The organism is Candidatus Chlorohelix allophototropha, from assembly GCF_030389965.1.
Taxonomy (GTDB): Bacteria; Chloroflexota; Chloroflexia; order Chloroheliales; family Chloroheliaceae; genus Chlorohelix; species Chlorohelix allophototropha.
On the sequence record NZ_CP128399.1, the window covers coordinates 1 to 57,671 of the forward strand.

At 46.9% G+C, this 57,671-nt stretch carries 52 protein-coding genes (1 of these 52 running past the window's edge); 27 read left to right on the forward strand and 25 right to left on the reverse strand.

Translation table 11 applies throughout. From position 1 onward, the window contains the following. The 3 genes from dnaA (at position 1) to OZ401_RS00015 (ending at position 3,688) form a co-directional block, all read left to right on the forward strand. Positions 1-1,695: a chromosomal replication initiator protein DnaA gene (gene dnaA / locus OZ401_RS00005; protein ID WP_341468649.1), complete on the forward strand. Its 1,695-nt coding sequence runs from the start codon at positions 1-3 to the stop codon at positions 1,693-1,695. A 644-nt stretch (positions 1,696-2,339) separates the two neighbouring features. Further along, complete coding sequence (locus OZ401_RS00010) at positions 2,340-2,939, forward strand: hypothetical protein (RefSeq protein WP_425607617.1); 600 nt, start codon at positions 2,340-2,342, stop codon at positions 2,937-2,939. Then, positions 2,939-3,688: a metallophosphoesterase family protein gene (locus OZ401_RS00015; RefSeq protein WP_341468652.1), complete on the forward strand. Its 750-nt coding sequence runs from the start codon at positions 2,939-2,941 to the stop codon at positions 3,686-3,688. The genes OZ401_RS00010 and OZ401_RS00015 overlap by 1 nt, the downstream gene beginning before the upstream one ends. Here OZ401_RS00015 and OZ401_RS00020 read toward each other — a convergent pair. The 7 genes from OZ401_RS00020 to OZ401_RS00050 all read right to left on the reverse strand — a co-directional run bounded on the left by OZ401_RS00020 (position 3,685) and on the right by OZ401_RS00050 (position 12,677). Further along, positions 3,685-4,734 carry a prephenate dehydrogenase gene (locus OZ401_RS00020; protein WP_341468653.1) on the reverse strand — a complete coding sequence of 350 codons (1,050 nt, stop codon included), beginning with the start codon at positions 4,732-4,734 and terminating at the stop codon, positions 3,685-3,687. The genes OZ401_RS00015 and OZ401_RS00020 overlap by 4 nt on opposite strands. A 14-nt stretch (positions 4,735-4,748) precedes the next feature. Further along, positions 4,749-5,333 carry a hypothetical protein gene (locus OZ401_RS00025; RefSeq protein ID WP_341468654.1) on the reverse strand — a complete coding sequence of 195 codons (585 nt, stop codon included), beginning with the start codon at positions 5,331-5,333 and terminating at the stop codon, positions 4,749-4,751. Between the two features lie 20 nt (positions 5,334-5,353). Beyond that, complete coding sequence (locus OZ401_RS00030; RefSeq protein WP_341468655.1) at positions 5,354-7,900, reverse strand: AAA family ATPase; 2,547 nt, start codon at positions 7,898-7,900, stop codon at positions 5,354-5,356. Positions 7,901-8,062: 162 nt separating this feature from the next. Beyond that, complete coding sequence (locus OZ401_RS00035) at positions 8,063-9,769, reverse strand: AMP-binding protein (RefSeq protein WP_341468656.1); 1,707 nt, start codon at positions 9,767-9,769, stop codon at positions 8,063-8,065. Between the two features lie 200 nt (positions 9,770-9,969). After that, entirely contained in the window at positions 9,970-10,851 is an 882-nt protein-coding gene (locus OZ401_RS00040) for a lysophospholipid acyltransferase family protein (protein ID WP_341468657.1), read from the reverse strand. A gap of 1 nt (position 10,852) precedes the next feature. After that, a complete protein-coding gene (locus tag OZ401_RS00045; RefSeq protein WP_341468658.1) occupies positions 10,853-11,851 on the reverse strand; it encodes a lysophospholipid acyltransferase family protein in 999 nt (332 codons plus the stop codon). Beyond that, complete coding sequence (locus tag OZ401_RS00050; protein WP_341468659.1) at positions 11,832-12,677, reverse strand: DNA-3-methyladenine glycosylase family protein; 846 nt, start codon at positions 12,675-12,677, stop codon at positions 11,832-11,834. The genes OZ401_RS00045 and OZ401_RS00050 overlap by 20 nt, the downstream gene beginning before the upstream one ends. 179 nt (positions 12,678-12,856) lie before the next feature. Here OZ401_RS00050 and OZ401_RS00055 point away from each other — a divergent pair, with 179 nt between their 5' ends. From OZ401_RS00055 to OZ401_RS00075, 5 genes are all read left to right on the forward strand, one after another. Next, positions 12,857-14,017, forward strand: coding sequence for a DUF5666 domain-containing protein (locus tag OZ401_RS00055; RefSeq protein ID WP_341468660.1), 1,161 nt, complete (start codon positions 12,857-12,859; stop codon positions 14,015-14,017). An 85-nt stretch (positions 14,018-14,102) separates the two neighbouring features. Next, the gene (locus tag OZ401_RS00060; protein ID WP_341468661.1) at positions 14,103-14,693 is read left to right on the forward strand and encodes an RNA polymerase sigma factor; all 591 of its coding nucleotides are present in this window, start codon (positions 14,103-14,105) and stop codon (positions 14,691-14,693) included. Next, a complete protein-coding gene (locus OZ401_RS00065; RefSeq protein WP_341468662.1) occupies positions 14,686-15,672 on the forward strand; it encodes a hypothetical protein in 987 nt (328 codons plus the stop codon). Before OZ401_RS00060 ends, OZ401_RS00065 begins: the two co-directional genes overlap by 8 nt. A 12-nt stretch (positions 15,673-15,684) precedes the next feature. Next, on the forward strand, positions 15,685-16,491 hold the full coding sequence (gene trmD, locus OZ401_RS00070) for a tRNA (guanosine(37)-N1)-methyltransferase TrmD (RefSeq protein WP_341468663.1): 807 nt from the start codon (positions 15,685-15,687) through the stop codon (positions 16,489-16,491). A gap of 336 nt (positions 16,492-16,827) precedes the next feature. Next, complete coding sequence (locus tag OZ401_RS00075; RefSeq protein WP_341468664.1) at positions 16,828-17,049, forward strand: hypothetical protein; 222 nt, start codon at positions 16,828-16,830, stop codon at positions 17,047-17,049. A gap of 57 nt (positions 17,050-17,106) precedes the next feature. Here the strand turns inward: OZ401_RS00075 and OZ401_RS00080 are convergent, their stop codons facing one another. After that, positions 17,107-17,787: a glycosyltransferase 87 family protein gene (locus OZ401_RS00080; protein WP_341468665.1), complete on the reverse strand. Its 681-nt coding sequence runs from the start codon at positions 17,785-17,787 to the stop codon at positions 17,107-17,109. Positions 17,788-17,833: 46 nt separating this feature from the next. Continuing rightward, positions 17,834-18,631 carry a thioesterase family protein gene (locus OZ401_RS00085; RefSeq protein WP_341468666.1) on the reverse strand — a complete coding sequence of 266 codons (798 nt, stop codon included), beginning with the start codon at positions 18,629-18,631 and terminating at the stop codon, positions 17,834-17,836. Between the two features lie 189 nt (positions 18,632-18,820). Between OZ401_RS00085 and OZ401_RS00090 the strand changes: the two genes are divergently transcribed. Continuing rightward, a complete protein-coding gene (locus OZ401_RS00090) occupies positions 18,821-19,429 on the forward strand; it encodes a TetR/AcrR family transcriptional regulator (protein WP_341468667.1) in 609 nt (202 codons plus the stop codon). 71 nt (positions 19,430-19,500) lie between these two features. After that, complete coding sequence (locus OZ401_RS00095) at positions 19,501-20,298, forward strand: alpha/beta fold hydrolase (protein WP_341468668.1); 798 nt, start codon at positions 19,501-19,503, stop codon at positions 20,296-20,298. Between the two features lie 57 nt (positions 20,299-20,355). On the opposite strand, the gene ispH is transcribed toward OZ401_RS00095, so the two are convergent. Further along, positions 20,356-21,243 carry a 4-hydroxy-3-methylbut-2-enyl diphosphate reductase gene (ispH, locus tag OZ401_RS00100; protein ID WP_341468669.1) on the reverse strand — a complete coding sequence of 296 codons (888 nt, stop codon included), beginning with the start codon at positions 21,241-21,243 and terminating at the stop codon, positions 20,356-20,358. 205 nt (positions 21,244-21,448) lie between these two features. Between ispH and selB the strand changes: the two genes are divergently transcribed. The 7 genes from selB to OZ401_RS00135 all read left to right on the forward strand — a co-directional run bounded on the left by selB (position 21,449) and on the right by OZ401_RS00135 (position 31,863). After that, the gene (gene selB / locus OZ401_RS00105; protein ID WP_341468670.1) at positions 21,449-23,335 is read left to right on the forward strand and encodes a selenocysteine-specific translation elongation factor; all 1,887 of its coding nucleotides are present in this window, start codon (positions 21,449-21,451) and stop codon (positions 23,333-23,335) included. Further along, positions 23,332-23,841, forward strand: coding sequence for an NYN domain-containing protein (locus OZ401_RS00110; RefSeq protein ID WP_341468671.1), 510 nt, complete (start codon positions 23,332-23,334; stop codon positions 23,839-23,841). Before selB ends, OZ401_RS00110 begins: the two co-directional genes overlap by 4 nt. Before the next feature lie 123 nt (positions 23,842-23,964). Next, positions 23,965-25,308, forward strand: a complete 1,344-nt coding sequence (locus tag OZ401_RS00115) for a WD40 repeat domain-containing protein (protein WP_341468672.1) — start codon at positions 23,965-23,967, stop codon at positions 25,306-25,308. A 224-nt stretch (positions 25,309-25,532) separates the two neighbouring features. Further along, positions 25,533-25,880 (forward strand): hypothetical protein, encoded by a 348-nt coding sequence (locus OZ401_RS00120; protein WP_341468673.1) that lies wholly within the window; start codon positions 25,533-25,535, stop codon positions 25,878-25,880. 304 nt (positions 25,881-26,184) lie between these two features. Continuing rightward, positions 26,185-27,624: a 30S ribosomal protein S1 gene (gene rpsA, locus OZ401_RS00125; protein WP_341468674.1), complete on the forward strand. Its 1,440-nt coding sequence runs from the start codon at positions 26,185-26,187 to the stop codon at positions 27,622-27,624. A gap of 455 nt (positions 27,625-28,079) precedes the next feature. Next, a complete protein-coding gene (locus tag OZ401_RS00130; RefSeq protein WP_341468675.1) occupies positions 28,080-28,994 on the forward strand; it encodes an AAA family ATPase in 915 nt (304 codons plus the stop codon). Positions 28,995-29,337: 343 nt separating this feature from the next. After that, positions 29,338-31,863 carry an ATP-dependent Clp protease ATP-binding subunit gene (locus OZ401_RS00135; RefSeq protein ID WP_341468676.1) on the forward strand — a complete coding sequence of 842 codons (2,526 nt, stop codon included), beginning with the start codon at positions 29,338-29,340 and terminating at the stop codon, positions 31,861-31,863. 58 nt (positions 31,864-31,921) lie between these two features. Here OZ401_RS00135 and OZ401_RS00140 read toward each other — a convergent pair whose 3' ends face one another. Beyond that, positions 31,922-32,731, reverse strand: a complete 810-nt coding sequence (locus OZ401_RS00140) for a hypothetical protein (protein ID WP_341468677.1) — start codon at positions 32,729-32,731, stop codon at positions 31,922-31,924. 136 nt (positions 32,732-32,867) lie between these two features. Next, complete coding sequence (locus OZ401_RS00145) at positions 32,868-33,839, reverse strand: serine/threonine protein kinase (protein WP_341468678.1); 972 nt, start codon at positions 33,837-33,839, stop codon at positions 32,868-32,870. Between the two features lie 137 nt (positions 33,840-33,976). Between OZ401_RS00145 and OZ401_RS00150 the strand changes: the two genes are divergently transcribed. After that, positions 33,977-35,449 (forward strand): hypothetical protein, encoded by a 1,473-nt coding sequence (locus tag OZ401_RS00150; RefSeq protein ID WP_341468679.1) that lies wholly within the window; start codon positions 33,977-33,979, stop codon positions 35,447-35,449. A gap of 57 nt (positions 35,450-35,506) precedes the next feature. Here the strand turns inward: OZ401_RS00150 and OZ401_RS00155 are convergent, their stop codons facing one another. The 8 genes from OZ401_RS00155 to OZ401_RS00190 form a co-directional block, all read right to left on the reverse strand. Further along, positions 35,507-36,184, reverse strand: a complete 678-nt coding sequence (locus tag OZ401_RS00155) for a PspA/IM30 family protein (RefSeq protein ID WP_341468680.1) — start codon at positions 36,182-36,184, stop codon at positions 35,507-35,509. A gap of 243 nt (positions 36,185-36,427) precedes the next feature. Further along, positions 36,428-36,880 (reverse strand): flavodoxin family protein, encoded by a 453-nt coding sequence (locus OZ401_RS00160; protein ID WP_341468681.1) that lies wholly within the window; start codon positions 36,878-36,880, stop codon positions 36,428-36,430. 64 nt (positions 36,881-36,944) lie between these two features. Further along, a complete protein-coding gene (locus OZ401_RS00165; protein WP_341468682.1) occupies positions 36,945-38,138 on the reverse strand; it encodes a glycosyltransferase family 9 protein in 1,194 nt (397 codons plus the stop codon). Between the two features lie 5 nt (positions 38,139-38,143). Beyond that, positions 38,144-39,109 (reverse strand): glycosyltransferase family 2 protein, encoded by a 966-nt coding sequence (locus tag OZ401_RS00170; protein ID WP_341468683.1) that lies wholly within the window; start codon positions 39,107-39,109, stop codon positions 38,144-38,146. Continuing rightward, positions 39,106-39,891, reverse strand: a complete 786-nt coding sequence (locus OZ401_RS00175; protein ID WP_341468684.1) for a GNAT family N-acetyltransferase — start codon at positions 39,889-39,891, stop codon at positions 39,106-39,108. The genes OZ401_RS00170 and OZ401_RS00175 overlap by 4 nt, the downstream gene beginning before the upstream one ends. A gap of 34 nt (positions 39,892-39,925) precedes the next feature. Continuing rightward, positions 39,926-40,825: a dTDP-4-dehydrorhamnose reductase gene (gene rfbD / locus OZ401_RS00180; protein ID WP_341468685.1), complete on the reverse strand. Its 900-nt coding sequence runs from the start codon at positions 40,823-40,825 to the stop codon at positions 39,926-39,928. Next, on the reverse strand, positions 40,780-41,484 hold the full coding sequence (locus OZ401_RS00185) for a 4Fe-4S dicluster domain-containing protein (RefSeq protein ID WP_341468686.1): 705 nt from the start codon (positions 41,482-41,484) through the stop codon (positions 40,780-40,782). The genes rfbD and OZ401_RS00185 overlap by 46 nt, the downstream gene beginning before the upstream one ends. Before the next feature lie 3 nt (positions 41,485-41,487). Continuing rightward, positions 41,488-42,555: an NADH-quinone oxidoreductase subunit H gene (locus tag OZ401_RS00190; protein WP_341468687.1), complete on the reverse strand. Its 1,068-nt coding sequence runs from the start codon at positions 42,553-42,555 to the stop codon at positions 41,488-41,490. 59 nt (positions 42,556-42,614) lie between these two features. Here OZ401_RS00190 and dcd point away from each other — a divergent pair, with 59 nt between their 5' ends. Together dcd and OZ401_RS00200 are read left to right on the forward strand one after the other, a co-directional pair. Beyond that, the gene (dcd, locus tag OZ401_RS00195; protein WP_341468688.1) at positions 42,615-43,187 is read left to right on the forward strand and encodes a dCTP deaminase; all 573 of its coding nucleotides are present in this window, start codon (positions 42,615-42,617) and stop codon (positions 43,185-43,187) included. A gap of 10 nt (positions 43,188-43,197) precedes the next feature. Then, on the forward strand, positions 43,198-43,764 hold the full coding sequence (locus OZ401_RS00200; RefSeq protein WP_341468689.1) for a deoxyuridine 5'-triphosphate nucleotidohydrolase: 567 nt from the start codon (positions 43,198-43,200) through the stop codon (positions 43,762-43,764). Here the strand turns inward: OZ401_RS00200 and xseB are convergent. The 3 genes from xseB to glnA all read right to left on the reverse strand — a co-directional run bounded on the left by xseB (position 43,757) and on the right by glnA (position 47,358). After that, on the reverse strand, positions 43,757-44,008 hold the full coding sequence (gene xseB / locus OZ401_RS00205; protein ID WP_341468690.1) for an exodeoxyribonuclease VII small subunit: 252 nt from the start codon (positions 44,006-44,008) through the stop codon (positions 43,757-43,759). The genes OZ401_RS00200 and xseB overlap by 8 nt on opposite strands. A gap of 84 nt (positions 44,009-44,092) precedes the next feature. Next, on the reverse strand, positions 44,093-45,853 hold the full coding sequence (locus tag OZ401_RS00210) for a helix-turn-helix domain-containing protein (protein WP_341468691.1): 1,761 nt from the start codon (positions 45,851-45,853) through the stop codon (positions 44,093-44,095). Next, entirely contained in the window at positions 45,850-47,358 is a 1,509-nt protein-coding gene (glnA, locus tag OZ401_RS00215) for a type I glutamate--ammonia ligase (protein WP_341468692.1), read from the reverse strand. Before glnA ends, OZ401_RS00210 begins: the two co-directional genes overlap by 4 nt. A 323-nt stretch (positions 47,359-47,681) precedes the next feature. Here glnA and OZ401_RS00220 point away from each other — a divergent pair, with 323 nt between their 5' ends. Then, on the forward strand, positions 47,682-48,263 hold the full coding sequence (locus tag OZ401_RS00220) for a peroxiredoxin-like family protein (protein WP_341468693.1): 582 nt from the start codon (positions 47,682-47,684) through the stop codon (positions 48,261-48,263). Positions 48,264-48,300: 37 nt separating this feature from the next. On the opposite strand, the gene OZ401_RS00225 is transcribed toward OZ401_RS00220, so the two are convergent. Beyond that, positions 48,301-50,451, reverse strand: coding sequence for a response regulator (locus OZ401_RS00225; protein ID WP_341468694.1), 2,151 nt, complete (start codon positions 50,449-50,451; stop codon positions 48,301-48,303). A 309-nt stretch (positions 50,452-50,760) separates the two neighbouring features. On the opposite strand from OZ401_RS00225, the gene OZ401_RS00230 reads away from it, so the two are divergent. Then, positions 50,761-51,852, forward strand: coding sequence for an IS4 family transposase (locus OZ401_RS00230; RefSeq protein ID WP_341467879.1), 1,092 nt, complete (start codon positions 50,761-50,763; stop codon positions 51,850-51,852). A 253-nt stretch (positions 51,853-52,105) separates the two neighbouring features. After that, the gene (locus OZ401_RS00235; RefSeq protein ID WP_341468695.1) at positions 52,106-52,849 is read left to right on the forward strand and encodes an LON peptidase substrate-binding domain-containing protein; all 744 of its coding nucleotides are present in this window, start codon (positions 52,106-52,108) and stop codon (positions 52,847-52,849) included. Here the strand turns inward: OZ401_RS00235 and OZ401_RS00240 are convergent. Continuing rightward, positions 52,846-53,406 carry a DUF192 domain-containing protein gene (locus OZ401_RS00240; protein ID WP_341468696.1) on the reverse strand — a complete coding sequence of 187 codons (561 nt, stop codon included), beginning with the start codon at positions 53,404-53,406 and terminating at the stop codon, positions 52,846-52,848. The genes OZ401_RS00235 and OZ401_RS00240 overlap by 4 nt on opposite strands. Positions 53,407-53,728: 322 nt before the next feature. On the opposite strand from OZ401_RS00240, the gene OZ401_RS00245 reads away from it, so the two are divergent. The 4 genes from OZ401_RS00245 to OZ401_RS00260 form a co-directional block, all read left to right on the forward strand. After that, positions 53,729-54,802 carry a PIN/TRAM domain-containing protein gene (locus OZ401_RS00245; protein WP_341468697.1) on the forward strand — a complete coding sequence of 358 codons (1,074 nt, stop codon included), beginning with the start codon at positions 53,729-53,731 and terminating at the stop codon, positions 54,800-54,802. After that, a complete protein-coding gene (ispD, locus tag OZ401_RS00250; protein WP_341468698.1) occupies positions 54,802-56,046 on the forward strand; it encodes a 2-C-methyl-D-erythritol 4-phosphate cytidylyltransferase in 1,245 nt (414 codons plus the stop codon). Before OZ401_RS00245 ends, ispD begins: the two co-directional genes overlap by 1 nt. Before the next feature lie 81 nt (positions 56,047-56,127). Beyond that, positions 56,128-56,592: a D-aminoacyl-tRNA deacylase gene (gene dtd / locus OZ401_RS00255; RefSeq protein WP_341468699.1), complete on the forward strand. Its 465-nt coding sequence runs from the start codon at positions 56,128-56,130 to the stop codon at positions 56,590-56,592. Between the two features lie 165 nt (positions 56,593-56,757). Next, positions 56,758-57,671, forward strand: partial view of an adaptor complexes medium subunit family protein gene (locus tag OZ401_RS00260; RefSeq protein WP_341468700.1) — the 5' portion only. The gene runs 544 nt beyond the window's last position; the window shows 914 of its 1,458 coding nt (coding positions 1-914); its start codon is at positions 56,758-56,760; its stop codon lies off the right edge, out of view.

Here is a 57,671-nt window from a genome sequence, read left to right on the forward strand (position 1 = left end):
ATGACGGAAAACGAACCTTCCCAAAATAAACAGACGCGGCAAAATCGTACGCTGGAGTTAAAGCAAGTTTGGCAAGCCGCATTACACGAATTGAGTCTTACCCTTCCCAGCAGAGCTTTTGACTCATGGGTTCGAATTATTAACCTAGTAGCAATTGACAGACTTAAAAGTGAAGCCGTTCTGGGTGTTCCTTCTTCTTTCGCTAAAACTATCCTTGAGCAAGATTACCGCCTTCCAATTCAAAGAGCATTATCAAGTGTAATTGGCGAAACCCTAGAAATTCAATTCATAGTAGAACAACCTGCCCAAACTAGATTTTTTGACCAAGACCAGCAGGAAGAGGCGATTGCTTCGGTTAATACTTCTTATAGCAACGGATATGCTATGCGCAACAGGTATAACTATAATAAACCTGCAAAAGATTATAGTAATCAAAGATTTGCGCAGGATGAGCATTATGGCGCAAATGGATTGAACGGTAACCAACCTCAAAACTACAACGCCACTGCACAAAACGGCTTTGACACAACTAGTTTACCTCAAAAACCTTCTTATGAGGAAGAGGTTGATTATATTGATGAAGTTACCGGCGAACCGCACTACAGTTTCCCTGACCGCTATACCTCTGATTCGCAACTGAGTGAAAAAGCCAAGATTGCTAACCTTAACCCGCGCTATATCTTTGGGGATTATGTTGAAGGCAATAACAATCGCATGGCAGTAGCCGCCGCTCGGCATGTTGCTGAAAATCCCGGACACAGCTATAACCCACTCTTCATATACGGAAATGTAGGTTTGGGTAAAACTCATATTTTGCATGCTATAGGGCATGAAGCCCTGCGTCTTCGCCCACATCTGAACGTACTGTATGTTTCCAGTGAGAAGTTTACTAACGAAATGGTTAACGCTATCCGCGAACGCAGTATGGAGGATTTCCGCAATCGCTACCGTAATATAGATATATTGATGATCGACGATATACAATTCATTGCGGGCAAAGATAGCACTCAGGAAGAATTCTTCCACACTTTTAACGCTTTACATGATGCCAATAAGCAAATTGTAATCAGTTCCGATCGACCACCTAAAGCGATGCTTATTCTGGAAGATCGTTTGCGCAGCCGTTTTGAGGGTGGGTTAATTTCGGATATCCAGCCACCTGATTACGAAACACGTCTTGCAATTCTGCGAAACAAGGCGCGCTTGAAGGCAATACCGATTCCAGAAGAAGTGCTGGAGCATATTGCCCGTCACATCCAGAGCAACATCCGTGAACTTGAAGGTGCGCTTACCCGTGTGGTAGCTTTTGCCTTGCATAATAGGACAAACCTAACGGTTGAACTGGCAGTACAAGCGCTACACGATGTAATGTACAACACCCGTAAGAAAGTTTTGACACCGGCGCGCGTAGTGGAAGTGGTAAGCCAGTTCTTTAATATGGACATTAAAGAATTGCGGGGTCGCAGCCGTAGTCAGGATATAGTTTTACCGCGCCAGATTTCGATGTATATCATTCGCGAGGAAACCGATACCAGTCTGGTTGAAATAGGTCAGGAATTGGGCGGACGCGATCACACCACCGTGATGCACGCAATTGAAAAAATCGAGCGCGAAATGGAAACCAACCAACAGCTTCGTCAGCAGGTTAATACCATAATTCAGTTGCTTTACTCTGAAGGCGGAGCAATGCGTTAATTTTCTCAGGGCTGGCGGTCAGCCCTAGTACAGAAACCCTTTGACAAACATGAGCAGGTAAAAACCTGCTCTTTTTGTTTCCCCAAATACCATAGAATAGGTTATACACAGCTTTACACAAAATGTGGATAAATTATAATGTTCATGTGGAGAATTTGTTCCTTTGGTGTGGAAAAAGCCTAGAAAAAGTTATAATTCTGTGGGAAAGCACCTCCTGAAAAGTGCAAAAGTATAAGGTTTAAAGTGCATAAATTGTGCAAACAAATTTTTGGTTTTGAGCTGGTTTTCACCATGTGTGTATAACCGCATGTGGATGAGCATCGACCATGGTGGAAAAATATTGCGTATAACCCCATTTATACACGCTAGTAAAAAAGCAATGTGAATAAATCGCCTTTTATCCACAAGGTTTGGCACCGCACATGGGTATAGATTCTGAGCGAATCTGAGGCTAAAATAGGGCTTTCCCACATTTCCACTCCCTCTATTACTGTATACTTCTATAAATATTAATACTATTAATAAGAATATAAATAGGAGAGTTATACACAAAGCACATTGGACGAGAGGACTGAAAATATGATATAAATTGGAGTGCCCGGATAGCGGCAGGTTTGTAACGGAAATTTGAGGTTTTGAAAACAATGACTCTGATGCGTTATACCATAATAGATTCGGAAACAACTGTAAGCTTTTTAGCGCCCGGAAATGTCTTAAAGGCATTAGCAGCCGCATGTAGTGCCAAGCCTGCCCCTACAAGCCTCCTAGCGCTTCTAGAGAACGCAAACAAATATGATTCCGGGTTACAACAATATGTACTGAGTAGCTTGGAGATTTTTGATCAACACTTAGTCCAACCTGAAATAAAAATGGATTCCCGACTTGAAGCTGATTTGCGTGATGTGCTGGATAACCTTAATTTCCCCGACCAACCTGTTAGTATTAGCGGTAGCGCCTTCGCTGGTTACGCTGACCTCTTGAACCTTCAACAGAATTCTAACCCGCAGCGCCTCACTGCTCACCCTGTTCTAAGGGTATTGGATGATGTTACCCGCAATGAAAGCTTGCAACCGATAAGCGCCGGGTTGGTTATTTTTAACTTGCGCGCTCGACGCATTATTCAGGTACAGAACAGCTTTGGCTTACTTCAACGCAGCGATAGAGGTCGTTATTTTGAAAACGGTATTCCTTCTGAGCGCCTTTTCTTTTACCGTTTACCCATAGATTGGAGTTTAGTTCCCTGATGTCGGAGTACCTAAAGATAGCAATTTTTTCGGATATACATGCCAATGCAGTGGCGTTGGAAGCAGTATTAGAAGATTTACAAAAACAAAGTGATATAGATTATCTGGTAGCGGCGGGCGATATTATTACCGATGGTACATTACCTCGCGAAACGTGGAAAATGTTACAAGAAATGAAATGTCGTTATGTGCGTGGCAATCATGAAGATTTTATGATAGGCAATTTTGGTGTATCACGCGCTCGACTATCCGATGAGGTTTACCAGAGCATTTGCCATGTGAATACATGGACTGCTGCACAACTAGATTTTGACATCAGAGCAATAATAAGTGAAATGCCTATGCACCTGCGCTTTTCTCCCGCGCCCGGTCACGATTTGGTGGTGGTACATTCTAACTTTGACGATTGCCATCGTTTTGTGCCACAACCTTATTTAAGTGATGAAGAATTACAGGATAAACGGGGAGAAGCGGGCGCTGAAGTGTTCGTTTTCGGACATTATCACGAAAACTTTAGATTTGAGCGTGCCGGAGTAACCTATGCTAATGTTGCCAGCGTTTCGGCTCCGGTAGATCGCAAACCACTGGCTGCCTATAGCTTATTTTCATGGCGCAGGAATCACTGGGAAATTGAACAGCACCGCGTCCCTTACGATGTGCAACGTTATATACAAATGACCCTTGCTTCGGATATGCCTGAGAAGGGCTGGCAATTATACTCAGTGGGGCATCATCAAATGCTGAGTTAGCTTTTGCTATCCTCATCTTTCTTGGGCTTTTTTAACATCCCACCCACAAACATCCTGCCTATATTGGCTTTCATCTCTTTTGAGTCCGGCATACTGGAATCTACAAAATTGGACTCAAGCTGGAATTTCCGCTTGTTCTGAAATAACTGAGTACGCCCCTCACGGGCGTTTTCAAGAAAAGCGCGCAGCGGTTCAGGTTCGGTTTCTTCGGCGGGTCTTGACCTGCCTCGCTCATCCTGTAATCCGGCTAACTCTAGCATATGGCGCACTCGCGAGAGCATTTGCTGGTAGCGATCAATCCAGCTAATTAGTGCGTCGTTATTGGTGCGGCAAATATCCAGCCACATTTGAACGCTGCCATCGGCAAGACGGGTAGTATCTTGAAAGCCAGTACCGGCTACACGAGAGATTTCTTTCCAGCCGTCGCTTTCAAAAGAGAGGTTCACCAACGAGGTAGCAGTCAGATAGGGTAAGTGGCTTATAGCTGCCACATAGGAATCGTGTTCATCGGCATCTATGAAATGAGCTTTTGCGCCGGCAATTTCTACCAACCGCACCACGCTTTCGATTGCTTCCTGCCGGGCATTTGGCGCAGGTATCAGGCAGTAGGTACAATCTTGAAAGAGTTTAGCTTCGGCTTCTTCCAGTCCGGCGGTTTTTCCCGCCATAGGATGCCCCCCTACGAAGCTGACGTTATCGGGTAGTAATTCTTTAGCCCATCGCATTACCTGACGCTTAGTGCTACACACATCGGTAACTATCGCGCCCTTCTCAAGATGAGCAGCAATGTCTTCAAAGGTTTCGCGCACTGCCATCACCGGGGTAGCTACAATTACCACTTGCGCCCCTTTTACTGCTTCCATGGGGGTAGCATAGATATGGTCAACTATTTTGCGTTTGTTGGCTTCTGCTCTTTGCGTGCCTTTGGCATCAAAGCCAACCACTTCTATTCCCGATGGTCGCCTTTCTTCTGATTTAGCCCATTCTTTTAGAGCTAACGCCCATGAGCCGCCGATTAACCCCAGCCCTATTATTGCTATTCTCATCTACCAGACCTCTATTATGAATTTTGTTTGCCCCTACTTAGTATCAGTAGTTCTATCGCCAAAAATATTAGGAACAAAGCAAAAATGAAGGTGCTATTCAGAAGGCGTAAAGCACCCATTGTAAAAATGCTGATTACATAAATCGAAAGGAAAGCCGCCTCGCGATGAGGGCGCAGCATATTATAACGCGCCACACGGGTTTTATATATCCTAAAACCCAGCAGATAAAAAGCGGGCCAGCTAACGCTATATATTACCAATAACAAACCCAGCAGAAATATTAGCATGCTTGGTAGGTTTTCTTGCCAGTTTTGGGTAGAGTTGGGCGCAGCAAAGAGCAGCATGAAGCCGAATATAAACCAGCCGGTGACTGCTAACCAACCATACCAACTAGCATTTAGCATGCGCCCTATTGGCATAAAGGTCAGTGCGGGTGCCGCCAGTAGCAAGACATAGACCAACAATCGCCCCGGAAACCAGAACCCGTAAACCCCTACGTTATAGATGACCCCAAACCCGATGACCCCTGCCCATGCCAGCCCTGCAAATGCAGAGAGCAGCGCCATTGCCCCCTTGTTTTTAATTGCTCTGGTTGCCATTGCCAGCTACACCTTTCTACTTACACCAAAGTGATTTGCGAACCACCGGGCGTTTTTACCACATCAATGCGCGTGGGGAACACGTCCTTTAGTTCTTGGATATGGGTGATTACTATAATCCGGTCAAAATCCTTTTCAATGCCCCTGATTGCATCCACAATTCGTTCGCGTCCTTGTCCGTCTTGACTACCGAAACCCTCGTCAATGAAGAGGGAGCGAAGTTGTGCGCCGCTTCGCCTTGCCAGCATTTTGCTCAGCGCAATTCTAACCGCAAAATTAACCCTGAATGCTTCGCCCCCACTGAAAAGCTCGTAAGGGCGTGCGCCGTATTCGTCCGAGATATACAGTTCGAGGGTTTCTATAGCCTCGCCTCTGCGCCCTTCGCGCTGAGTATCGAAGCGTACACTCATCCGCCCATCGGTCATTTCCGCCAGCAAGCGATTGGATTCTTCCTCAATTTCAGGCAAAGCGGCATCTATTATCATTGCTTGAATGCCCTTCTTGCCGAAAGCTTCCGCCAGTTCGGTATATATTTTACGTTCTTCGGCGGCGCGCTGGAAAGCTTTTTCGATTTCAATTTCCTTTTTAGCTTTTGCGTCGCATTCCGACAGTTTCGCTTCCGCTTGCAATTTTTGCTTTTCCAACAAGCTTTGGCGATCACGACTTTCTTTTATTTCTTTTTCCAGCGCGGTTAGTTTTTGGATAAGCTCCGGTAAATCCTGAATCTCCGCTTCTAGCCGCTTCTTCTCGTTCTCTTTGCGGGCTATCTCATTTCGGTAATTTTCTTCTTCTGTGGTGTAACGTTCTTGGTTTCTGTTTTCACGTGCAATGGTGGTTACTGCCATTTCTAGCCGTTGGTATTCACCCTCGTAACGGGCGTACTGATTGCGCTGTTCGCTGGCTTGGCGATGGGCTTCTCGGTCGTAGTCCAGCGTGGCGATCACTTGCTTCAATTCCTGCAAGCTCTGTTGCTCCTGTAAGGCAAAATCTTGCGCTTTTAGTTTGCGGGTATTTTCCTCTTTTTCTAGCTCTAGTCGCGAAACTTGCCGTTCTGATTCTTGCGCCGTTTCTATTTCCTTATCCAACCTTGCCTTCTTGACGTTTAGCTCGTCATAGGGCTTTGCTTGGCTTTCTAACAATTTTACCTGTTCGTTAAGCTCTTTCAGTCGTTCTTTCAGTTTGTTGTGCTTGGCTTCTTCCGCCTGTTTTAGGTCTTGAACTTCTTTATATTGCTTGCGATATTCTTGGATGGTGTGTTCGCGTGCGTCTTTTTCCAGCTTCGTGCCACACTGATCGCAGCGATCCCCCTCTTGTGGAACATTATTGGCTTTCGCATGGATTTTAGGCAATTCCCCGCTCAAGCGCTTTACTTCCAACTCAGCCTGTTTTGCTTCGCCTTGTACTCCGGCACTTTCGCTTCTGAGCTTTTCCACTTCTTTACGTGCGTTAGCCGCATTTTGTAGCTCAGAAAGAGTTTGTTCTCGTTGCACTACTATTTCAGGCAAGGTGCTGGCGTTGCGCCGTACCGCTGCTAAATCCCGCTCGATACTCTCCAGTTTGTTTTGTAGACTCATCTTTTGCCGCTGGATTATATTTTCCAATGCGGTTTGTTTTGAGTTCAAGTCGTTTAAATGGTGCAGCTTTTCATTAAAAGAGTCCTCGATTTTGCGGGCTTCCTGCAATTTGCCATAGCTCTCTTCTATTTCCTCGCGCCGATTCTGCACTGCCAAAGCCACGTTCAGGCTGCGCCTTGCTTCTACCAAGGCTTCTTTTACCGCTTCGAGGTTTTTACGATTGGCGTTGATTTCTTTGCTAACCCGTTCCAGATCGGCGCGGCTGCTTTCAAGGCGATTTTTGCGTGTCTTAAATTCAACTTGCTGTTCTTCGCGCAAGCGCATGGGATTGCGCTCTAGCTCAAGCCGCGCTTCGGCATCCTGCTTTTGTTGCTCAAATTCAGGGCGCATGCGTAGAAAATCGGTTAATTCCTTTAGCTCGTTTTCGTAACGTAGCCTTTCCGCTTCCGCCTCTCGCGACCGCTCTTTTGTCTGCTTTTCGTATTCGTCGTAGCGGCTCAGTTCAAGGATTTCCGCCAACACCTTTTTGCGTTCGCCTGCTGTTTTTACCGTAAAGGAATCGGCGCGACCTTGTAGCAGGAAGGCGCTATTGATAAAGGTTTCATAACTCGTGCGAATGGTGGTAGCGATTTGCTTCTCTTTGGCGCGTACCGTTGGCTCACCGATATTAGACCAACTGCCATCCAGCTTGCGGACATAGAAATTTAACTCGGTATGCCCGGAACTTTTGCGAGTACGGCGGCGATTTACCCGGAAATAGTCCTCGCCTACTTTGAACTCGAAATCCACTTCGCTTTCAACTTCGCCCTGTGCGATAAGATCATCATCCCCGGCGCGTGCCTTGCCCCACAGCGCCCATGTCATAGCATCGAGAATGCTAGATTTGCCCGCGCCGTTGTCGCCGGAAAGAACTGCCAGATGCACCCCTTCGAGGTCGAGGGTGGCATCGCGATAGCACAGGAAATTTTTCAGGGTCAAGCGATTGGGAATCATAGTTGTGTTAGTTTCTTTGGAAAATTTTTTCTTATAATCACAGGGGTAATTTTATCACAGGCTGGAAATAAGGGGCAATTTTTTTGCCGCATAACCTAACGAAGACAATATAAAAATCCCCCTTTCCTTGATACAAGAAAGGGGGAAATAAGAGAAATGATTTTAAGCCATTTTGATGGTGGCGGCGGTTTCAAGACCCAATTCCTTAATGCTCTCTTGCCTCATCAGGTATTTCTGGATTTTGCCCGTGACCGTCATAGGGAAGGCTTCCACAAACTTGAAGTAGCGCGGCACTTTGTAGTGAGCGATTTTGTCCTTGCAATAGGCGCGCAACTCCTCGGAAGTGGCGGTTTCACCTTCGCGCAATTTCACCCATGCCATGATTTCTTCGCCGTATTTAGGGTCGGGCAAACCGATGACCTGCACATCCGATACTTTCGGGTGGGTGTAGAGGAATTCCTCGATTTCGCGTGGGTACACATTCTCACCGCCCCGAATAATCATATCCTTGATACGTCCTACAATATTGACGTAGCCCTCATCATCCATTACCGCAAGGTCACCGGTATGCATCCATCCAGCAGTATCAATCGAGTTTTTGGTGGCTTCCTCGTTGTTCCAGTAACCGAGCATTACGCTATAGCCACGGGTGCATAGCTCGCCCTTCTCGCCTACTGCTACAATCTTTCCATCGGTAGGGTCAACTATTTTCACTTCGAGATGCGGGTGAATCAGCCCAACGGTGCTTACACGCTTGTTCAGCGGGGCATCGGTGCGCGTCTGGAAGCTCACGGGACTGGTTTCGGTCATGCCATACGCTATTTCCGCTTCAGGCATGTGCATCAGAGTGTTAACCTTTTTCATCACTTCAATCGGGCAGGGCGAACCCGCCATGAGTCCGGTGCGTAGGGTGCTGAAATCATATTTGCTGAAATCGGGGTGATCGAGTTCGGCGATGAACATCGTAGGCACGCCATAGACGGCAGTAGCTTTCTCTGCTTGAATCGCCTCCAACACCATTTTGGGGTCGAAACCATCATTCGGATAAATGGCGGTTGCACCATGCGTCAGGCAACCTAGATTGCCCATCACCATTCCAAAACAATGATAGAGCGGAACCGGGATAACAAGACGGTCTTTATCGGTAAAATTCATCAATTCAGCCGTAAAATAGCCGTTGTTCAGAATATTGTGGTGGCTGAGGGTTGCGCCCTTTGGAAAGCCGGTAGTGCCGCTGGTGTATTGGATATTGATGGGGTCATCAAATTCCTGATCGCGCTGCCGGACGGCAAGTTCGGCTTCGCTGACATTTTCTGCCACAGACAACACATCGTTCCATGTGAACATGCCGGGCATGCGCTCTTCGCTCAAGCGAATCACAGTGCGTAGCGCTGGCAAAGCTGCCGACTTCAACTCACCCGGTTTGCTCTCTTTCAATTCAGGGCAAATATCATAAAGCATTTGGGTGTAGTTAGAGGATTTGAACTGCGGGGCAATAGCTATCGCCTTGCAACCAGATTGGCGTAAAGCATATTCGAGTTCATGCAAACGGTAACTGGGGTTAATATTAACCAAAATGACCCCAATTTTGCTGGTGGCATATTGTACTATCGCCCATTCCGCCACATTGGGTGCCCAGATGCCTAAACGCTCGCCTTTCTTGAAGCCCAAATGCATAAGGCTGCGTGCGCATTGGTTTACTACTTGCTGGAACTGGCGGTAAGTGTAACGAATATTCTGGTGACGCGAAACTAACGCTTCATTGTCGGGGTACTGCGAAACAATCTGATCGAACAAATCGCCGATTGTGATACCTAAAAGCGGCTTTTCGCTGGTGCCGCTCACATAGCTCCAGGCTCTGTCGCCCATTCTTTTCATTCCTCCTCGAATAAAACTGTTTTTTTTCTCAATGTCCGTGAGATTAGTTTGAAATATACAACCCTATGCCTATTTCGGCAATGTTACAAAGGAGTCGGATACTTTGTGAGGAATGAGTGAATAAGAGTAACGCTCCCCCCGGTATTATTTAAACGCAAAGCGGTTGTTGCTTTTTGCTCGATTCTGCGTGACTAGGTGCTGGCTTTTTCTTTTTTCCATAGCGGTTGTAGCACCATCCAATTGTCAGGAGTGAGTCGGATCATCTTCTCTACTTCGCGCAACATACGGGCGGTCAGTTCGCGAACCGCTTCCTGCTTGTTGGTGGCGGTAGTTTCAGGAGAGAAGCCGGGGAGTAAATCAATAACGTGTTTGCCTTTAGTGGTGCGGTAAGGGTGTGCGAAAATTATTTCAGCACCTGTGCGCAAGGCTACTTCAGCAACTCCGAGCGGTATAGAGGTATCCGCGCCGAAAAATTCCATCAGTTGACCTTCTCCGTTCACATCGCGGTCAATTGCCATGCAAACTACCGCATTGCGTTTGAGTACTCGGAAGATTTCACGCACTTCCATCCCACCCATCGGAATTAGTTTGACCCCATTATCGGTCTGGCGCTGTTCCTTAATAAAATCGTACATTTCAGGTGGCTCGATTGGTTCAACCACCAGATTAAAATCAACGTTATAACTGCTGGCGCGTTGCATCGAAAATGAAAAACTACCCAGATGCCCGGATACCATTATTACACCCTTGCCCCGTTCCTGCGCTTTATAAATATTTTCGATCCCGTTTACCATAACCTGCTGCTTGAACTGCTCAGTGGTCATTTTGCCTTGTCGCATAATATCAATGTAATTACACAGGTTATTCTTGATTATGCGGCGGGCAATTTTCGCGCGCTGTTGCGGGGTATAATCGGGCAAAACATGCGCTAGATTCCACAGTACATTTTCTCGGATACGCCCTATCAGAAAGTAAATCAGGAAAGCTACAAACCTGCACACCGCATAAACGAATCGGTAAGGGATATAGGGCAGTATTCGCGCACCAAAGCGGAATAAACGAACGGTATTCATATCACTCCTGTGCTATTCCGGCGTTTTTTCTGGCGCGTGCCGGTTTACGTAAGGGTGCCTCGCGTTTTTGCTGCTCGTATCGGGCAACTTCCTCATCGGTCAGCCACAATTTGCGGAACATATACCATTGATCAGGGTGACGTTTTACCAGTTTCTCAATTTCACCGGCAAAAAGTTGTGTGATTTCTAGAACATCCTTTTCCTTGTCACCGCTTAACTCATAGCTGAGTGGTGGCGACCATAAGCCATAGTAGTAATTGTTTCCGGGTTGGCGGGCGGCATACCCAAACATAATCGAAGCGCCAGTTTTTAGCACCAAGCGGGCAGGTCCAACCGGGAAGCGGGCGGGTTTGCCAAAGAAATTAATTATCACCGACTCGCTGTCCTCGCTTTGTAGTGGCGAGTCCAGAAGCAGCACTACTATCTCACCTCTCTTCAAGGCAGTATAAAGCCCGCGCAAGGCTTCTTTGGGCGAAAAGATTGTGAGTCCTTGTTTGCGGCGTGCACCCTGAATCAGTTCATTAAGTTCCGGTGGGTTAAAGTCGTTGGCTACTGAAGTGAGTTTGTAGCCGCGCTTTCCCACCAACATTGCCGCAACATCCCAGTTTCCAAAGTGGGGCGTAACCAGCATTACCCCTTTGCCCGGAGCCACCGCTTGTTCAATATATTCCCAACCACCGGTGCCGGTAACTTTGTAATAATCGTCTCCGGTAAGATGATTTACCCTGAAAAAATCGGTCATATATTTAACGTAGTTACGGAAACAACGCCGCGAAATCATCCTTACCCGCTTGTTTATTTTCGGCTCACCCAGCACAATTTGCATGCTGAGGTCGGAGTAATGGCTGTGACTCCGCGCTGCCCAGTAATAAATTTCCCCGGCAATAGCTGCAAACCCGTAGCGTAGCCAATCTGGGCTTAAATAACTTATCCAACTTACTAACTTGAACGCATAAACCGCTAACATATAATCGACTCTCTCATACTTTGTTTCTGGCATTCATATATATATACTCATTGGCATATCCGGCAAATTCGCCCCATTTCTGCGCCGCCAGAAGATAAATATCACGCGGTTGGGTTTTTTTGCCTTCAAAGTAAGCGGTTTCCATTGCTCGTTGCACCCACGAATCTAGCGGAAAGGCTTCATATTTGCCCAGCGAAAAGAGCATAACACAATCGGCGACGGTGCGCCCTACGCCGGGGAAAGTCATTAACTGACCCACTGCCCAATCGTAGGGCAACTCAGTTAATTTATCCAAATTACCACCTTGTTCTGCTACTTGCTTCGAAGTTTGCAGCACATATTTGGCACGATATTCGATACCCTCTTCTTGTTCTAGCTCGGCTAGTTTTGCTTCTGCCAGAATTTCGGCGGTTGGGAAAGAATAGCCCCGATATTTACCTAGCACAATCGCTTGTCCGTATTTTTTGCTGATTGCTTGTACTGCCCGCGCGACTTTTGGAATGTTGTTGTTTGCCGAAAGGATAAAAGAAATCAGAGTTTCAAAAGTAGGTTGGCGCAACAACCGCAATCCATAATATTTTTTTACTGCTCTTTCTATCAAAGGGTCAATGCTGATTCGTTTGGTAATTTCGCGATATTGTTCGTCCTGCTCCAAGCGAAAATAAGCGGCAAGCGTTTCAAAATCATCCTGCTGAGGCGCGGTTTCGTAATAAATACGCTTCCCGCTTTGTTGCAACCGCGCAAAAGTATTGCCCATTACGCCATAATAAAAACCATCAGCCATTTTCTTCCAGCGAAAAGTCTGCCCGCATTCTAAGGTATATTCTAGATTCAGATGTTCGGTTTCGAACCAGCCCAATGACCTGTGCTTCCTTTCTCGGATAAATATTATAGCAAAGATGCTACAAAGAATTTTAAAAATTGGTTGTTAGGTATTGCCCTCTAGTGGTGTATTAACATGTGACAGGATATCAGATTATTCGTGACCGAAATTTGCAATTATTTTCTCGGTTGGACGGATAAAGAAAGGAATAAAACATGTCACGGAAAGTTAAACTGATTGTAGCAGGCGGTCTGCTAACTTTTACAGCGATGGCGTTAGGTTTGATTTTGAGTGTGGTGTTCAGTGTCAGTACTGTTAATACTCGCACTACCTCACCTTCAAATTCAAATACCGCTCAACAATCAGCCCCATCTGATCAGGCATTGCAACAGACTGATGCTCAGTCCCTACAGCAGGCTAATGGAGAAGATTTCAATTATGCTGCTGGTTTGAGTGATGTGATGACACAGCTTGGAAAGGGCGGCGGCGCAGGGATAATTCGGCAATTTGCGAATGGACCTGAAGCGCAAGGCACTATTTCAGCTATAGAACCCGGCGGAACCAAGCTCACCCTTAATAAGAATAAGGTAGTGAACCTTGCTTCTGACGCTGTGTTGGCTGATGTTAACGGTACTATCACTAAAGATAGCCTGAAGGTAGGCGATCGGGTGGTCGCGGTGGGCAAGGTTGAGAGCGATAACTCTTTAACAGCCAAAGCCTTAATCCGCTTACCCGCTTTACCAAAGGTTTTGGTGGGTGATTTTGTATCGTCAGATGCTAGTACCTTGAAAATCAAGAATAACAATGTGGAATGGACTGCAACTCTTGGTACCAATGCCAAGATTACCAAAGACGGGAAAGATGCCAAGCTAACCGACCTCACAAATACCCAAAAGGTAACTGTGGTTGGTCTAGCGGATGAAACTGCCCATACTATAGTAGCAACCTCAATCACACAGGGTCGCCCGACTATAGCTGCTTTGGGAGATTTCACTAATGGCAAGATCAAGAGTATTGATACTGCCGGAAACAGCTTTGTAGTAACCCGTATTGATCCTGCCACTCGTAACAGCGCCGATGCAACGGTTAAGGTTGACTCAAATACCAAATATTTGGGTAACACTATCAAAGGTCTGAGCGATCTTAAGGTTGATGATACTGTAATGGTACGCGGTACCAAACAGACTGACGGCAGTTACTTAGCAACCGAAGTAGTTAGCGGCAATGGTTTTATGCGCGGCATTCAAGCGGGACCGGGTGGTAAAGGTCAGGGCGGTCAGATTGCTCCCGGTGGTCAAATGCGCCCCGGCGGTAGAGGTCAGATGGGTGGTTCCGGCGGTAATACTAATAGTACAGGACCAGTTAGCAACGGCTAATTCTTAACTCACGTTCCTGTGCTATTATTTAGAGGCGGTTAATAGCCGCCTCTATCGATATGGAGGCTTTGTCGGGTAGGTAAATTTGTTCGGACGCAAAGCAGTAGAAAACCCACAAGAATTTAGCGTGGATTCGAGCATTGAAGAGAGTTTTAACAAGGGAAAAACTCTCTCCCCCGATGAGTTTGCGCGTTTCTATGATAGCTATTATCCGCGCCTTTACCGCTATTTTTCCTACCGAACTGCAACCCGCGAAGAAGCTGAAGATTTAGTGGAAGCGGTTTTTGAGCGCATTATCAATAAATTCCATACCTTTGATTCCAAACGCGGTAGCCTAGATGCTTGGGTTTTCACTATTGCTCGGCATATTTTAGCAAATAGACATCGTTATCAAAGCCGCCACCCTGAGTTACCGTTGGAATATGGACTCGCCATTGAAATCGGGTCAGGTTTAAGCGAACTCGTGGTTGAACAAGAAGAAATACAACGCTTGCGCCGTTATTTGGGGCGGCTGAATGAGCGTGAAAAAGAATTGTTGGCGCTACGTTACGGAGCAGAGTTGCCACATCGCCGCATTGGCGAATTACTGGGCATGAGCGAAGGGAACGTGACGGTTAGCCTGGGACGCGCAGTAAGAAAATTGCGTGGGTTCTTTGAGGCAGAAGAGAATGAATAAGGGAGATTTGGACTACTCTGAATATAATAAAGACGAATCCGCCGAAGCTATGCGAGATGCCGCCTTTGCCCGCCACCTTGAAAGTGATTGGCGTTTCGAGCCGAATCCTGAAAATCAGGCGCGTTTACGCCGCAAATTAATGACAGGCTTGGCGCAAACCAGCGCTCGAATCGAAAGAAAAGGTTGGTTGCGCTTACCTGCTTTGCACGGTTGGCAACTGGCTACTGTGGCTCTGCTTTTTTGCACTATTGCTACTACATTAATTGTACTGGTAACTGTATCGGTTTCTTCGCCTACCGATAATCCTACCACGGTGGCGAATATCGCCAACCAAACTCTTAATTCTATTAATGACCCTGCGAACAACAAAGCCTTGAGCTTGCAGGAGGCTACTGCTCAACTTGGTTTCAAAGCTATCCAGCCGACATACTTGCCTGTTGGTTATAGTCCAGATAAAGCCAGTTTATATCAGCCTCAAGTGCGAAACACACCGCTGCGTACTCTTTCTCCGTCAATTGCGCCTGCCTTGCAAATCAAATACAAAACCAATTCAGCCAATTCTCCACGCTTGCTGGAAGCTTATCAATCTGAATTAATTCAAAACTTGCCGCTGCAAGCTCGTGAGCGGGTTACAAATATGATGTTTAACATGGCAGGGCGCACTAATAAGTTTAATGAACAGGTAGTGCAAGGGGAAGTGGGTTTTTTAATAGAAGATAATAACTGGAAAATCGGCTTTGGGGGACGTGCCAATACCGATAAGAGCGATGATGCTTCTCCATTGCCTTTGAACGGTTTCCCACTTAATTTCTACCGCAACCCGCAACCCGCCGGTGGGTTTCTTGAATATCATGCGCCTGATTCTGTAAAAGCTACCCGCGCACTTGTCTGGCACCGTGCAGGTGTGGTATTAGTATTGGTGAGCGACAATAATTTACCGGTGGAAGAACTCCAGAAAATTGCTGAGTCTTTCCAATAGTGCGGGCATTGCATGCGATTTGATATTCTGACTCTGTTTCCTGAAATGTTCGAGGCAACCCTTAGCGCGAGTATCCTAGGACGGGCGCAATCACAGGGCTTGTTCGAGGCAAGAGCACATAATATTCGCGATTGGGGTTTGGGTCGCCACAAGCAGGTGGATGATTACCCCTACGGTGGCGGTGCAGGCATGGTTTTTCGCCCTGAGCCGCTTTTTGCCTGTCTCGAAGCAGTATTAGAACTACCCGAAGCCATTTCCCTCGAAAACCCTCTGGCGGTGGATTTTCCGGTGATATTATTATCACCGCAAGGCGAAAGATTCACTCAGCAAATTGCGCAAGAACTGGCGAATCACCAACGTATCGTTCTGATCTGCGGTCATTACGAAGGCTTTGACGAGCGCATCGCCCGCTATGCCACTAATCGCGAGCTTAGTATTGGCGATTATGTGCTGACCGGGGGTGAGTTGGCGGCGATGGTAATTGTGGACGCAGTAGCGCGCCTCAAACCCGGAGTGCTGGCAGAAGAATCTCCACATGAAGAGTCGCACACGCGCCCACTGTTAGAATATCCCCACTACACCCGCCCTGCCGAGTTCAGAGGTTGGAAAGTGCCTGATATGTTGGTATCAGGGCACCATGCTAAAGTAGCGGAATGGCGTTTTAAAGAATCGTTGCGCCGCACCATGCAACGCCGCCCCGACCTGCTGGAGCAAATTGAGACTGAACTGGATAAGAAAGAACGCAAATTATTGGCACAGGTACGGCAGGAAGAAACCGAACGCCTTCCCGCTTCTGATTCAATTGAAGAGAACCTCTAGCCTCTATTGTGAGAAAACGCTGTTCTAATTTGTCTGGTTTCTCCCCAAATTATTAGCACCACACAAATTATAAGACTTGGTATTATTAGTTCGACCGCATTGGTTGTTTGGTTTGCAATTGCAATCAGGTGTATCGGAAATGGTAACAAAGCCAGCAACCAAATTAGCCAACTTGCCCTGAATCGAGAATTACTGATGGTCTCCCGTTTTTTTAGAATAAAGTAACAGTAGAGTAAAGGGAAAAGCAATACGCAATTGTCATAATCCCGGATATATGGCGCGGTAATAACATTAATCGCTATTCCAGTAGCCAGCACAAAGGGATAGCCTTGAATATTGGAGCGATTTTTCCACCAGAGCAACGCCAACCCTATCCATAGTGGTGTTGATAGCATCAGTGCTAGAGGTAAGATTGCGGCTGTATTTGGAGCAATAATCTTGCTAAGGCTACGCAAAGAGACCATTTCACTGTCTATAGATTGGCTATCATTAAAAGGTGTTTTTGTGGCTGCTTTGAGCCAGTATCCCACCCAATCCGGTAAAAGCGTGAAACTGTAAAATGCGAAAAGTAGTACAACAACCGCAAACCCGGCTAATCGGTGGTAGGTTTGAAGGTTAAGCCAACCTCTTCCCTTTACGGTTTTGGCTACTACTCGGTACTAAAAGCAGGAGCGGTACTATTAAAAAAACTGTTTGCGGTTTAAGTATAAGTAACCCGCAGAATAATCCGGCTGTGAACGGACGCTTATTGAAGCTGAAATAGTAAGAGGTTGCCATTGCAAATAACAGCAATAAACTGATATTTCCTCCCATCATTACCAGAAAAGTGTAGCGCCATATCAAAATGATACCTAAGCCTTGTAACAACCACAGCGGATTATATTCAGGCTGGCTACTTTTTAGAATAAAAACCAATGCACTTGCCATTAATAGCTGCGAGAGAAGCAGCCAAAGCGTTACGGAAATACCCAACGGAAAAACTGCCAATGGCATGAAAATAGCGGTTAAGTAGTAGGGGCTTATAAATACATCGTAGGTGGTGCCGCCTGTTCCCATCCAAATATTGTAGAAAATACCGCCTTGCCCACTATCATATGGGTTTTCGCCTTGCCAGATTGTTCGAGAGGCTGTCCAAAATACACCGAAATCATTGCCTTTACTTGTTTCGCTCAAATTCTTCAAAGGTACAATGAAGTTTGCGTCAGACCAAGCGAGTAATGCCAGACTCACCAGAAGAATCGGAATTACCAACCATCTATTATTGCGGGTTTTAATGCTAAATTTAAACTGTGACATCTACACCCTTTATCCCTATAGGAATTAAGAAAAGCCATGCTCTTTCTTAATTCCCTTTTCGTGCTATGAGCAGTGCTTGGGCGGAACGCCCTACTAGACCACGCAAGTCATATAGATTGGCGTTGGTCAGCCCTACCCCCTCGGTTTGAATCAGCGTACTGGCTTCAAGGCAAATCCATTCGCCTGTTGGTGGTCGCAGGCTGTGGATGGTCAATTCTGGTGGAATGAATTGCCATTCCCTGATGTCGAGTGGACCACTCGCCCCATTGGCGGAATCCGCGCTAAGAATCAGCCGTTGCATTGGGGAGGTATTCTCACTCGCTAACAAAGGGTAGCGCATACGTTGCCAGACGATAGCAGGACCCGGGTTATGCAAACCGCCATGCACAAAATGCCACTCAATCGCTTTCATAAAGCCCCCACTCCAACCGGGCGCTTGGGTTGGGTCGATTTCCGGTGCTGAATCGGGCAGCCCTACAATATCCGGCAACTGGATTTCTTCTTCCGCTTGGGTAGGACGCTCATTCGGTACGCGAATACGCCATCCGGTGGCGCGCATCACCGTGCGCCCCTCATGTTCCAGCAACGCTTCGAGCTTTTCCACGCTGCGCCCCGGTCTGACCAAATGGGCATGGGCGCGTAATGGGGCAAGCGGAACAGGACCGAAAATATCAATTGAGATACGTGCCAACACGGTATCTGGGCGAGGCGAGCAGTTTTCCAACTGGCGTATCAGCAACGCGCCGGGTGGTCCGCCATGCTGGAAACGCGCATCCCACGGGCCTTGTGTATGAATAGTGGGCTGGAACATATCGTTGCCTTCATCTATCCAGAATGAGTCCATTCTTCCTCCCCTGTGGTAATTACCCGCCAATCGGGTTGACCTGAAAAGCCTTCAAAATAACCCGCCTATACTAACCTCTTTTTTCGGGTTTATAAACTCAAAAGCGATATAGGTCTTGACAAGCCTTACCGCATGTCATATAATCAAAATGACCGAACGTTCGGATAATTACAAAAAGGCAAAACGATAATGCAACAAACCCATGATAGCTACACTCTAATACTGAATGTCGCACTAGAGCTTTTCACTCGCAAAGGTTATGACGGCACTTCCATTGACGACATTCGAAACGCGGCAGGGTTCAGGTCAAAAGCCAGCCTTTACACCCATTTCAAGGGTAAGGAAGAAGTGGCAAAGGCTTTGCAGGAAAAGTGTGAAGCCGAACTCAGTAAAACGCTTACGGAGGCTTATCGTAGCGCATCTCCTGAAGCCCTCAAACGCTTTACCAGAGTGGGGCGTGCCTTCATAGAATGGGCGCTGAATCACCCCCGTGAATATGCTTTCCGGTACTTAAGGGTGCAGCAGGAAAAGCTGATGAGCGGGGAATACGCTTATCTCGGTGAAACACCATCGAGTGAATATACCATGATGATGGATTTACTCAAGGCGTTGCGGACGAGCTACCCGGTGCGCCATATCGCCGATGCTGCGCTGTTGAGTATGATGGTGGGCTTGATTAGCAAGGCTGTCGTGGATCAGGAATCTTTCGGTAATGTTATTTTCGAAGAGCGGGTCAGGCAATTAATGGAAATGTGTTTTGGTATTCTTTTTTCCGAATCTGTTCCATTAGCTGGGTAATATTTTCATTTAATAAATGACCGAACGTTCGGTGATTATACAAATTATAAAGGGAGTATATGATGAAAACCATGAATAGAGTATTTGAAAAAAGCATCAAGATAGAGGGTGGCGAGCTTTCCTATGATATTGCAGGCGCTGGAATGGCGGTACTTTGCCTTCCCAGTCTGGGTGATACTCGCCGCGAATATGAAAAATTTGCGCCAGACTTGGTGGAACAGGGTTATCAGGTGATAACTACCGACCTGCGCGGGATGGGCAAATCGCGCGGGAAGTTCAAAAAACATGATATTCCCACGCTGGCGAGCGATATAAAAGCTATTCTGGACGCAGAAAAGATTGATAAAGTGGTTTTGGTAGCATGTTCAGTATCGGGTGCATCGGCGGGATATTTCGCGGTGCATTATCCTGAAAGAGTGGCAGGGCTGATAATGTTCAACCCGATTATGCACACCGGACCGCGCCTGATGACCTTGCTGGTAGCTACTCTTATCGGTACACCGGGAATCGGCAAAGGCTTGTGGCTATCTTATTTCAAATCGCTTTATCCGACTCGCAAAGTTGATGATAACTATCTGGCGCATATAAAAGAACAAACAGCTTTGCCGGGTGCGCTCAAAAGCATTGCGGGCATGACTAGAGCGAAGCGTATTGATGATATTATCGGTAATATCAATGTTCCTGCCTTGATTTTTTTCGGTAGTAAAGACCCTGACTTCAAATCGCCTGAAGCGGAAGCAAAACTGGTTCAGCAGGAAATCAAGCAAGCACAGGTGGTAGTATTGAACGATTCAGGGCATTACCCGCAGCGCGAGTTCCCCGAACTGGTGTTGCCCCGCACGCTTGAATTTCTCAAAGTTCTTCGCTAATTAAAAAGGCGCTCCCTCGGTTTATAGTGCCGTTGGGAGCGCCTGATTTCAGCCGATTTATACCGCAGTTTTGCTGTTCATTTGCTGTTTCAAATCAATAGCCCGTAAGGCAGCGACCACTTCTTCGATGCTTTCATCGGGGGTGCTGGCTCCGGCAGTTACGCCCACGCTTTCGACCCCTTCAAACCACGCCGGGTCTATTTCATCGGCACGCTCGATTTTATAGGTAATCGCGCCGTTTTCGTGGCACAGGTCGGCGAGATGTTGGGTATTAGCGCTCTTTTTGCCGCCGATTACCACCATGACTTGGCATTCTTGCGACAGTTCTTCCGCGTTGCTTTGCAGGCGAGTGGTTGGGGCGCAGATGGTATTATGCACCTTGATTTCCTTTGTTTTGCCAAGAAAATGCTCATTCACCTTTAAGACAAATTCCTTAAACTCTTTCAGGATGGTGGTACTTTGGCAGAGGATGCCGATGCGCTTGGGTGGGCGTATGTCTTTAACCTCGTTAAAATCTTTGGTGGCAAGCGCATTTTTTCCAGCCCAAGCCAGAATGCTGATTACTTCAGGATGGTTGCGATCTCCGTAAACAAAAACGAAATAGCCTTCCTTGACCATTTCCATAGCGGATTGTTGAATAAGCGTAACCAGCGGGCAAGTAGCATCCAGCACTTCCAGCCCTTTTTGGCGAGCTGCTTCGATAACTTCGGGCGCAACGCCATGCGCGGTAAAGGCAATCGTTCCACCGGATATTTCCTGCATGTCGCGCTCGGTGTACTTTACGCCCAACTCCAGCAACCTATCCACCACTACCGGGTTATGTACTACTGCGCCGTAGGTGGTGATATTAGCGTTTACGCGGGTTTTGGCTTCTTTTTCCACCAATTCTATCGCTTTACGCACCCCAAAGCAGAAACCCATTTCTTTTGCCGTTTTTATTTCCATACTTCTAACTAATCCTTTTCTCCTAAGCAAGTGCTGGCTCACTTTTAAACCTTTGTATATTATAGCAGAAGCGCGCTTTTCTTCGACTCCTTTTGTCTCATACTATACGTAAAAGTTACGGCAAGGTTAGGGGTATAATGGTTTGCCCGGAAAGCCAATTTGCGTTAAGCTTTTCGGGTGTTATAAGCAAAGGGGGATTGCGCAAGTGTACGTGGTAGGTACGGCAGGACATGTAGATCACGGCAAAAGCACACTGGTTAAGGCGCTGACGGGCATTGACCCCGACAGGCTGGAAGAGGAAAAACGCCGTGAAATGACCATAGATTTGGGCTTTGCTTGGCTAAAGCTACCGAGTGGCAATGAAATTAGCATCGTAGATGTGCCGGGTCATGAACGCTTTATCAAGAACATGCTGGCGGGGGTGGGCGGTTTTGATGCGGCGCTTTTAGTGATTGCGGCTGACGAAGGTATTATGCCCCAAACCGAAGAACACCTTGCTATCCTCAATCTGCTACAAGTTGAGCGCGGTTTAGTGGCATTGACCAAGCGCGATATGGTGGATGAGGAATGGCTTGAACTGGTAACGGACGAGGTGAAAGCGAAACTCGCCGGGAGTGTGCTGGCAAACGCCCCTATCGTACCCGTATCGGCGCGAACCGGGCAGGGGCTTAAAGAACTGGTGGCGATACTGGAAGAAATTTTGCAAAATACTACCCTTCGTCCTGATATCGGCAAGCCTCGCCTACCCATTGATCGTGTTTTCAGCGTGACAGGCTTCGGGACGGTAGTTACCGGAACGTTGATAGAAGGCAGCCTACGAGTAGGGCAAGAAGTTGAGCTTATGCCGGGAAACCTGAAAAGCCGGGTGCGCGGTTTGCAGATGCACAAAACCAAAGCTGAAATCGCCGCCCCCGGTAATCGCGTAGCGGTGAACCTGACCGGATTAGAAGTGAGCGACCTACAGCGTGGCATGGTATTGACTGTTCCGGGTTGGTTGCATGCCACCGACCTAGTGGATGTGCGCTTGCACTTGCTACCCGATTCGCCCGTAGAAATTACCCAGAACAGCCGCTTTGATTTTTTCAGTGGCGCGGTGGAAGCTACTGCCGGAATCACCATTCTTGATAAAGAAAAAATCCTGCCCGGTGAGGAGGGCTTGCTGCAATTGCGTTTGAGCGAACCGTTGGCGCTGGCAAAAAATGATCGTTTTATTCTACGGCTTCCTTCACCCAGTCAAACGGTTGGCGGTGGTATCGTGATTGACCCGCAGCCACGCCGACACAAGCGTTTTCAGGCACAGGTAATCCAGACTCTACAAACGTTGGAGAAAGGCACACCCGCCGAAGTGTTGCTGCAAACTCTCAACAGCGATTCTGGCTTGCCTCGCGACCTTAAAGCCTTGTCAGAGGCTACCAAATTGCCAAGTCCAATCCTTCAAGAGGCATTGGAGCAACTGGTGGCGCAAAATAGCACGCTGATTTTGGGTGATGCTTTTTATACCGGGCTTGCCGCGTGGCAAAGAATCGCCGATAAAAGCGTAGCGTTGCTGCGCCAATTTCACGCCCAGTTTCCGCTCAAACGCGGCATGGGGCGCGAAGAACTGAAAAGCAAACTGGCAATCGGCAGCCCCAAAATCTTTAACCTGTTGCTGGCACGCTTACTTTCAGAGCAAGTACTAATAGAGAGCGAAGGCAAGGGTGGTGGCGGAATGGCTTTGAGTTTGCCCGGATTCGCAGTGCAATTCAACCCGGCGCAGCAAAAGCAAGTAGATACTCTGCTGGCAGCGTTCCGACAAAACCCCTATTCACCACCAAGTATTTCTGAGCTAGGCACCGACTTGAATATTGTTGCCGCGTTGGTTGATGATGGGCGAATAAAAAAAGTATCCGACTCGCTATATTTTATCAATGAGGCTTATGAGACTATGGTTTCGCTGATTCTAAAACGTCTGGACGAGCAGGGTAAAATTACACTGGCGGAGGTGCGCGATATGTTTGGCAACAGTCGCAAATATGTACAAAGCTTGTTGGAGCATCTGGACGAAATTAAACTAACCCAACGTGTGGGTGATGAGCGGGTACGCCGTAAATGATAGTATTTGTGGACGGCTACAACCTGATGAAGACTGACCCTGAACTGGCGTTGTACCAGAAAGCGGGACTGGAATTTGCTCGCGAGGCTGTGATAAAGCGGGTGAATAGCGCTGCCGGACTTAAAAAAGCTACCAGCATCACGATTGTATTTGATGGGCATCTCGATGGAAAAGAACGCGAAACGGTTGAGCGGAAGGGGCGCATCACCGTTATCTACAGTAAATTGGGCGAGTCGGCGGACGATGTAATCAAACGTATGGTGGCTGCTCACCCGCAATCTGCTCAAGTTCGAGTCATTACCCGTGATAGCGATTTGCGCTCAACCGTTGGCTTGAGCGGGGCAACTCCTGGCATGATGAAACGCCGCCCTGTTTCTCCCTCAAACTCCACGAAAAAAGATGACGATAGCGAAGATTCAGGTTGGAACAAATCCACCCGCAAGAAAGGACAATCCAAACGCTCCCCCCGTAAAAAGCGCGGTTCAGATAACGACCTCTACTGGTAGAGCCTTTCAACTCCTGTGATTAGAACTACAGACTAATTAGTTTAATCAATATTTTATATTGACAGCATAAAGTTATATTGCGTTTATTTAGTATTTTAAGCAACTAAATTAAAGAGTAAGATTATGGAAATTCTGCAACAGTGGGGCTACCCGATTACAGTTATCTTGCTCACAGGGTGGACTTCTTCAAGCACGCGATATCGCCCTTTTAGTCGAAACAATTTCCTGAACACTCTTTCTTACATAGTACTCTTTTTGCTACTTGGTATTTGTGCTTTTTTGATTAACAATCTTTACTTTAGTTTAGATACTCATATAGATTTTTTTATTTGGTGGAGCGCTACCTTTATTTACTTTTTTCCATTATGGCGTATTGCCCAATGCCTTTTTGCCAGAAAACCACTTCCCGGTTATAACCCGCCTGTTCGGGCGCTGTTATTTCGCGCTCCCGACCCGGATGCCCAAAGCTTACCCCTGCGTGATACCCCTTTAATGCTTCACCTCGGTATTATAGCGATTACCCTATCCCTTATAGGAGTAGGGTTAACCGGACTGGGACTACATACATGCGGGTGGTCGGACAAGCTTTTTGGTTACAGCGGCTGTCTTGTGGAAATAAATACTAACACTTCTATGTATGTTCTCAAGTTTTCGCCGGACAGTCAATTGCTTGCGGCAGGCGGGCTTGAAAATGGTTACTTGAGTCTTTTAAGTACAAAAAATGGTAATACTGTACGCGAATTGAAAGGTCATACTGACCTGATCAGGACAGTAGCATTTTCACCAGATGGGAAAATGCTGGCGAGCGGTTCGAGGGAAACCGTACGTTTGTGGCAGGTAAGTGACGGCGCACCGCTAAAAAAGCTGGATATGCCGGCTGAGAACGTAGAATTTTCACCTGATGGCACTTTGATGGCAGCAGGTTATTACGAAACAGGGATTAAAGTCTGGAATGTAACCGACTGGCAAGTGGTTAGAGAATTTCCCAAAAATGGAGGTTTTACTTTTGCCCCTAATGGTTTGCTGGTTTTCATAAGCAGTAACCAACTGCAATTTTGGAATACATCGAATTGGACAATTGAAAAGAGCCTGCCCAGTATTAATAATAGTAATTTGGTTATCTCGCCGGACGGTAAAATGTTTGCCTCCAGTTATCAAGGTAACCAATGGACAGACCAGTATATTTTAGTGAGACGTTTATCAGACGGTGCGCAACTCTACAAGCTAAATTCCTATCCATCAAATTCTAATATCACTACATTTTCACCTGACAGCCGTTTCCTGTTGTTTGGTGTCGGTTCTCAAACCAACAACAATTTTTCTTTACAGCTATGGGACATGTCTAACGGGCAATTGGTACGTGAGTTCGGTCAAGCACGTAATAGCATAGATAGCCTTGATTTTTCTCGCGCTGGTAAAATTTCCTATAGCACTCTCGATAGGCTCAGCATATGGCAACTTCGCTAAACCACATTTATGAGAAAGTGTAATACTGACTATAAAATCGGCTCAAATTAACCTACTTTTTGTTTTGAGCAAATCTCAGTCGCGCTTGAACCCAACGCTATAAACACAATTTTTGCGTTGACATGGTCATGCTATCGTGCTAATATAAATTTCAGTTTTGTTTGGGATAGACCACTGTACTAACTCTCAGTCCTATGTCTGGTATTGCGGAAGGAAACAGAAAATTGCAAGGTCTTAACTTTCAACGGCAGTTTCGCACCAGCAGCAGCGAGGGTTTCCTCATTCTCGAAAATAATCAGCGCATCGGTCGGGTAGATTTGCATTACGCCAGTGAAAATGTGTACGCTACAGTAGTACTGGAAGTGCCCTTGCCTGAAAACGAAGTTGCCCACATAATTGAAGAAATTGATGAACGTTTGGTGGTTACTGCAACCGTCAAACGAGATGACCTTAATGTTTGGGTTTACCAAGGTCAAGAAGTTGGCTTTTTCAATGATGAATTTCTCGAAGAGGAATTCGAAGCAGATAGTACCGAAGACTCACTTCTGGATTATGAGGAAGAAGAGGTTTAATCAATCTCAAGATTAAGCCTTAAAACCTGAGACTATTTATCACAGGTTTTATCGGCGCCCAGTAGATTCTCGGAGTACTTTGCACTCTGCGAATACAACTGTACGACGCTATCTTATATTTGCGGTTAATTTAGTTCACTCCACTTGCAATTTTTCCACTTAAGCATTATAATACCGCCTGAGACACGCCTGCCCGAATTTTGTTCAATCGCATCTGCAAGCCTTATATAAGACTTGATAAAGAGTTGCGAGAGAAAATACTCTCGGCAAAGGTCGGTCTAACTCTCTTTTCTAAGGAAGGCATATGGAAGAAAACGTCGAAAGAAACAAAATTGAAGGTAGCGAGGTAGGAGGTGATGCTGTCGAACAGCACGGTATGACTATTGTGGCAGAACAGAATCCTGAAAACCTCGAAACAGAAGCGGTAACCGAGCTTGCCAATGGCAACGATACCGTCCAAGAAGTAGCTGAAGAACTTGAAGTTGCTATCGAGTCAACTACTAACGCATCTGAGGATGCTGACAGTGAAGAACTTGAAGCCGCTACTCCGGTAGAAAACCTTACTCCCCTCTCGTTGATGGAACAACTTTTAAGCGAGCCTGGCAGTGCCCTCAAAGCCTTACATTATGGTGAGGTCATTGAAGGTATCGTCATGCATCGTGACCGTGACGAGATACTGGTTGATATAGGCGCTAAGAGCGAAGGCATCGTTCCCAACAAAGAACTGCAAACTCTTACCCAGCAGGAATTGATCGAAATAAAGGTCGGCGACCAGATTCTGGTTTTCGTGGTACAGCCTGAAAATCAGGAAGGTCACGCCGTTCTTTCCATCGATAAAGCCAAAATGGAAAAAAGCTGGCGAAAACTCCAGAAGCAGTTCGAGGGTGGCGAAATTATCGAAGCAGAAGTCACCGGCTACAACAAAGGCGGTTTGCTGGTTAACCTCGAAGGAGTGCGTGGTTTCGTACCTGCCTCGCAGGTAACCGGCTTAGCAACTACCAATGAAGCTGCCAAACAGAGCGAAATGACCCGATTGGTCAACTCCCACCTACCTCTCAAGATTATCGAAATTAATCGGCACCGCAACCGCCTGATTTTGAGCGAGCGTCTTGCTGCTCAAGAACAGCGCGATGCCCAGAAAGATCGCTTGATGCAGGAGCTTGAACCCGGTCAGGTACGCGAGGGTATGGTTACCAGCATTTGTGACTTTGGAGCCTTTGTGGACATCGGTGGCGCAGATGGTTTGGTTCACTTGAGCGAACTGAGCTGGAGTCGCATCAACCATCCGAGTGAGATTCTCAAGGTCAGCGATAGGGTTAAAGTGTTCGTGCTGAGTGTAGACGAAGCCGATAAGAAAGTCGCGCTCTCGATCAAACGTACTCAGGCTGAGCCTTGGTCTACCGTGATGGAGAATTACCAGCCCGGACAATTGGTTAAAGGCGTAATAACCCAGTTAGCCAACTTTGGAGCTTTTGCCAGAATTGCCGATGGTATCGAAGGCTTGATCCACGTCAGCGAACTGGCGGAAGGTCGTGTTCAGCATCCACGTAGCGTAGTCAAAGAAGGCGATGAAGTTGAGTTGCGGATTATCCGCATTGACCCGCAGCGCAAGCGCATGGGTCTCAGCCTCAAACGTGCCGCTCCTGATTATGCCGGTAGCCTCACCGATGACGAAGACGAGGGCAGCCGCCCACGCAAGTCTCACTCTTCGGAAGATGGGGAAGCTGAGCTAACCGAGGAATAACTTCCCGGTGTTTTCCTAACAACCGGAAAAGAGAAAAATACAAGGTGAGCTATACATAGATTTGTATGGCTCACCTTGTTTGTAGTACAAAGTACAAATTTGTGCGCCGATTCGGGTTAAAATCAACCCGTAAGCGCCTGTCAAAGCTCGCTTGCTTATTTTGTCTGCTAACTCCTGCTCTGTTACAATTTGGAGCTATACAGCGTGCCCTATATATACCTCAGTTTTGATGAACCTACACGCACAAGAACAAGCCTATCGGAACAGAGCCTATACTTTTGGGGTTGTTGAAAAAACGCGATAATAAAAGAGCCGGATAAGTTTTGTTTAAGCTTTGAGTTGTGATTTAGTACAATGCACCACCTTTCGAGTAGTACTGAATATTAACTGCTTGTTCTGGCGATATAACTCTTGAAAGTTATGGTTTATCGCCTCAGAAAGTGAGGGGACAGGTTATGGATAGTGGCAATAAAGTCAGTCCTAATACTCCCGAAAAAGCCCATGATGAAGCATCTACGCCCTCAAAAGCTACCGCGCGCGGTACGTTATATTCTGCCGGAATTAGCCTGATTGAGCGAGCGCAGGCAGGAGAACTCGATCCGTTGGTAGGGCGCGATGAAGAAGTTGCGCGTATTTTTCGGCTTTTATTACGTAGGCAGGACCCTCATGTATTGCTGGTTGGAGAAAGCGGTTCAGGAAAAACTGCGTTGGTAAACGGAGTGGCGTTGCGCCTTGCCGAAGACCCACCGCATGGTTTTGAAGGAGTAGATATAATCCAGGTAAATCACTTCTTCTTGGCACAATCGCTGCCGGGAGTGCGCTGGAAACAGGATATCGGCAACGGAAAAACAATCTTGTATGTACCGGATGGTTTGCTAAACTTCAGCCTATTCGCCGCGCTGTACGATCTGGTGAATCGGCATGGTGTACGTATTATTTCTGCTACAACCCCTGCTGGAATGTACAATATCAAAGAGCAAGACCCCGGATTGTTGCGCCGTTTCCAGGCTGTAGCGGTCAAAGCCCCGGATGAAGTTGAAACCATGAAGATTTTACGTTCCTCGCACAAGCTATATGAACAGCATCATAAGGTATTTATAGACGATGGCGCGTTGGAAATGGCTTGGCTGCTTTCGGAGAAATATATAAACGATCGGGTACAACCGGGCGCGGCAATGGATTTGCTAGACGAAGCTTGCGCAATGGTTGCGCTTAAGCGTGAGCCAGCTTTAAAGAAAAACAAAAAAGAAGATGTGCTAAAGGAAATCCGCGAGAGTCCGGTAACTGCCTATGAGGTGCTGGAAATAGTAGCAGACATAACCGGTAAAACTCCCGAAGAATTGGATAAAGAGCTAGACGAATCTGATTAAGTCTAAATAAGGTAAAAATTGGGTCGATTCATACACTATACTAACGCAAAAGATACTACCCTTATTTGGCAAGTATGGTAAAATAGCCTTACTGCGGGGATTATACTTACATGATAGTCCCCGTTATATATTTAATACTTAAAAAAGACTTTTATAAAAACTATACTACTTATTAAGCCCCTAAAAAAATAGACCCAATTACACCAGAATTGTAGATTTATTAGTGACAAAACTGAGCTGGCGTGGGGCAGCAGGGTCGTTTCTCTCCTAATATAAGTCCCTCGACTATAGAGAGATAGAGAGTTGCGGCAGAACTCAGTTTAGTTTAGTGGGAGAAACCATAATGTCTGATAGGTTTGAGAAATTCACAGAACGTGCGCGCAAGGTTTTGACGCTGGCGCAGGAGGAAGCGCAGCGTTTTAACCATAATTATATAGGTACTGAGCATCTACTTCTTGGTTTAGTGCGTGAAGGTGATGGAGTTGCTGCCCGCGTTCTCAACAATTTGGGCGTAGAACTCCATAAAGTGCGCAGCGCCGTTGAATTCATTATAGGGCGTGGCGATCGCGCTCCACAGGGTGAAATCGGCTTGACTCCTCGTGCCAAGAAGGTGATTGAACTTGCTGTAGATGAAGCCCGCCGCCTCAACCACCACTATATCGGAACCGAACATCTCTTGCTTGGTCTGGTACGTGAAGGCGAAGGTATTGCTGCGGGTGTGCTGGAAAGCTTAGGCGTAAGTCTTGAGAAAGTGCGCCAGCAGGTTATTCAGGTGCTAAACCAGAGCACCTATAGTAACCAATCGGCTAAGCAGACCAGCCCAACACCTTTTGTTGATGCGATGGGCGTTGATCTGACAGAGCAAGCCCGCCAAGATAAACTTGACCCGGTTATCGGGCGCAAAAAAGAAATTGAGCGCGTCGTCCAGATTTTAAGTCGCCGCACCAAGAACAATCCCGCTTTGATCGGCGAACCCGGCGTTGGTAAAACTGCTATCGTCGAAGGTCTTGCACAGCGCATTGTCAGTGGTGATGTTCCTGAAAACTTGCTCAACAAGCGCTTGTTGGCGCTTGATATCGGCGCATTGGTTGCCGGTACTAAGTATCGCGGTGAGTTCGAAGAGCGCCTCAAAAAGGTAGTAGCTGAGGTCAAAAATACTGGCGCTATCCTCTTCATTGACGAGTTGCATACTCTGGTAGGTGCAGGCGCAGCCGAGGGCGCTGTGGATGCCGCTAACATCCTCAAGCCGGCTCTTAGCCGTGGCGAATTGCAGACTATCGGTGCAACCACTCTTGATGAGTACCGCAAGTATATTGAGCGTGATGCCGCTCTCGAACGCCGCTTCCAGCCCATTCAGGTGGAAGAACCTTCGGTAGAAGAAACCGTTCTCATTCTGCAAGGTATCAAATCCAAGTATGAAGAGCATCACCACCTGACGATTACCGATAATGCCATTAAAGCGGCGGCGGAATTGGCAGCGCGTTATATTACCGACCGCTATTTGCCTGACAAAGCGATTGACCTAATTGACGAGGCTGCCAGCCGTGTGCGTATGCACCGCAGTAGTAGCCCGCCCACTCTGAAAGAGGCGTTGCGTGGTCTTGACAGTATCCGCAAGGAGAAAGATGCTGCTATAGCGGCTCAGCAGTTTGAACTTGCTGCCGACCTACGGGATCGTGAAGATCGTCTGCGCGAACGCATCACCGAGATGGAAAACAAATGGGAGAATGCGCAGGAGAACGAGCGACCTTACGTAACCGAAGAGGATATTGCTGAAATCGTTTCGATGCAAACCGGTATCCCCTTGATGCGTATTGCGGGTGAAGAAAGCGAACGCTTACTTCATATGGCGGAAGAGCTTCACAAACGCCTGATTGGTCAGGAAGAGGCAATTCAGCGCGTCAGTAAAGCGGTACAGCGCAGTCGCGCCGGAGTGAAAGACCCGAAACGCCCGATTGGTTCGTTTATGTTCCTCGGACCTACCGGGGTTGGTAAAACCGAATTGGCAAAAGCCTTAGCCGAATTCATGTTTGGCGATGAGAAAGCGCTCATCAAAATTGATATGAGCGAGTTCATGGAGCGTCATAACGTGAGTCGCTTAGTTGGAGCGCCCCCCGGCTATATCGGCTATGAGGAAGGCGGACAGCTAACCGAAGCGGTTCGGCGTAAAAGCTATTCCGTGATTTTGCTCGATGAAATTGAGAAGGCACACCCTGAAGCCTTCAATATGTTGCTCCAGATTTTGGATGATGGCTATTTGAGTGATGCCAAGGGTCGCCGGGTTGACTTCCGCAATACCATTATCATTATGACCTCCAACGTAGGTGCGGAGTTCATCAATCGCAGCATGGTTACGCTCGGCTTCCGGCAAAAAGGCGACACGGATAAAACCGCCAAGACCGATTACGATGAGATGAAATCGAAGGTGATGGAAGAACTCAAGCGCATGTTCCGCCCTGAGTTCCTGAACCGCGTCGATGACATCATCGTCTTCCACGCGCTACGCCAACCGGAAATTCGCCAGATTGTGAACCTGTTACTCAGGCGGGTACAAAACCAGCTTGTTGAGCAGCAAATTACGCTGGAAATAACCGAGGCAGCAATGGACTGGATTGCCGAGAAGGGCTACGATAAAACCTATGGCGCTCGCCCGCTGCGCCGCGTTATCCAAAACGAGATTGAGGATAAACTGGCAGAGGGTTTGCTTTCCGGTAGTGTTCTGCCCAACCACAGGGTACTCGTTGAAACAAAAGATGCCGAACTGGTTATCACTAGCGTGCCACTGACCGATGCTGTGCCTGTTCTACCTGATGGTAAACTGGCAATAATTGACGCTGAAATAGTGGTCGAAGAAAATAAAGAGAGTTAGAAAATCTTGCTCTTGCCCCTTCCGCTCAAGGAAGGGGCTTTTTTGTTTGGGTATGCCACTAATCTAATAACTTACGATTCCTGAATTCCTGTAAGAGGTCGGAAATGAGCTTGTCACCTGTTTCAGAGAACTCTGTTTGCAGTTCTCCTCTGAGCTTGTCAAGTTCGGTTTGAAAGTATTGACCGATTTCGGTCCAAGTAGTTGCACCAATAGTTAGATTATCGCATACCCATTTTGCTTCTTTTTTTAAGCGATAAAATTCATCCTTACTCATTCTTGGAGATCGTTGAATTCTAGCATTCTTGAGATATGTTAGTAGATTATCAATGCCATCATTGTTAATGAATATAATATTACGCTCTTTGGTAACCCACTGCGCTTTGATTGGTTTTTTTGTCAAAAGAAGTAGATAGGGTTTTCTCCGTTCTTCAGTTGCTAAGTTCCATCTCGCTAATAGCATCACGTACTTCCAAATTTGTGATAACTCAAGATTATCTCCTACCTTCATCTCAATAAAAATTCTAGTATTTTCGTCTTCCAATGTTGTATCTGGCTGTGCAAATGCTACCTTTCGATCAATATCTACAAGATAGTGTCTCAATGTTAGCGAAGTGCAGAAATCTACTTTCTGTGTATCCAAAAAACAGTTGAGAAATCCACTAATTATCCGTGTTGGAAATACACGTAAACTGATATTCAGAACTCCATTAAGTGGCACTTCATATCGACGAACTTTTTCTAATACTTGTTGGTAAGGTAATTTGTTTTCAGGATCTGTTTTCAGTCCAAAAAGGTTAGGACTATAATGAACACTTTCGACAAAATAGTAATAAAGTTGTTCTACCCATGAATTTCCCGCGTCTGCCATAGCCTTTTTCTCCATGTGTTCAAAGCGAGTAGAATAATTGTAGTATTTAACTTTATTATAATATTAAGTATATTAATTGAATGTAGTGTTAATAATCCTAATAAATCGTTAATGAAATTGTTTTAACACAGGTTATCTATGACCGACCGAACCAACCGCCCTTTTTCTTAAGGTCGCCGGTATCGCCGGGAGGTGGAGTCAATAGAGGGGGATGAGAGTCGAATACGGGCAGCATTGTTCGCGGCAGATTGTTTATCTGGCGATAACGGATACACACGTCCTGTACGCTCATACGGTCAAGGGGGGCTTTGGAGAGCAATCGGATCATCATAGTGTGGATTTCAGGCCCATGCGCCACTAGCGGACCCAATGAAGGCGGATTCTGGTAACTGTGCGCCAGAATCAATTGATCGTAAGTGCCGGTGAAAGGATAACGCCCGCTCAGGATAAAGTAAAGAATCACTCCAAAATCGTACACATCGTTGGATTTGGAGGGTGGTTCACCCCTGAACCTTTCCGGTGCGATAAATTCAGGAATGCCAGCCGGTACTTTCCAGCCGATCATTTGCTCATGCTCTTTTTGGGAGAAAGGCGTAAGCAACTGCACCAACCCGAAGTCAGTCACCTCCACGCTGGCAGCGCCATTTCTTTCGCGCATGGTAATATTCCACAAATTCAGATTACCATGAATGATATTTTGGCGGTTGGCATATTCGAGCGCGGCGGCAATTTGCTCAATTAAAACTGCTACCAGATCAGGTGAAAGTTGGGAGCGCACTCTCTGAACATAAGCATAAAGCGTTTCAGTGCCGGGCGGCTCATTTACCAGATAATGAAGGTTTGCGCCGCTTTGTACGTCTCGCATAACGCCCTGCGCTATCACTCGGTTTATATAAAGCTGATCCCAACTTGCCAGTTTAGGAGCAATTTCTGCCAATCGTTCCGCAAAACCCGGCAACATGCAGAGTCTTTTATCCAGTATGCGAATAGCTACCTGTTTGACTTCTCTGCGCCAACGGGTATCACGTCCGATATAAACTATACCAAACTGATCTCGCCCTAGCTCTTGTTCAATTAGAAAATGTTCTCCTACCAGCGTATTAATCACTTCACTAACCCACTACATTATCAAATTTTTGCTATGTCTAATTAAGATTATAGCAAACAGCTTGAAAATAACAACCGGAATATGCCACGTATGCTAACATACAGTAATTGTATAGTGTCCATTTTAGGAGATTAACGATGAATAATGATAATAATGTCGGAAATATAAATAGAAACGAACCATTGCCCTTGTGCGTTGTGCCGGGTCTCAACCAGCGTATTGCTGCTATGCTTGAACAAAAAGCGGGAATACTTGGCGCGACTGAATTGTTTGAAGCGTTGCAGGAGAGGCGTTTGGAGACGCTACCCGACCTCGGCATGAACGAATTAAAGCAGAATCTGGAACGCTGGCAAGCGAATAATAAAATGTCGCTGGGCTTTGCTTTGGAACGAGCCAGAGAATTTGCCGGAAAGATAAGTGCGTTTGATTCCAACATTGTACGTATTGAAGTTACTGGAGCATTACGTCGCGCCGAAGAACTGGTAGAACAGGTTAGCCTAATTGCGGTGAGCAACGATACATATGATACTCTTGAAGCTTTTCTAAAATTGCCCGAAATTGCCGAGGTACGAAAGCGTCGAGATTACAAAGCTGATGTCACCTTGCAAAACGGTCTCAAGTTGGAGTTTATCACTTGTTTTCCTGAGCAATTGGCTACAACATGGGCGCTTACTACCGGAACGACTGAACACCGTACCCAATTGCGCAACCTTGCCTACAAATACGGCTACGAACTCAGTCTTGGTGGCTTTCTGAAACGCGAGGACGTTTGGCCCGCCAAAGATGAAGAAGAGGTTTTTCGCTATCTAGGCTTGCCCTACATTCCACCTGAACTGCGTAACGGCAATGGCGAGATAGAAGCTATCCAGAAGGGTGAAATGTCGCTTGATTTGGTAACGTTATCCGGAATCAAGGGCGATTTGCATGTTCACTCAACTTGGGGCAATGGTAGCACCACTATCGAGGAAATGGCGCGCGCTGCCATAAAAAGAGGCTACCACTACCTGTTGCTGGCTGACCACGCCGGACAAAATGCAAACCTTGCTAAATTGCTCCAACAACGCGCCGAGATATACAGAGTGAACGATGTATTGGCACGCGAGGGTTATAACTTTAGCTTGCTATGGGGCGCTGAAGTGGAAATTTTGCCCGATGGTACGCTTTCGCTACCGGACGAGATACTTTCACAACTAGAGATTGTGGTTGCGACTATGCTTTCCGGCTTGCACCAAGAACGCAAGCAAATTACCGAACGCCTTATCAAAGCTATGCAAAACCCTCATGTGGATATTGTGGCGCATCCCACCGGACGTATTTTGAACTTGTGTGAACCAGCCGACCTTTTTATGCTGAAAATCTTTGTAGCAGCGAGAGAGACAGGCACGGTTCTTGAAATCAACGGTAATCCCGACCGACTCGACCTGAAAGCAGAGTATATCCAGCAAGCTTTAGAAGAAAAGGCGAAATTGGTAATTTCAAGCGGGGCACATTCCACTCAAGCATTGGCACACCTTGAATACGGAGTTTTGACGGCGCGACGGGGTGCGGCGCGTGCTTCTGAAATACTCAATACGCTGGAACTGAATAAATTCAAAGCAGCGTTAAAATAAAACAAGGGGCTTAAGCCCCTTGCCTGAAACGGATGTCTTGTGGTTTAGGAAGGGGTACTAGGCGTTACCACCCATGCCCATCTTGGATTTGAGGGCTTTCAAATCATCGTCCATGTCATCGGTAGCATCAAGCTGCGCGAACTGGTCTTCCAGCGTGCTACTGCCCTTGTTGAGTTCGGCTTCGGCAGCAGAGCGGGCTTCCATCTCGCGAATGCGGCGATCCATGCGCCCAATTTCGCTGCTGTGATCCAGACCACTCATCGCTGACATTTGCTTGTTGATTTGCTGTTGGGCTTGAGCAGTGCGATAACGCGCCAACATTACATCGCGGTTGCGCACCGAATCTTCATATTTACGAATAAGCGCGTCAAGTTGGGTTCGCAACTGTTGGCTCATCTGGTGTTGCGTATCAAATTGCTGTTTGTAAGTAGTAGCTATTCCTTCAAGGTCTTTTTTGCGGCGCAATGCTTCGCGCGCAAGGTCATCCCGTCCGGCTTTAACCGCTTTTTCCGCCCGATCCGACCATTCTTGCGACTGGCGCAAATTGCTGTTCATTTCGGCTTCGGTCTGTTTTTCCTGCGCTATAACTCCTGCAACCTGTCCCTTTGCTTCCTCAATTGCGCTCGACATGTCCCGGATGATCTGATCAAGCATCTTTTCCGGGTTTTCGGCTTTATCAAGCGCCGAATTGATGTTCGAGCGGAGAATAGTAGAAATTCGGTCGAGAATGCCCATTTCAGCCTCCTCTAAAAGCTTTTTGATTATTATTAATTAATAAGGGAATAGCTGCATGAGCGTGCCGGGTACGCCCTTGTGCCTTCCGCTTGTATTCCAGTTTAACGCACTTACTTTCACATTCTAGCAAATTCGGAAAGCCATTGCTATAGATAATAATTCCAAACAACAGGGAATTTTCTCGCTCATCTCAGCTATATACGCTGGTTTAGGCATCAGGTTTCATAGAATCTAAGAAACCTTTCAGGCTGTAGCAACAAGTCGTTCATATTGTGTTTTTAGCTCGATCGCCCACAGGTTTGCATTCGCTATTTCATCCGATCCCAATGGGCCTTCCGAATGTTCTACGACGAATTTGCGGGTTGGTATAAGCTGTTTTCCACCGGCTGAAATCAGCCTTTTCATTATCTTGGCAGCCGCGTTCCCGGAAAACTTGGAGCGATAACCTGTATCGAATGCTGCTACGCATTTATCTTTTAATTTAATGGCTTCAAGTTTAGTCAGTAATGCTTGAGTCAAAGGAGATGGTCCCCACCCATTGATAGGGCTGCCCACCACTACTACATCTATCCCTACCAGCATCTCTGGGTTAAAATCGGTGACATTCACCGATTCCCCGTCAATAACTTTAGCGACACTTTCAGCGATTTGCTTGGTATTTCCATATTTGGAATCATAAATAACCAGCGCTTTCATCTTTTCGAGAACCTCCTTTGTTTGGAAGTCATTACATTTTTTTCCTTAAACAACTTCCGGGATTTTATGCCTTTTCGGTCATATCCCCTAATATTAGACAATGTATATGACGTTTTTCAAGCAAAGTTTGCGCCGCTGTTACTACCTGTTCCACTTTGATTTCGCTTAGGCAAGGGCGCGGGGCGCATCCGGTGCGACTACCCAGTTCCATGCCTCGATATAGGCAGGGACGGCAAGGTAGCTCAAGCTCTGCTCTCACAATGATAGACCCGCTGCGCCCTGCTTTTGTTTCGCTTTTTAGTTCAAGCCCCTGTGTACCGTATGGTTGCCATGCTTGCGGATTAGTTGGTCCAAATATCCCGACTACCGGCGCACCTGCGGTTGCCGCCAGATGCATTAGCCCGGCATCGTTGCCGATAAAAAGGTCGCACATTCCGAGAAAAGCGGTAACTTCACGTACCCCCGTTTTACCCGCCAGATTTACCACCTTATCTGAAAAGCGCATTTGCTTTATTACTTGGGCGCAAAGTTCGTGTTCTTCTGCACCGCCCACCAGCGCAATTTTTGCGCCGTATCGTTCTACTAGCGCATCTGCCACCCCCGCAAATCCAGACGGTTGCCAGCGTCGCGCCAGACTGTAGCCCCCGCTGCCGGGGTGAATTGCCACCAGTAGGGTTTTCTCTTGACCTATAATCGAGTCGCGCAACTCGGCGGCTACCCGGTAATGCTTTTCATTCAAAGGGATTTCCGGGCGCGTGTTATCGCTTTTAGCTTCTAATGCGCCAACCACTTCCAGCCAGTACGCCCGCTCAGTAGCAGCATCGAAACCCCTATCGGCAATTTTCAGGTTCAGAAACCAACCGCGCCCATTATCCAGCCCAACCCGGCGTTTGGCAAGGCTGGAAAGTAGCAGCGCGGCATATTTTAACGCGCCAAAACGCAGAGTGAGATGGTGGAACAGGATAACCGTATCGTAGCGTGCCAAAGTTAGGCTTAGCAAAAAGCGAAAAGCCACCCATAGATTGTTGGGTTTTAAGGCTTGGCGTGGTTCGTCAAAGAGGTACTTGTTGAAATAGATTACTCGATTGAGATAGGGCAAATCTTCCAGCACCGCACCGCCATTGGTGGTTAGCACTTCGATGGTGGCATCGGGGTAAGCCTCACGCAAGGCACGCAGGGCAGGGGTAATTGCCAGCGTATCGCCTAAATCCGCCAGCTTTATCGCTAGAATTTTTTTAATCGTTTTGCTTTTACCCACACTGCCTAATCCTGCAACAGCTTTTCAAAATAATTTCGGCTAACCCGGCAAGAGGCTTGCACCCGTTTGCGTTGTCGCAAAGTGCGCGGCAATGCTTTCAGGGAGTGCCATTGCCCTTTCAGGCGCGCCCGTTCGGTATCCAGCTTAATTAACCTGAGTGATGTAAGGGCGTAGCCTAACTGCGCTTTGATTATACCGGGCAAGCATTGTTGCAAAACCCCGCTGGGTAGGTCTTTTACTGCTACCAACAGAAAGTTACGCCCACACTGATAAGCGGCGCGTTTGCCACCACCTGTCGCGCTCAATTGGTGATATACCAGCGCATCTGGAACATACAGGCAGCGTTTGCCGCGCAAGTGCATGCGCAAGTTCAAATCAACATCTTCGAGATACATATACAGGCTTTCGTCTAGCACTTTGCCGTCCTCATTATCGCGACGCACCTCGTCCAATGCCTCGCGTTTGTAGGCAGCAGCCGCGCCACATGGTCCGAAAATCTCTTCTGCCTTATCGAATTGCCCCTTGTCCTCTTCCCACACCCCCCGGTTACCGGGTACGCCGTTGCGGCGATAAAAATCGCCTGCCGCGTGGAAAACATTAGGGCGATCACGCAGCATTATCTTGCATGCCACTATGTCGATTTCAGGGCGTTGCTGCAAGGCGTGGTCGATCGCCTCTAACCAGCCGGGTGCGGCTTCTGCGTCGTTGTTGAAGAGTATCATAACGTCACCCTTCGCCTTGTCGAACCCGCTATTGCAGGCGGCAGTAAAGCCACCGTTGCGTTCGCGTTTTATCAGACGCACCCATGAATAATTCTCGGAAAGATAATCTATGGAATTATCGTTGCTGGCATCATCCACTACAATCGTTTCGAGGGGCTGAAGCGTTTGTGCGGAGATGGATTCAAGACATGCACCCAACAACTTTGCCCCGTTGTAATTAGGTATGATAATAGAATAGGTAAAACTCACTTCAACTCCAGCGTGTATTCGGCATATTCTCCGGCAATTTCAAAGCCCAGTTTGCGATAAGCTGCCAACGCTCCCGGATTATCCGACCTTACGTTCAACCCAATGGTATCCACAGTTTTAAGTAGCTCGCGGCAAATGTGAGCGCATAGCCCAAGGCTATAACCGCGTCCTCGGTACGAGGGGTGGGTAGCTACGTTGCCTACTGCTGCTACTTTATACTGTGGCGAATAGACATGCACTCCGCCGATACTGACCAACTTGTTATTGTTTCGGATGCCATAGTAGAATCCGGTATCCAACATGCGCGGGTCAAACCAGTTTTGCGGGTAACTTTCTATATAAAGTTGTTCAATCTCTTCTACATTTTGCCAACTCAACTGCACCGGGTGCGTTTTATCATATTTTTCCAAACGTGAACAATCTTGAAGCGCCATTTTATAATGCGCCCCGTGATATTCAACTTGGTAATCTTCTTGTAGCGCTGGAATAACTTCTGGGCTTAGATGGGAATAAAAACGGGAAGGCAAGCGAGGGCGTGTGGCTTCCAGCAATTCACTTAAATGCGCTGCATTGCCGTTCGCCTGCCCGATTAACACCGGAAGGTCTGAGCCGCAATATAGCAATAGAACCTGCTGTAACACCCCGTCCTCTTTCAAACCGTACCATTCGGTATCTTCCCAGAAAAAGTCGTCAAGGTCACCCAGTTCATAAACTCGCAAAGCTTGGTCTTTTCTTAGGAAGTGTTCGATTTCCTCTTTAGAATGTAAGTTTACCGTCCGCATACCACACTCGTTTCTGGCTACTATTTAGCTTGATTTAGTTAAGGATTGCTTCCCGGATATACTGCTCCAATGCTTCTTGCCAAGTGCGCATCTTTACACCAAGGCTGGCTGCGGCGAAGTTTTTAAGGGCGCTGTTGTAAAGAGGTGGGGTAGGACGTTTAAAGTCCTTTAAGCTGGTAGGAGTAATCGTCACATTGCGTTGGCTAAGGCGAAAAATCTCCTGCGCAAATTCGTAACGGCTGGCTACACCCGTGTTCGTCAAATGGTAGATTCCATATGCTTCGGTTTCCGCCAAGTCCAAGAGGGCTTCTGCTAGGTCAGGCGCATAGGTAGGGTTACTTCGTTCATCTTCAACTACCGTTGCTGACCCCCGCTCATCGGCGATTTGTAGCATACGCTGTACAAAATTGACTTTTCCCGGTACAGGTTTTGAACCAAAAACCCAAGCGGTGCGAACCACATAAAATTTGTGAGCTATATTGCTGGTGTACCATTCTCCTGCCAGTTTGCTTCGTCCATATACGCTGGTGGGATTGGTGGCATCGTACTCGTAATACTCGTAAGGATAGGGTTTTTCCCCATCAAAAACGCAATTGGTGCTGACATATAGCAAAGTTGCGCCACTTTTAGCGCAAGCCAGCGCGAGATTCTGAGTGCCGAGCGCATTTACCCGGTAGGCGGTATCTGGGTCGCTCTCACACTGGTCAACATAGGTATAGGCGGCAGGATGGATAACAAGGTCGGGCGCGTGGTGCATAATGTAGTTCATTACCCCGGTGCGGTTGGTGATATCGCCTTGTTCATGCGACATACCCCATGTTTCAAAACCGCGTTGTTCTGCTGCTTTCAAAACCGCACTACCTAACTGCCCGTTTATACCCGTTACCACTACTCGCATACCGTTTCCTCCGCTGCCAGCACTCGCCTGGTACATTCCCCGCAGCGCTGCCCGCTTTTTTTGCCTTTTTTCTTGCTGGTTGGTTTAGCCATTTCTAGGTCGTAGATACGTGCTGAAAACAAGTTGAGGGCAGGTATTTTTGCGCCACATTCGGCGCATTTCTCCCACGCCAGTTCTTCTTCGATTATAAATTCGGAGAGGTCGCTGGTTCCCCGGTTTTGAACGGTAAGGTGAATCGCCTGAGTTGGGCACGCCGCTTCGCACAAACCACAATACATGCATTTGCCTAGGTCAAACTTTCGCAAGTAGCCTTTGGTAGTTGGATTGGTGGAAACGGCAGTGGCGGGGCAAACAAAAACGCACAACCCGCAGCCGGTGCATAGTCCCGGTTTAAAGTTCAAGCCGTTGCGTCCTTGCGCCGGGTAAATGATGCCGCCTCGTTCGCTTGGTCCCAAACCTTCTGAGGGCAACATAACCAGTGCCTGTGTAGTTTCCTCACCTGTGCCGCTACCTGATACGTCGGCATTCTTAGCTAGTTCCGGCAATTGCACCCGGTTTGTTAGTAAAAGGTTCTGCCGTACCAATCCACCATGTGTGATATGCGTCAGAAAATATGCCAGCCCATATAGCGCTGTCAGCCCGCTTATAATCCACAGCGCAAACGCCGGAAGCCCGTTTTGTAGAAAATCGAACATACCTTACACTTTAACCAGAAAAGCAAGAACCAATAGCCAAACTGTTGCACCTACACCAGCATATACCAAATAAAATTTTAAAGCTGTATTTAATTTTACATGGCTGAATAGGACTTCTGCAACACCCGTATAGCCCAGACACAGCAATACGCCTGCGGCAAAAACCAATGGATTGTTACTGAACGGTACGAATAGCGCGGTGAATAGTATTGCAACGGCGGCTCGTTCCAGCATTAGCATGAGACGATAGAAAGCAAGCGGCGGTCCGTTAAGGTCGGTAGTTACGCCTTCCAAAGCTTCGCCCTGTCCTGCTTCAAGTGGGCTGATTCGCAGTTTGGGTGGCAGCGTTACCAGAAAGAGCAAGCCACACACCAGTTTTACCGGGATATAGGCGAACTGGTTTGAAGCGGCAATTTTATTGAGATTCAGGCTACCTAGCACCAACGCGGGACCAAAAACCGCTATTCCGTAAGGTAACAAGTAAGAAATTGCCAGTTGAGCGGTGCGCGAACCGGCAACCTGTGTGTAGATAGAGGGACCCATCGCGCCGAATATAATACTAACTGCCACCGGCAATTCCAGCAATAATACTACCGCCAGTAAGTCTGCTCCTAGTCCTTTGCTCTCATTCTCAAATTGCGCCGTCCAGAGATTGCCGGGAACTGGCACAAATGCTACAGCTACGGCTATTGCCAGAACTGCCAATGCGGGCATAAAGAATTGGATGGTACGCCAAGTGGCGGCGCGCTGAGCGTTTAGCGCCGAGTCGGTTACATATGTTTCGCTAGGGGGTAACGCAGGTGCAGACACAGGAGAAGGTCTTTTGAAAAGCTTTAGTAGGTCGTACAGAGGTTGTAAAAGAGGTGGGCTAAGCCTACCTTCGGCGCGCGCTTGGAACATGCGGCGCAAGCCTTCTGCCAACAACCCTAGGCTGGCAATGAAAAAGAAACCCGGGTAAATGGCTACGGTAAATAGCAGGCGCAGAAGCATTTCAGTTGTTGAGCTAGTTACCATAAATCGAGTGTAGCACAGCAAGGCAAGGCTTTCAAGTTTTAGATTTGACGACCCCATGAAACTGTGCGAAAATTCCCGAAACTACCAACTTATGCTGTAAAAGGGGAGGTTTGCCGATGGTTTTAAGCGATGGTGATATTGTTGAGCATTTGAAGCAGGGCAAGATTCGCATTACGCCCGAACCTGATTACGATAAAGCGTTGAGCAGTTGCTCGGTAGATTTCCGCTTGAGCAATACTTTCATGGTTTTTGAGCATAGCCGTTTCAGCTTTATCGACCCGCGCAGCCCGGTTTCGATTGCCGAATCTATGCGTAAAATTATCGTAGCAGATAATGAACCTTTTATGATGCATCCGGGTGATTTTGTACTTGCCAGCACCGTTGAGACGCTAGAATTGCCGGATGATTTGGTGGGTAGGTTGGAAGGGCGTAGCAGCCTTGCTCGGTTGGGCATTATCGTGCATAGCACCGCCGCTTTGTTTGAGCCGGGTTGGGTTGGTACGGCTACTATGGAATTGGGCAATCTGGGTAGAATAGCGGTGGCGCTTTATCCCGGCATGCGAATTTGCTCTTTCCATTTTGAAAAACTAACCTCGCCTGCTCAAGTTCCGTATCGACTTAAACCCGGCAACAAGTATGCGGGACAAACTTTGCCGGGACCAAGCAAACTAACTTTAGAAGTGGAATAGGAGAATAATTTTGCCGGATAACCTGCCCTCGTTTCTAACCAGAAACCAGCTTGTACCCTTACTTATGCCTGAAAGCGGTTTGCCGCTGGTGGAAGGGTTACTCGATCCTAAAGTGCAGGTGCAGCCTGCCGGAATCGACCTATCGGCGCAAAAAGTGCTTGCGCCTACCAATGGTGCGATTATCGGCTTTTCACAGGCGGAAACGAAACTGCCCGATTATAAAGAACTGGAATGGGACTCGGAAGGAAAGGTTTACCTTGCGCCCGGTCCTTATAAGGTTATTTTGAACGAGATTGTGCATATCCCTCGTAACATCGTAGGGCTGGCGCGCCCACGCTCCACTATTGCGCGTGGTGGCGGTTCGGTGGTAACTGCGCTATGGGATCCGGGCTATAGCGGGCGCAGTGAGGTTTTGCTGGTGGTGCATAATCCTTTTGGAATGACTATTTCTCGCAATGCTCGAATTATTCAGCTTTGCTTCTGGGAATTGGCTGAACCGTTGGCGGAAGGCGAAGGCTATAACGGTCGCTATCAACTTGAGAATATACCAACCAACCGTGATTTAACGACTAAATAAAGTCGTCGTCTTCACCCAGATCAAGAGTAGCTTGCCGGGTTTCCGATTCAGGCTCTCCCGGCGAAATTTGTTTTACCCGTAGCTCGGCTTTATCCAGCAGTTCTTTGCAACGTTCTGCCAAAGCAACCCCTTCTTCGTATAATGCCAGCGATTTATCCAGCGGCAGGTTGCCGTTCTCAAGAGCGGCAGCAGTTTCGGAGAGGCGTTGGTACGCCTCTTCAAAGTTCATTTTCTCAATTTTCATTTTAGTTTTGAAATAACACCAATCAGGTTAATTTATAGCGCCATGTATAGCATCGGGGTGAATTATAGCATACTGAGGTTGGGCTTAACGGCGTTCGCCTAACACTTCGCCAATGCGCAATGCCAAATGTAAGCCCAGTCGCGCTTCGGCATCCTCTTCAAATTCCACGCCCAGAATTTCCTGGATTCGACGCAGGCGATATAACAAAGTGTTGCGGTGCAGGCTCATGCCTTCCGCCATTTTGCTAGGGCTACCGTGATATCTGAAATAGGACTCAAGGGTTTGCATCAGTTCTCCACCATTGCGCGAGTCATGCTCTAGCAGTTTGCCCAATACTTCCTGATAAAATTCGCGTAGCTCTTTCTGGTTGCTGATGGTTAGTAGCAGACGATAAACCCCTAAATCGCCAAAATAGGTGAGGTTGCCCGCACCGAAGAGCTTCAAACCCATTGTTACAGATTTTTCTGATTCCTGTGCGCTTCGGCTGATGCCTTCGATACCTTCATAAAAACGCCCCAAGCCTGCGCTGACCGACATTTCGGTAAAATGCGCCTGTACCCGATCGTGGAAGATTTTGGCGCTTTTCTTTAGTTCGATATGATTGGATTTATCTTTACCTGAACCAAAAAATAGCACAAAACGGTCATCTCGAACTCGGCTGATAATGCTCAATTGGCGGCGTGCCGCTTCTTGTTCAACCAACCGCTGCAATTCACGCGCCATGTTTTCGCTTATAGGTAAGTCCAGTTCCAATTCTTGACCATCTAGGACAATTGTAAGAGGCTTTTTGCGGTTTTTGGCTTCGCTATGCCTGAAAGCAAACGTGATAACGCAATAGGGTAAGTTTAGATTGTAGCTCAGGCGTTTGCCACGCTCTACCACCGCATCCGCATTGGTGAAGGTTCCGTCTATAATTTCATCCAACACGTTTGCTTGGAAACGGTCTTCCACCGCGCTCACCGCAATTTCGCGAGAGCGTTCGATAGCACAAGCAGAAGCCGCCCGAATTACCGCTACCCGATGGATATTGGTGAAATCTTTCCCAAGAATAGAAACATAACCGGAAATAGTCGCTTGCACAATAATCGGGGCAGTAAGTTGCATTAGCCCCGCCCCGTTTTCGAAGGTATGCAGCGGCGGGTCGGCTGCACGCAAATCTTTGCTGGATAACCATTCACGCACTGACTGCGCATGTTCCCTCAAACCTGAAACGTAATTTTCTGGAGAAGGCGGTTGATTGATCCCATTAGGGAAACCGCTTCTTGCGCGGGTATTATATGCCGGTATAGGCTCGCTTAAATCGGGCAAACTGCGGGCGCGTAGCCGGAATGAGCTATCTTCGATGATGACAGCACACTCAGTTAGCTGGCACAACCTTTCGGCAATTGCTACAAGACCTTTGCCTTCGATTACCAGTTCGGTAAACTGGCGAATCACATCCTGAGTCCACTGTTGCAATAGCTGGCGGTGTTCCACAATATATTTCGTAAGCGCTCTTTCGAGTTCGCTTAGGCTTGTGCCTTCCGGCAAACTGAGCAAGGGTAACGCAAATTCCTTAGCGGTAGAGATGGCAGAGTCGTTTATTTGCCCCATTATGGCTACACCGCTAACGCCTCTTTCTGCCAGATAACCAAAAAGGCGGTCAATATCGATTTCTTCGTCGATAAGCCGCAGCGAGCGCATGCTGATTAATACCAATTCACCGCCCTTGAGGTCATCGAACAAGGGCGTGCGACTACGGCTGACCACTACCCACGAAACTTCACGTCCGAGGTCTTCATTTTCAGTCAGCAGCACCGCTTGAGGGGGTAAAACTTTTTGATATAGTTCAGCGAATGTAATCATGATAAATCAAGATAACGATCAACTTCCCACGGACTGATATGCCTTCTATATTCAGCCCATTCTTCCATTTTTGCCTCGACTAAATTCTCATATACATGGTCGCCCAACGATTCTTGTATTACATCGTCATGCTTGAGATCATCAAGCGCTTCGCGCAAGGTGCTGGGCAAGGTTTCAATATTACGACGGCGCAACTCGCTGGCATCAAATTGGTAGATGCTTTCCTCAACCGGTTCGGGTAAGGGTAATTTACGCTTGATTCCATCTAGACCCGCTTTTAGCATTGCCGCATAAGCAAGGTAAGGATTACAAGCGGGGTCAGGGCAGCGCAGTTCAAGACGTGCTGCGTATTTGTGATTCGGACCGGGACCGCTGTGGGGAACTCGGATTAATGCACCTCGGTTGACTCGCGCCCAACTGATATATACCGGAGCTTCATAACCTGCTACCAACCGCTTGTATGAATTTACTATGGGAGCAAGTACCACCGCCATGCCTTTTGCATGATAGAGTTGCCCGGCAATGAAATGACGCGCTACGGGTGAAAGCCCATATTGCTCGGTTAAACCGGCGAAAACATTTTCACTGGAAGGAGCAGGAATAACTTTACTTGCGCCTGCGCCGTTGCGTTGCCCTTGCTCACCGTTAAAAATAAGGCTCTGGTGGGTATGCATCCCATTACCGGGGATTCCAAACAGTGGCTTGGGCATAAAAGAAGCACGTAGATTATTTTGTCGAGCTACCGCTTTGATGGCGCTTTTCGCGCTTATCACATGATCGGCAGAGCGTAAAGCTTGGTTTACCGAAAAATCAAGCTCATGTTGTCCCGGCGCAATTTCATGATGGAAGCTGTCAAACTCTATACCCATTTGGGTTAACGCATAAGCGGCTTTCTGCTTGATAATAGAAGCGGTATCGTTTGAATGGTCAAAATATCCGGCGCGGTCGTTTTCTTCTGTTACCGGCAAACCACCTACCAAGTCCTTTTTAAAGAGAAAAAATTCTAGCTCAGGAGCGGTGTTGTACAAATAGCCCAGTGCCGCCGCTTCTTTTAGAAGTTTATCCAACACATGGCGTGGGTCGCCGGGGAAACGTTCCCCGCGTGGGGTATAAACCCAGCAAATAAGGCGCGCAACACGTATTTCCGGGTCACTCCATGGCACTACCGTAAAGGTGCTGGTATCTGGAACTAGATACATATCATGTTCGGCGATACGTGCCAGACCCTCAATCGAAGAGCCATCGAACCAGACACCATTTTCGAGGGCGGCGCTTAACTGGCTAACAGGTATTGTTACAGTTTTTACCGAGCCAAAAATATCGGTAAATTGCAGGTCGATGAAACGGATTCCGATATCACGCGCCCGCGCAATTACTTCATCATTTTCCAGTTTTTCGACTCTGCTAGCTTTATCCGCTTTGGTTGCATCACTTGTTTTGTTTATTTTGCCTAGATTTTGGCTTGGTGGCTGCCCACCATTTGGCATATTCTCACTGTCAGCCACAATTTACGCTCCTAGGGTTTGAGCTTTAAGCTATACCTAGCTGGTATTTTTCTTAACAGAATTGTGCAAAATGCACGTTGAAAACACTCTGTAAAGTATAACACCCTCAGTAAAAGGCATGCAAGTGTCTAAAAGCACAACACAGACCAAAAATCATTGTTTAAATTGTCTATACTCAATAGATTAACCGAATATTCACCGCTTGTTAGTCTTTTATTTGTAATTCCAACATATTTTACTGGTATATTAAGATAGAAGGGTATTTCGTCAAATCTTAATGCATCTTTTGTGGAGGATTTCCTCCTGAATCAGGAGTAAGCAAAATGGCTACCCAGAGTAAAAATGAAGCGCAAGTTGGGGATAAAGCCCCCAACGCACGTGTGATTGACAAAGACGGCAATGTTTTTAAGCTGTCCGATTTATGGAAAGATAAACCGTTGGTGTTGGTTTTTACCCGACACAAAGGCTGTCCGTTCTGCCGCCAATATTTAGGCGAGTTTCAAAAAAATTACGCTCGTTTCAGCGAAAAAGGCGCTAACGTGGCGGCGATTATGATGGGTAATCAGAGCGCAGTTAAAGAATTTTTGACCGATCGTAAATTCAGCTTCAAGGTTTATGGCAGTGGAGGGAGTGCGTTACACCGGGCATATGGGTTGAAGCGTTTTACTGAAACCGGCGATCTTTTTAATCCTGTAAAGTCCGCAGGCGAAATATTCAAATCCCTCTCAGCAGCTTCTAAATACGGTTTGGGTATTCCCGAAGGTGATGTAGCGCAACTAGGTGGCACTTTTGTTATTGATACCGATGGTACAATCTTGTTTGCTCACCAATCGGAATTGGCGAGCGATAATGCGCCGTTATCGGTTGTATTGAATGCTTTGGAAGACCCAAAGATTCAAAACTAAAATTCAGGTAAGGACGGGTTTTATTACCCGTCCTTTTTTAATTTTGCCCACTATTGGGGTCGGTGTAAGGCAAGGAGATATAGAAAGTGCTACCTTGCCCGTAGTTACTTTCAGCCCAAATGCGCCCGCCATGGGCATCAATTACCAATTTACAAAGGGCTAATCCAAGCCCGCTGCCAATCTTGCCTCGACTGTTAGGTAACTGAACAAATTTGTTGAAGATTCTGCCGAGGTCTTCTGGTGGTATCCCCGGACCTTCGTCTGCTACGGTAATCAAAATTGATTTTTGAGGAACTTCGCTGCGTTCGCGCAAAAGTTGGGTAGCGCTTTGGCGCAAGCGTCCGGTATCGAGACTGCTGGTAGTACCACGCCGCCGAACACCCTGCTCAACTTGTACCGTTACCAGTATATCGCTACCTTCCGGGCTAAATTTGATGGCATTTGCCAGCAAGTTCATAAGCACCCGTTTCATTTGTGATAGGTCAATTTTCAACCATACTGGTTCATAAGGCAACTTGCGGCGTAGGTTTATTTGTTTCTCGCGTGCGTTCAGTTCAAGATCGGAAAGGCTGGCTTGTACCAAATCTTCTGCGGTAATTAGCTTCATATCCAGCGGCATGCGTCCGGCTTCCAGCCGACTTACTTCGAGCATAGTATTGACCATGGTAAGCATACTATGGCAGTTATTACTAGCCATTTGCAAGAATTCGCGCTGTTGTGGCACTTCGGAGTCAGTCTGCGGCTCTTCAGAGAATAGACTGTCTGCTAGTTCAATTCCACCGATAACGCCAGTAAGCGGACTTTTGAGGTCATGCACCAGCATATTGATAAAGTCTTCGCGCAATTGCTCCAGTTCTCGCTGCTGTGTAAAATCGTGGAAAACATTGAGCCAGCCAATCGGATTACGGTTTACATCCAGAACCGGTGCGCCGCTCCATTCAATATTGCGCAGTTTCGGGTCTGTTATAGTGATCTTGCGCATAAAACCCTTTTCAGGATTGCGGTTTAAATCGCGCAAAATACGATTCATATTGTCGCTACTGAAGGGTGGCTCTGCTTCCAGCACTTCTGCCAGCAAATCGGCAACTTCGCTGATACTTCGTCCGGTAACTTGATCGCTCTGAAGTTCCATTAGTTCGCTGAAACGTTGATTAGCCAGCACTACCGAATAGTTGCGATCCAGCATCAAGATGCCGTCCTTAACCGAGTTAAGCAATGCTTGCAAGCGGTCGCGTTCGCGGGTTACATCTTCATATAGTAGCGCATTGCTCAAAGCAATGGCAGCTTGTGGCGCAAGCAAATTGAGCAAACGTACATCTTCATCTGTAAATACATGGTTACGATAATCGTCGAGTATTTCCAGAACGCCCACCGTTCGCCCATTAGCAAGTAAGGGCATCCCAAGCACAGCGGTTATGCTGGAGTCATTTGAAAATAGCGGCGCTTTACCTGACCAATCGTAGTAATTATTAATCCGCATCGGCTTTTGGGTAATTGCTACCAAACCGGCAACACCCTCGCCGTACATAATGCCCGCGCCTAGATATTTGTGGTCAATATTATGAATGGCGGCAATCTGTAATTTGCCTTCCTCACCGTTGACCAGATACATAATACCGCTTTGCGCTTTTACCAATTCGCAGCTTTTAGCCAGCACCAGTTTCAGTAGTTCTTGCAAGCTGATTTTTGAGCCAATGCCCAACGAGGTTTCATTGAGAGTGGCAAGCTCAAGTGCGCGCTGTTCCGCCTGTTTATAGAGATATTCTTTTTCTATAGCGGTATGGTTTAGGTGGTCGGTAGTGCGCTTCAAGCGGATTAGCGAACGTGTTCTTGCAATTAATTCGAGGCGTTGGATAGGTTTAACCAAAAAATCATCTGCGCCGGTTTCGAGAGCGCGAATTTTATCATTATTATCGTTTCGGGCGGTTACCAGAATAATGGGGATATAGCCTAAAGCTTTGTCGGCACGAATGCGCTGCGTGAGTTGAAACCCATTTAAACCGGGCATCATAACATCCGAAAGTATGAGATCAGGATCGGTGGAGCGAACCTTATCTAACCCGGTCAGCCCATCGCTGGCAGTCTCTATTTTATAACCTTCACGCTCAAGTAAGCCTCGTAGCAATGCGACATTATCTTCGCTATCGTCAATGATGAGAATTTTAGGTGGTTGTAATGAATTAGTCATTCAAACTTGTACCATTAAAAGAACAATTATTATTGAAGTTCCGAGGCAAATTATCATCTGAAATAGGTGGAAATAGGTAGTTCCTTCATTTGTTACTACCCATTAATAGCACTTCAGGTCGTAATATGAACGCTGTACTATCGGTTTATATTTCTCTAATATATAATTTCAAATTCTATTCAGGCAAAAGTTAACAGTTTATTTGCTACCGTACAGATATAAAGGAGAGGAAAAGGAGGAGAAGGTTGAGGCAGAGTGGTAAACTGTAGTTTTCTTACCGACCAAAGTAGAAAGCAAAAGGATACCAAAATGAGTGACAACCTTCGCCGACATCGTGCCATAAAACAGCAATTGTTGCAACTCCACCCACAAGCGCAGGGGCGCGAATTACAATATTTAACAATTCTAGCGATGGTGATCAGTGGGATTGTAGGTAGTCGGCATAGTGCGTTGCCTAATATCGCCGCCAAAGTGCCAGATAAAACTAAACGGGAAAGCCGCATCATCCGAATGCGCCGATTGCTCAAAAATGATAACTTTAACCAAAAAGTGGTGTATGCTCCTTTCGCCAAACAATTGCTGAGTAGCCTGTGTCATTGTCCACTGGTACTGGTGATAGATGGCAGTCAGGTTGGTGCTGGTGGAATGGGCTTAGTAATCAGTGTAGTATATCAGGGGCGGGCTTTACCTTTGGGTTGGTTGGTGGTTAAGGCTAAAAAGGGACATTTAGCTCAAGCTTTGCACATCAGATTGTTAAAGCAAGTTCACTCGTTGGTTCCGTCTGGTAGCCAAGTAGTCTTTTTGGGTGATGGTGAATTCGATGGCTGTCGTTTGTTAAGACGGTTAGATTATTACGGTTGGCAGTATGTCTGTCGTACTGCTAAAAATAGCCAGGTCTGGTTGGATGAACAAGCTCATTATGCCATCAGTAAGTTAGGGGTTCAGCCTGGTCAGGTAGTGAGTCAGAGCGGCGTAGCATTCAGCAAACACGAGTACGGACCAGTACTGGTCATAGCGGTCTGGCAAAAGCCTTACCGTGAGCCACTTTATCTGGTGAGTAATTTGGCTCTAGCCCAGGAAGCAATCCGGTACTACAAAAAGAGGTTTAGGATTGAAACCTTCTTTTCCGATAGCAAGAGCCGAGGGTTTCGGCTGGACAAGAGCCATTTGGATGACCCTAAACGGCTAGAAAGGTTATTGTTAGCGGCTTGTCTGGCTTATCTTTGGATTGTACATCTGGGTACGATAGCTTTAGCTGAAGGCTGGAACCGGGTCATTCATCGCACCGAACGACTGGATTTGAGCCTGTTCAATTTAGGTTTGAACCTGCTTGAGCATTTTTTGAATGAACATTTACCCTTACCAGTCGCCTTTATCCCTTTTCTTTTAGAGGATTTCTAATTGTGTACGGTAGCAAAACAGTTTATTCATTTTATAACTACCTTTTAACTTAATGATTAATATTATAAGTTACATTTCGGATATATAGCAAGTTCTGAGGGCACTCGGTTTTACTTAGTGCTAACACAATTTTCACAGCCCTTTACCATCACATGTGTTGCGACAAGGTAGTTTTATTTCTATACTTCTGATAGCAAGGTCTTTTAAGATATTCAGGTCATATAAGACCTGCTAGTCAGGATTACAACAGGAAATGATTATAAAAGATGTTCCGCTCTTTCCGCTGAACACTGTGCTATTCCCACAGATGTTTCAAGCTTTACAAATATTTGAACCACGTTACCGTTTAATGATAAATGAGTGCTTACGTGATGATAAGCCTTTTGGCATTGTGCTTATAGATGGCAATTTTTCGGACGCGAAGGAAGATATGCAAGGCAATAAGTTGCAAGATTCCTCTCCGCCCTTACATCGTGTAGGCACTTTGGCGAAAATCACCGATGTTACCCGACTCGATGATGGTCGTATGCTAATCAGCACAATCGGCACTGAGCGGTTTCGTTTGCTTCAATATCATGAAGAAAAACCCTATGTAACAGCCGATATCGAGCTTTGGCCCGATGGTCAGCTTAGCGCTTCTACTGATGAAACTGATAAACTGGTTGGGCGCGTTACACAGGTTTTCCAAAATTACCTAGATGTGCTTATGAATATTGCTCATAAACGCATCGAGGATTTGGATATTCCCGAAGACCCGGCAGTGCTTTCCTACGTTATACCACATTGGCTGCCCCAAATTAGTTTGGAAGATAAACAAAATCTTCTAGAAAACGATGACCCTTATAAACGTTTGCACAATGAATTGACTTTGCTTATCAGTGAAACCGAGTTTCTACACAAGATTATGCAACATTCGGAAGAAACTGAACAAGAGGTGGAAAATGGTACAGTTCGCCGTTCTGCCTTCAATATTGGTAAACGTTTCTCCCAGAACTAGCCTAATTTAAAAATATCGCCCACTTTGATGCCTTTTTGTGCAAAGTAACCTTGTGTTACTTCAAGCGCATAGAGGTGCTCAGCTTTGGGCGTTATTATTTCTTCTGAAAACGGGTTCATATCTCGGATATCTACCAGTTTGCCGTCAGATGCAATAAAGGCAATAGAAAGCGCCAATGGCGTATCTTTCATCCAAAAGCTATATTTTCCAGTCTCCGGGAAAATGAAAAGCATCCCGCTATCCGCTGGCAAGCTTTGCCTTCCCATCAAACCTGTTTCCTGTTCTCTTGGGGTACGCGCTAACTCGACCGTCATTTTTATTTCTTCCCCGTTAGTTTTGCGAATTACTGCTGCAGAAGCAGTAAGCTGAGACTGACCGGGTGTAGCAATGGATGTGGTGGGGGTTGGGGCAGGTATCGTTGCAGAAAATGAAGTTGTAGTAATCTTTAGGCTGGTATTGGTAGGCTGAGATACATTTTGTATCGAATCGTCGCACCCGCTCAGAAGTAGATTCCATGCAATAAATAGGAATAAAATTAAAACCTTTGGTTTTGACATAGCATCCTTCCTAATACTACGATAAGGCTTTGACACCCTTATATGTGAATGGTAATATTATACTAGACTTTTTCTGCCACATAGCGACTTGAATCGGACAAAGTTTAACTCCCAAAACATACTCAATTGTAATCTGGGAGGACCGTCAGGTCACTGGCTATTTTTTTTAACGCCCTTGGTAGCGGTCAGGTCGCGTTCCGGAAAATGGAAACTGAGGAATTGCAGGCTTTATTGAATGCACTATTCAAATTTATCTTAAGTTTTATATACACTCCGATGAACCTGAGCATCGAGGGCGCTGTTATTATACGGAGTCTTAGCCATGAATATCCGGTTTTTTTTCCGCCTGTTAGGAATGGTGGTATTTGGGATACTTGGCTGGCAACTGGGCAGCGCCATTTCACAAGATTTGCAAGCGCCAGAGCAAAGGCAGTTGATTGTACTGCTGATGTTGGCAGGCGCGGCAATAGGCGCTACTGCTGCCCCATATTTTACCCTTGTGCCTTTCAGTTACGCCCGTAAGTGGGTAAAAATGCTACCTGCCATAGATTTGATTGCCAGTAGTATTGGCTTGACTTTAGGTTTAGTGGTAGCAGGTTTGCTTACTTTCCCTCTCGCGCAATTGCCGGGCTTGCTCGGAAATATTCTGCCGGTTACAGGCGCTATTGTGTTCGGCTATCTAGGCGTATCCATAATGGTTATGCGCAAGCGCGAGGTTTTCGAGTTTCTAGGCATGAATCGGGCGGCAAGTTCGTTGCCCAAAGAAAATGCTAATGCCAGTAATAACTTTTCTCGTAGCATACTGGTTGATACCAGCGCGATTATAGATGGGCGTATTGCTGATGTGAGCCAAACCGGCTTCATTGAAGGGACGCTTATTATTCCTCGTTTTGTGCTTAACGAACTTCAGCACATTGCCGATAGCTCTGACCCGCAACGCCGTAACCGTGGGCAGCGCGGATTGGAAATGTTGCGGAAACTTCGAAAAGACTCGGTTGTACCGATTGAAATCTCTGAAATCGATACGCCCGATGTAAACGAGGTAGATGGCAAGCTGGTAAAAATTGCCAAGACTAACCATTTTCCCGTCATTACCAACGATTATAACCTTAACCGAGTCGCCGAATTACAAGGGGTTAAGGTCTTGAATGTCAACGAACTGGCTCAGGCAGTCCGTCCTGTGGTGTTGCCCGGTGAAGAGCTAATAGTACGGATAACTCAAGAGGGCAAGGAAATGGGTCAGGGCTTGAGTTACCTTGATGATGGCACGATGATAGTGGTCGAAAACGGTAGACGCTATATGAACCAAGAAGTTACTATTACTGTTACCCGCGTACTGCAAACCGTAGCAGGACGCATGATATTTGCGCAAGTGCGTAACTCTGGCTATGAATAATGACACAAAATAATAATACTTCAGACAAAGTTGTAGCTGTAATAGTAGCGGCGGGGCGCAGCACGCGAATGGCTGGTCTGGACAAACAATTTGCACTGGTGGAAGGTCGCCCGCTGTTATTTCATACCGTTGAGGTCTTTGAAGCCTCTCCGCTAATTTCCGAATATGTGATAGTGCTAAACGAAGATAACCTGATGCGTGGGCGTGCTTTGGCTTACGAAATGGGCTTGCAAAAGCTGAAAAGGATTGTACCGGGTGGATCGCGCCGCCAAGATTCGGTCTGGGCAGGTTTGCAGGCGTTTGAAGCTAACCCGCCCGGTTGGGTGATGATTCATGATGGCGCACGCCCTTTCATTACCTCGCAAATACTTACAGATGGGTTGGCAGCAGCGCAGGAACATGGCGCAGCCGTAGCGGCTGTTCCGGTTAAAGATACTATCAAATTGGTGGATGAAACTGGTTTGGTGGCGAGTACCCCTGCTCGCGACCTTCTGTGGGCAATCCAAACTCCTCAGATTTTTAGCTATTCCTCGATCTGTGAGGCGCACCGCCAAGCAATTGCGCGCAACCTCGATGTTACAGACGACGCGATGTTGCTTGAACTGATGGGGCAACCGGTAAAGGTTTACCGTGCCAGCTATAACAACTTTAAGGTAACTACCCCCGAAGATTTGGTTATTGCGCGCCAGCTATTCACACTTGAATCGCAGGCGCAAAACCCTGAGCCTAAAGCTGTGACAGAAACGGTGAGCGACAAAACCTTGCCCGAAATCAGGATGGGACAGGGCTATGATGTACACCGCTTGGCTAAGGGTAGAAAGCTGATTCTGGGGGGCGTGGAAGTGCCTTTTGAGCTTGGGTTGGACGGGCATAGTGATGCCGATGTGCTAACCCATGTGATAATCAATGCGCTGCTTGGTGCTGCCGGACTGGGCGATATCGGGCGTTACTTTCCGCCTACCGACCCCATCTACAAGGATATTTCCAGCCTCAAAATGCTGGAGCATGTGCGCAACTTGCTTTATGAACGCAATTGGCAGATTTTGAATATTGATGCCACAGTAGCGGCACAACGCCCAAAACTCGCTTCTTACATTCCGTCCATGCGCGAGGCGTTGGCACAGGTTTTGCAAATTGAAGCGACCCTCATCAATGTTAAAGCTACCACTACCGAAGAACTTGGTTTTGTGGGACGTATGGAAGGTATGGAAGGGCAGGCAGTCGCGCTCTTACGCAAGCGATAACTTTCGGAAACCCTTTGATTTTTGTGCAGGGCGGCGGTAACGTCGCCTTTCGTTTGTGGTAAAGGAAAGAGAATTTTAAGAATGAAAGCAATTATTCAGCGGGTGCGGCGTGGGCAGGTTACTGTGGAAAGTGAATTGGTAGGGCAATGTGGCAAAGGTTTTGTAGTGCTGGTGGGCGTAACACATGGCGATGTCAATGCTGATGCCGATTATCTTGCCAACAAAATTGCTAACTTGCGTATATTTGAAGATGCTGCTGGTAAGATGAATCTATCGGCGCTTGACCTTGAACCTCGCGGAGAACTGCTTGTGGTATCCCAGTTTACGCTTTATGCCGATACTCGTAAAGGCAGACGACCTAGCTTTCTAAATGCTGCTTTGCCAGATGTCGCGGAACCGTTGGTGCATTACTTCGTCAATAAAATAAGGGAAATCGGATTAAAAGTAGAAACCGGGCAGTTTGGCGCAGAAATGCTGGTCGCGATAGAAAACGATGGGCCTGTAACGATTGTTATAGATAGCGCCGAAGCTACCGATAAAAAATAATCTCCTTAGTAAAACTCCCGCTCCCTTGCGTTTATTGTTATTGACTATAATTCTATCTTTGTTATGATTGTTTAGAGTAACCTCCAATAAACTAAAATTCTACGGTTCAACAATATAAAAACTTATAATTTAACCTCTAGTTGTTGGCTTTTCAGGAGAAAAGGGATGTTCGGATCAAATCAGAACCAGCAAAAAAGTTTTGCTCTAAAACCAAGCAAAGCCGGTTTTACTCCGGCTCGTTTAGGACGTATTCTTTGGGTATTGTTACTCTTATTAAGTTTAGTGCCTGCAACGGGCGTTGTAGCGGCACCCGCTTCTCAAACTGCATCGGGCGGGAATTTTGGTGGGGTAAATGTTGGTACTACTGCTACCGGTGTAGTAACCTTTAGCAATACAACCACAACTACAATCAACATTAACAGTTATAATATTCTACCTGCTGGTTCGGTTTTCAGCGTTACAAGTACCACATGTTTAACTCGCACCGGGTTAGCTGCGAATGCAAGCTGTACTTTTAATGTAAATTTTAGTCCCACAAACCTTGTAAATTATAACGCTACTCTGCAAGTTTCTTACGGCGTTGTAGCGGTTTTTAATTTTAACATTCCTCTGTCCGGGCAGGGTGTGAACCCGTTAGGTAGCATCGCCGGAAAAGTTACCTTGCAGGGCAACCCTTATCCCGGACCTGCCGGAAAAGTTACCCTCAACGGCGGGCAACAACAATTTGTTGATGCGGTCGGCAACTATGGCTACGGTGATTTAAAGCCCGGTAATTATACCGTTGGGGTTGATTATGACAGGACTCTGTATGTGACTGATACCGGGCAGGATACAGCGACGGTAACGGTAAGTGCAGGTGCAACCTCACACCTTAATTTTAATCTGATACCACGCCCGATTACTACTACGCCCGTTACTACCACGCCCGTTACCACAACTCCGGTCACTACCACGCCACCGTCCACCACTACTACTCCGCCAGCCACGGGAAGTACCGGAGCAGGTAGCAATTGTGCGCCTACAAGCCCAATACAAGGGCGAATCGATTTGGTAGTGTGCCGCGCAGCCGAGTTGCCGCC

Bases quoted from the DNA above. Each gene is read 5' to 3' on its own strand.
- OZ401_RS00115 (WP_341468672.1), top strand. From the start codon at position 23,965: ATGGAAATTCTGCAACAGTGGGGCTACCCGATTACAGTTATCTTGCTC.
- OZ401_RS00185 (WP_341468686.1), bottom strand. From the start codon at position 41,484: ATGTTCGATTTTCTACAAAACGGGCTTCCGGCGTTTGCGCTGTGGATT.
- OZ401_RS00065 (WP_341468662.1), top strand. From the start codon at position 14,686: ATGAATAAGGGAGATTTGGACTACTCTGAATATAATAAAGACGAATCC.
- OZ401_RS00040 (WP_341468657.1), bottom strand. From the start codon at position 10,851: ATGAATACCGTTCGTTTATTCCGCTTTGGTGCGCGAATACTGCCCTAT.
- OZ401_RS00020 (WP_341468653.1), bottom strand. From the start codon at position 4,734: ATGAGAATAGCAATAATAGGGCTGGGGTTAATCGGCGGCTCATGGGCG.
- OZ401_RS00015 (WP_341468652.1), top strand. From the start codon at position 2,939: ATGTCGGAGTACCTAAAGATAGCAATTTTTTCGGATATACATGCCAAT.
- OZ401_RS00235 (WP_341468695.1), top strand. From the start codon at position 52,106: ATGATTATAAAAGATGTTCCGCTCTTTCCGCTGAACACTGTGCTATTC.
- OZ401_RS00140 (WP_341468677.1), bottom strand. From the start codon at position 32,731: ATGGCAGACGCGGGAAATTCATGGGTAGAACAACTTTATTACTATTTT.
- OZ401_RS00090 (WP_341468667.1), top strand. From the start codon at position 18,821: ATGCAACAAACCCATGATAGCTACACTCTAATACTGAATGTCGCACTA.
- OZ401_RS00230 (WP_341467879.1), top strand. From the start codon at position 50,761: ATGAGTGACAACCTTCGCCGACATCGTGCCATAAAACAGCAATTGTTG.
- OZ401_RS00160 (WP_341468681.1), bottom strand. From the start codon at position 36,880: ATGAAAGCGCTGGTTATTTATGATTCCAAATATGGAAATACCAAGCAA.
- xseB (WP_341468690.1), bottom strand. From the start codon at position 44,008: ATGAAAATTGAGAAAATGAACTTTGAAGAGGCGTACCAACGCCTCTCC.
- OZ401_RS00210 (WP_341468691.1), bottom strand. From the start codon at position 45,853: ATGATTACATTCGCTGAACTATATCAAAAAGTTTTACCCCCTCAAGCG.
- OZ401_RS00150 (WP_341468679.1), top strand. From the start codon at position 33,977: ATGAATAATGATAATAATGTCGGAAATATAAATAGAAACGAACCATTG.
- OZ401_RS00240 (WP_341468696.1), bottom strand. From the start codon at position 53,406: ATGTCAAAACCAAAGGTTTTAATTTTATTCCTATTTATTGCATGGAAT.
- OZ401_RS00130 (WP_341468675.1), top strand. From the start codon at position 28,080: ATGGATAGTGGCAATAAAGTCAGTCCTAATACTCCCGAAAAAGCCCAT.
- OZ401_RS00245 (WP_341468697.1), top strand. From the start codon at position 53,729: ATGAATATCCGGTTTTTTTTCCGCCTGTTAGGAATGGTGGTATTTGGG.
- OZ401_RS00155 (WP_341468680.1), bottom strand. From the start codon at position 36,184: ATGGGCATTCTCGACCGAATTTCTACTATTCTCCGCTCGAACATCAAT.
- OZ401_RS00190 (WP_341468687.1), bottom strand. From the start codon at position 42,555: ATGGGGTCGTCAAATCTAAAACTTGAAAGCCTTGCCTTGCTGTGCTAC.
- OZ401_RS00010 (WP_425607617.1), top strand. From the start codon at position 2,340: ATGACTCTGATGCGTTATACCATAATAGATTCGGAAACAACTGTAAGC.
- OZ401_RS00135 (WP_341468676.1), top strand. From the start codon at position 29,338: ATGTCTGATAGGTTTGAGAAATTCACAGAACGTGCGCGCAAGGTTTTG.
- OZ401_RS00175 (WP_341468684.1), bottom strand. From the start codon at position 39,891: ATGCGGACGGTAAACTTACATTCTAAAGAGGAAATCGAACACTTCCTA.
- OZ401_RS00025 (WP_341468654.1), bottom strand. From the start codon at position 5,333: ATGGCAACCAGAGCAATTAAAAACAAGGGGGCAATGGCGCTGCTCTCT.
- OZ401_RS00220 (WP_341468693.1), top strand. From the start codon at position 47,682: ATGGCTACCCAGAGTAAAAATGAAGCGCAAGTTGGGGATAAAGCCCCC.
- OZ401_RS00095 (WP_341468668.1), top strand. From the start codon at position 19,501: ATGAATAGAGTATTTGAAAAAAGCATCAAGATAGAGGGTGGCGAGCTT.
- OZ401_RS00225 (WP_341468694.1), bottom strand. From the start codon at position 50,451: ATGACTAATTCATTACAACCACCTAAAATTCTCATCATTGACGATAGC.
- OZ401_RS00080 (WP_341468665.1), bottom strand. From the start codon at position 17,787: ATGTCACAGTTTAAATTTAGCATTAAAACCCGCAATAATAGATGGTTG.
- rfbD (WP_341468685.1), bottom strand. From the start codon at position 40,825: ATGTACCAGGCGAGTGCTGGCAGCGGAGGAAACGGTATGCGAGTAGTG.
- dtd (WP_341468699.1), top strand. From the start codon at position 56,128: ATGAAAGCAATTATTCAGCGGGTGCGGCGTGGGCAGGTTACTGTGGAA.
- OZ401_RS00035 (WP_341468656.1), bottom strand. From the start codon at position 9,769: ATGGGCGACAGAGCCTGGAGCTATGTGAGCGGCACCAGCGAAAAGCCG.
- OZ401_RS00055 (WP_341468660.1), top strand. From the start codon at position 12,857: ATGTCACGGAAAGTTAAACTGATTGTAGCAGGCGGTCTGCTAACTTTT.
- OZ401_RS00085 (WP_341468666.1), bottom strand. From the start codon at position 18,631: ATGGACTCATTCTGGATAGATGAAGGCAACGATATGTTCCAGCCCACT.
- dcd (WP_341468688.1), top strand. From the start codon at position 42,615: ATGGTTTTAAGCGATGGTGATATTGTTGAGCATTTGAAGCAGGGCAAG.
- OZ401_RS00030 (WP_341468655.1), bottom strand. From the start codon at position 7,900: ATGATTCCCAATCGCTTGACCCTGAAAAATTTCCTGTGCTATCGCGAT.
- rpsA (WP_341468674.1), top strand. From the start codon at position 26,185: ATGGAAGAAAACGTCGAAAGAAACAAAATTGAAGGTAGCGAGGTAGGA.
- dnaA (WP_341468649.1), top strand. From the start codon at position 1: ATGACGGAAAACGAACCTTCCCAAAATAAACAGACGCGGCAAAATCGT.
- ispD (WP_341468698.1), top strand. From the start codon at position 54,802: ATGACACAAAATAATAATACTTCAGACAAAGTTGTAGCTGTAATAGTA.
- OZ401_RS00045 (WP_341468658.1), bottom strand. From the start codon at position 11,851: ATGCCAGAAACAAAGTATGAGAGAGTCGATTATATGTTAGCGGTTTAT.
- ispH (WP_341468669.1), bottom strand. From the start codon at position 21,243: ATGGAAATAAAAACGGCAAAAGAAATGGGTTTCTGCTTTGGGGTGCGT.
- OZ401_RS00110 (WP_341468671.1), top strand. From the start codon at position 23,332: ATGATAGTATTTGTGGACGGCTACAACCTGATGAAGACTGACCCTGAA.
- trmD (WP_341468663.1), top strand. From the start codon at position 15,685: ATGCGATTTGATATTCTGACTCTGTTTCCTGAAATGTTCGAGGCAACC.